This window comes from Streptococcus sp. 1449, assembly GCF_013276805.1.
Classification (GTDB): domain Bacteria; phylum Bacillota; class Bacilli; order Lactobacillales; family Streptococcaceae; genus Streptococcus; species Streptococcus pseudopneumoniae.
The window spans coordinates 1-57671 of record NZ_VMLS01000002.1; the positions used below are offsets into that span (position 1 = coordinate 1).

General features: G+C 39.7%; 50 protein-coding genes, 1 tRNA gene and 4 pseudogenes (1 of these 55 running past the window's edge). 10 read left to right on the forward strand and 45 right to left on the reverse strand.

What is annotated here, in order from left to right; all coding sequences use genetic code 11:
• Positions 1-505: 505 nt before the first annotated feature.
• The 16 genes and pseudogenes from HT687_RS00150 to gyrA all read right to left on the reverse strand — a co-directional run bounded on the left by HT687_RS00150 (position 506) and on the right by gyrA (position 17262).
• Positions 506-1530 (reverse strand): annotated as a pseudogene (locus HT687_RS00150) (Rpn family recombination-promoting nuclease/putative transposase).
• A 337-nt stretch (positions 1531-1867) separates the two neighbouring features.
• The gene (gene lepA / locus HT687_RS00155) at positions 1868-3691 is read right to left on the reverse strand and encodes a translation elongation factor 4 (RefSeq protein WP_001047210.1); all 1824 of its coding nucleotides are present in this window, start codon (positions 3689-3691) and stop codon (positions 1868-1870) included.
• A gap of 78 nt (positions 3692-3769) precedes the next feature.
• A complete protein-coding gene (locus HT687_RS00160) occupies positions 3770-4498 on the reverse strand; it encodes a metallophosphoesterase family protein (RefSeq protein WP_079252948.1) in 729 nt (242 codons plus the stop codon).
• Between the two features lies 1 nt (position 4499).
• Positions 4500-6167 carry a DNA repair protein RecN gene (gene recN, locus HT687_RS00165; RefSeq protein WP_172924028.1) on the reverse strand — a complete coding sequence of 556 codons (1668 nt, stop codon included), beginning with the start codon at positions 6165-6167 and terminating at the stop codon, positions 4500-4502.
• Between the two features lie 6 nt (positions 6168-6173).
• Positions 6174-6605, reverse strand: a complete 432-nt coding sequence (locus tag HT687_RS00170) for an arginine repressor (protein ID WP_020900686.1) — start codon at positions 6603-6605, stop codon at positions 6174-6176.
• Complete coding sequence (locus tag HT687_RS00175; protein WP_172924029.1) at positions 6598-7413, reverse strand: TlyA family RNA methyltransferase; 816 nt, start codon at positions 7411-7413, stop codon at positions 6598-6600. Before HT687_RS00175 ends, HT687_RS00170 begins: the two co-directional genes overlap by 8 nt.
• Complete coding sequence (locus HT687_RS00180) at positions 7406-8281, reverse strand: polyprenyl synthetase family protein (protein WP_172924030.1); 876 nt, start codon at positions 8279-8281, stop codon at positions 7406-7408. Before HT687_RS00180 ends, HT687_RS00175 begins: the two co-directional genes overlap by 8 nt.
• The gene (locus tag HT687_RS00185; protein WP_000043226.1) at positions 8278-8490 is read right to left on the reverse strand and encodes an exodeoxyribonuclease VII small subunit; all 213 of its coding nucleotides are present in this window, start codon (positions 8488-8490) and stop codon (positions 8278-8280) included. The genes HT687_RS00180 and HT687_RS00185 overlap by 4 nt, the downstream gene beginning before the upstream one ends.
• Positions 8468-9808 (reverse strand): exodeoxyribonuclease VII large subunit, encoded by a 1341-nt coding sequence (gene xseA, locus HT687_RS00190; RefSeq protein ID WP_172924031.1) that lies wholly within the window; start codon positions 9806-9808, stop codon positions 8468-8470. The genes HT687_RS00185 and xseA overlap by 23 nt, the downstream gene beginning before the upstream one ends.
• A gap of 127 nt (positions 9809-9935) precedes the next feature.
• Positions 9936-10574, reverse strand: coding sequence for a uridine kinase (gene udk / locus HT687_RS00195; RefSeq protein ID WP_001181366.1), 639 nt, complete (start codon positions 10572-10574; stop codon positions 9936-9938).
• Positions 10575-10681: 107 nt separating this feature from the next.
• Positions 10682-10984 carry a bacteriocin immunity protein gene (locus HT687_RS00200; protein WP_000983427.1) on the reverse strand — a complete coding sequence of 101 codons (303 nt, stop codon included), beginning with the start codon at positions 10982-10984 and terminating at the stop codon, positions 10682-10684.
• 366 nt (positions 10985-11350) lie between these two features.
• Positions 11351-12229: a tRNA pseudouridine(55) synthase TruB gene (gene truB, locus HT687_RS00205; protein WP_172924032.1), complete on the reverse strand. Its 879-nt coding sequence runs from the start codon at positions 12227-12229 to the stop codon at positions 11351-11353.
• A gap of 10 nt (positions 12230-12239) precedes the next feature.
• A complete protein-coding gene (locus tag HT687_RS00210; protein ID WP_138707149.1) occupies positions 12240-13514 on the reverse strand; it encodes a DUF2130 domain-containing protein in 1275 nt (424 codons plus the stop codon).
• A 95-nt stretch (positions 13515-13609) separates the two neighbouring features.
• Positions 13610-13891 (reverse strand): annotated as a pseudogene (locus HT687_RS00215) (PLP-dependent transferase); the annotation flags it as partial.
• A gap of 159 nt (positions 13892-14050) precedes the next feature.
• Positions 14051-14794 (reverse strand): sortase SrtA, encoded by a 744-nt coding sequence (gene srtA, locus HT687_RS00220; protein WP_023936196.1) that lies wholly within the window; start codon positions 14792-14794, stop codon positions 14051-14053.
• The gene (gyrA, locus tag HT687_RS00225) at positions 14794-17262 is read right to left on the reverse strand and encodes a DNA gyrase subunit A (RefSeq protein WP_023936198.1); all 2469 of its coding nucleotides are present in this window, start codon (positions 17260-17262) and stop codon (positions 14794-14796) included. Before gyrA ends, srtA begins: the two co-directional genes overlap by 1 nt.
• A 193-nt stretch (positions 17263-17455) precedes the next feature.
• Here gyrA and HT687_RS00230 point away from each other — a divergent pair, with 193 nt between their 5' ends.
• The gene (locus tag HT687_RS00230) at positions 17456-18424 is read left to right on the forward strand and encodes an L-lactate dehydrogenase (protein ID WP_000204723.1); all 969 of its coding nucleotides are present in this window, start codon (positions 17456-17458) and stop codon (positions 18422-18424) included.
• 259 nt (positions 18425-18683) lie between these two features.
• On the opposite strand, the gene HT687_RS00235 is transcribed toward HT687_RS00230, so the two are convergent.
• The 10 genes from HT687_RS00235 to HT687_RS00280 all read right to left on the reverse strand — a co-directional run bounded on the left by HT687_RS00235 (position 18684) and on the right by HT687_RS00280 (position 30813).
• Positions 18684-21938, reverse strand: a complete 3255-nt coding sequence (locus HT687_RS00235; protein WP_172924033.1) for a DEAD/DEAH box helicase family protein — start codon at positions 21936-21938, stop codon at positions 18684-18686.
• A gap of 164 nt (positions 21939-22102) precedes the next feature.
• Positions 22103-23974: an Eco57I restriction-modification methylase domain-containing protein gene (locus tag HT687_RS00240; RefSeq protein ID WP_054388244.1), complete on the reverse strand. Its 1872-nt coding sequence runs from the start codon at positions 23972-23974 to the stop codon at positions 22103-22105.
• Positions 23975-24049: 75 nt separating this feature from the next.
• Positions 24050-24304, reverse strand: a complete 255-nt coding sequence (locus HT687_RS00245; RefSeq protein ID WP_171043470.1) for a type II toxin-antitoxin system RelE/ParE family toxin — start codon at positions 24302-24304, stop codon at positions 24050-24052.
• A gap of 1 nt (position 24305) precedes the next feature.
• Positions 24306-24548, reverse strand: a complete 243-nt coding sequence (locus HT687_RS00250; protein WP_007284772.1) for a DUF6290 family protein — start codon at positions 24546-24548, stop codon at positions 24306-24308.
• 90 nt (positions 24549-24638) lie between these two features.
• Positions 24639-25448, reverse strand: coding sequence for an MBL fold metallo-hydrolase (locus HT687_RS00255; RefSeq protein ID WP_001289495.1), 810 nt, complete (start codon positions 25446-25448; stop codon positions 24639-24641).
• Position 25449: 1 nt separating this feature from the next.
• Complete coding sequence (gene vicK, locus HT687_RS00260; protein ID WP_000886221.1) at positions 25450-26799, reverse strand: cell wall metabolism sensor histidine kinase VicK; 1350 nt, start codon at positions 26797-26799, stop codon at positions 25450-25452.
• Positions 26792-27496 carry a response regulator YycF gene (gene yycF, locus HT687_RS00265; RefSeq protein WP_000722069.1) on the reverse strand — a complete coding sequence of 235 codons (705 nt, stop codon included), beginning with the start codon at positions 27494-27496 and terminating at the stop codon, positions 26792-26794. The genes vicK and yycF overlap by 8 nt, the downstream gene beginning before the upstream one ends.
• Positions 27497-27551: 55 nt before the next feature.
• Positions 27552-28727 (reverse strand): A/G-specific adenine glycosylase, encoded by a 1176-nt coding sequence (gene mutY / locus HT687_RS00270; protein WP_172924034.1) that lies wholly within the window; start codon positions 28725-28727, stop codon positions 27552-27554.
• Positions 28728-28772: 45 nt separating this feature from the next.
• The gene (locus HT687_RS11660) at positions 28773-28919 is read right to left on the reverse strand and encodes a hypothetical protein (protein ID WP_023933630.1); all 147 of its coding nucleotides are present in this window, start codon (positions 28917-28919) and stop codon (positions 28773-28775) included.
• 223 nt (positions 28920-29142) lie between these two features.
• Positions 29143-30813: a formate--tetrahydrofolate ligase gene (locus tag HT687_RS00280; RefSeq protein ID WP_023933628.1), complete on the reverse strand. Its 1671-nt coding sequence runs from the start codon at positions 30811-30813 to the stop codon at positions 29143-29145.
• Positions 30814-31042: 229 nt separating this feature from the next.
• On the opposite strand from HT687_RS00280, the gene coaB reads away from it, so the two are divergent.
• The 5 genes from coaB (at position 31043) to HT687_RS00305 (ending at position 34187) form a co-directional block, all read left to right on the forward strand.
• Positions 31043-31732 carry a phosphopantothenate--cysteine ligase gene (coaB, locus tag HT687_RS00285; protein WP_023936209.1) on the forward strand — a complete coding sequence of 230 codons (690 nt, stop codon included), beginning with the start codon at positions 31043-31045 and terminating at the stop codon, positions 31730-31732.
• Between the two features lie 11 nt (positions 31733-31743).
• Positions 31744-32295, forward strand: coding sequence for a phosphopantothenoylcysteine decarboxylase (gene coaC, locus HT687_RS00290; RefSeq protein ID WP_001284128.1), 552 nt, complete (start codon positions 31744-31746; stop codon positions 32293-32295).
• Positions 32279-32842: an ECF transporter S component gene (locus HT687_RS00295; RefSeq protein ID WP_023933626.1), complete on the forward strand. Its 564-nt coding sequence runs from the start codon at positions 32279-32281 to the stop codon at positions 32840-32842. The genes coaC and HT687_RS00295 overlap by 17 nt, the downstream gene beginning before the upstream one ends.
• 290 nt (positions 32843-33132) lie before the next feature.
• Positions 33133-33660, forward strand: coding sequence for an ECF transporter S component (locus HT687_RS00300; protein WP_001097400.1), 528 nt, complete (start codon positions 33133-33135; stop codon positions 33658-33660).
• A gap of 11 nt (positions 33661-33671) precedes the next feature.
• Entirely contained in the window at positions 33672-34187 is a 516-nt protein-coding gene (locus tag HT687_RS00305; RefSeq protein WP_000159169.1) for a transcription repressor NadR, read from the forward strand.
• Here HT687_RS00305 and HT687_RS00310 read toward each other — a convergent pair.
• From HT687_RS00310 to HT687_RS00335, 6 genes and pseudogenes are all read right to left on the reverse strand, one after another.
• Entirely contained in the window at positions 34184-34651 is a 468-nt protein-coding gene (locus HT687_RS00310) for an 8-oxo-dGTP diphosphatase (protein ID WP_000091551.1), read from the reverse strand. The genes HT687_RS00305 and HT687_RS00310 overlap by 4 nt on opposite strands.
• A gap of 68 nt (positions 34652-34719) precedes the next feature.
• Entirely contained in the window at positions 34720-35208 is a 489-nt protein-coding gene (locus HT687_RS00315; RefSeq protein ID WP_000216002.1) for a GNAT family N-acetyltransferase, read from the reverse strand.
• Positions 35174-35314 (reverse strand): annotated as a pseudogene (locus HT687_RS00320) (N-acetyltransferase); the annotation flags it as partial. The gene HT687_RS00315 and the pseudogene HT687_RS00320, both read right to left, overlap by 35 nt.
• Positions 35315-35417: 103 nt before the next feature.
• A pseudogene (locus tag HT687_RS00325) lies at positions 35418-35843 on the reverse strand (GNAT family protein); the annotation flags it as partial.
• 9 nt (positions 35844-35852) lie between these two features.
• Positions 35853-37841: an excinuclease ABC subunit UvrB gene (uvrB, locus tag HT687_RS00330; RefSeq protein ID WP_023933623.1), complete on the reverse strand. Its 1989-nt coding sequence runs from the start codon at positions 37839-37841 to the stop codon at positions 35853-35855.
• Between the two features lie 76 nt (positions 37842-37917).
• The gene (locus HT687_RS00335; protein ID WP_023936212.1) at positions 37918-38871 is read right to left on the reverse strand and encodes a CPBP family intramembrane glutamic endopeptidase; all 954 of its coding nucleotides are present in this window, start codon (positions 38869-38871) and stop codon (positions 37918-37920) included.
• Between the two features lie 172 nt (positions 38872-39043).
• Between HT687_RS00335 and HT687_RS00340 the strand changes: the two genes are divergently transcribed.
• The 3 genes from HT687_RS00340 (at position 39044) to zwf (ending at position 43587) form a co-directional block, all read left to right on the forward strand.
• Positions 39044-41209, forward strand: a complete 2166-nt coding sequence (locus HT687_RS00340) for an ABC transporter substrate-binding protein/permease (protein WP_023936214.1) — start codon at positions 39044-39046, stop codon at positions 41207-41209.
• Positions 41209-41949, forward strand: coding sequence for an amino acid ABC transporter ATP-binding protein (locus HT687_RS00345; RefSeq protein ID WP_023936216.1), 741 nt, complete (start codon positions 41209-41211; stop codon positions 41947-41949). The genes HT687_RS00340 and HT687_RS00345 overlap by 1 nt, the downstream gene beginning before the upstream one ends.
• A gap of 150 nt (positions 41950-42099) precedes the next feature.
• Positions 42100-43587 carry a glucose-6-phosphate dehydrogenase gene (zwf, locus tag HT687_RS00350; protein WP_023936218.1) on the forward strand — a complete coding sequence of 496 codons (1488 nt, stop codon included), beginning with the start codon at positions 42100-42102 and terminating at the stop codon, positions 43585-43587.
• A 45-nt stretch (positions 43588-43632) separates the two neighbouring features.
• Here the strand turns inward: zwf and ftsY are convergent, their stop codons facing one another.
• The 7 genes from ftsY to HT687_RS00380 all read right to left on the reverse strand — a co-directional run bounded on the left by ftsY (position 43633) and on the right by HT687_RS00380 (position 48884).
• On the reverse strand, positions 43633-44922 hold the full coding sequence (gene ftsY / locus HT687_RS00355; protein ID WP_023936220.1) for a signal recognition particle-docking protein FtsY: 1290 nt from the start codon (positions 44920-44922) through the stop codon (positions 43633-43635).
• Positions 44923-44925: 3 nt separating this feature from the next.
• The gene (locus tag HT687_RS00360) at positions 44926-45744 is read right to left on the reverse strand and encodes a Cof-type HAD-IIB family hydrolase (RefSeq protein WP_000763444.1); all 819 of its coding nucleotides are present in this window, start codon (positions 45742-45744) and stop codon (positions 44926-44928) included.
• Positions 45744-46535, reverse strand: coding sequence for an HAD family hydrolase (locus HT687_RS00365; RefSeq protein WP_025170661.1), 792 nt, complete (start codon positions 46533-46535; stop codon positions 45744-45746). Before HT687_RS00365 ends, HT687_RS00360 begins: the two co-directional genes overlap by 1 nt.
• Positions 46536-46855: 320 nt before the next feature.
• A complete protein-coding gene (locus HT687_RS00370) occupies positions 46856-47380 on the reverse strand; it encodes a DNA methyltransferase (RefSeq protein ID WP_329598877.1) in 525 nt (174 codons plus the stop codon).
• A gap of 69 nt (positions 47381-47449) precedes the next feature.
• Positions 47450-47578 carry a site-specific DNA-methyltransferase gene (locus HT687_RS11665; protein ID WP_004242334.1) on the reverse strand — a complete coding sequence of 43 codons (129 nt, stop codon included), beginning with the start codon at positions 47576-47578 and terminating at the stop codon, positions 47450-47452.
• On the reverse strand, positions 47562-48788 hold the full coding sequence (locus tag HT687_RS00375) for an MFS transporter (RefSeq protein WP_023936223.1): 1227 nt from the start codon (positions 48786-48788) through the stop codon (positions 47562-47564). The genes HT687_RS11665 and HT687_RS00375 overlap by 17 nt, the downstream gene beginning before the upstream one ends.
• A gap of 27 nt (positions 48789-48815) precedes the next feature.
• Positions 48816-48884 (reverse strand): SHP2/SHP3 family peptide pheromone, encoded by a 69-nt coding sequence (locus HT687_RS00380; RefSeq protein ID WP_133302227.1) that lies wholly within the window; start codon positions 48882-48884, stop codon positions 48816-48818.
• Between the two features lie 79 nt (positions 48885-48963).
• Here HT687_RS00380 and HT687_RS00385 point away from each other — a divergent pair, with 79 nt between their 5' ends.
• Positions 48964-49815 carry an Rgg/GadR/MutR family transcriptional regulator gene (locus HT687_RS00385; protein WP_023936225.1) on the forward strand — a complete coding sequence of 284 codons (852 nt, stop codon included), beginning with the start codon at positions 48964-48966 and terminating at the stop codon, positions 49813-49815.
• A gap of 193 nt (positions 49816-50008) precedes the next feature.
• Here HT687_RS00385 and smc read toward each other — a convergent pair whose 3' ends face one another.
• The 6 genes from smc to HT687_RS00415 all read right to left on the reverse strand — a co-directional run.
• Positions 50009-53548 carry a chromosome segregation protein SMC gene (smc, locus tag HT687_RS00390; protein WP_023936227.1) on the reverse strand — a complete coding sequence of 1180 codons (3540 nt, stop codon included), beginning with the start codon at positions 53546-53548 and terminating at the stop codon, positions 50009-50011.
• The gene (rnc, locus tag HT687_RS00395; protein WP_000661480.1) at positions 53539-54237 is read right to left on the reverse strand and encodes a ribonuclease III; all 699 of its coding nucleotides are present in this window, start codon (positions 54235-54237) and stop codon (positions 53539-53541) included. The genes smc and rnc overlap by 10 nt, the downstream gene beginning before the upstream one ends.
• A gap of 179 nt (positions 54238-54416) precedes the next feature.
• Positions 54417-54488 (reverse strand) — tRNA-Arg (locus HT687_RS00400).
• A gap of 66 nt (positions 54489-54554) precedes the next feature.
• On the reverse strand, positions 54555-55541 hold the full coding sequence (locus HT687_RS00405; RefSeq protein WP_023936506.1) for a GMP reductase: 987 nt from the start codon (positions 55539-55541) through the stop codon (positions 54555-54557).
• 174 nt (positions 55542-55715) lie between these two features.
• On the reverse strand, positions 55716-57032 hold the full coding sequence (locus HT687_RS00410) for an McrC family protein (protein ID WP_001866200.1): 1317 nt from the start codon (positions 57030-57032) through the stop codon (positions 55716-55718).
• On the reverse strand, positions 57019-57671 hold the 3' portion of the coding sequence (locus HT687_RS00415; RefSeq protein WP_023936510.1) for an McrB family protein. The gene runs 1081 nt beyond the window's last position; only the last 653 of its 1734 coding nucleotides appear in the window; its start codon lies off the right edge, out of view; the stop codon is at positions 57019-57021. The genes HT687_RS00410 and HT687_RS00415 overlap by 14 nt, the downstream gene beginning before the upstream one ends.

Sequence of the window (57671 nt, forward strand, 5' to 3'; positions counted from 1 at the left end):
ATATATATGCAGAGACTGCACAAAGCTATTCTATCAAGCTTCCTGACAATTCTGTCTTGAGAAACATATACAAATCAAAACTTTATTACAATTTGATAACATTTCAGTGACAGTTTGTTTCGAAGCAATTTCTCCCTGATGTTAATCACATCAAAAACTAATGGATAAAAACAAATCCTAGCATTGTATGATTAAAAAGCCGCTCTTCTGGAGTAGCCACGCCATACTCCCTTTTTAATCATTTATGGATAAAACTAAATCATATGCCAGTTTATAGATTCTAACCCCTTGCTTAGGGATTCTTATAGATTAGATTATCAGCTAGCTCCAGTTTTTCTAAGATCACTACTTCTCTTAGGCTTACTTGATTTACAAATGACCTAACTAGCTAACTCCGAAATCAATATATTTTATTGAACCCTATCTAGGAGATAGAGAGTTACAAAAAACTCCAACTAGGGCTTGCGAACCTTGTCTTTGCTGGTTTCTCTGTATTTTTGAGCTCTTATTTGTATTTTTTCAATAGCGCCTCAAACTCAGCGACTGTTATGCCCAACTGCTGGCTAGCAACCTCAGAAGTCAGAAGACCTTGGCGGACTAGATTTACTAACATGGCGAAACTACCTTCAGCTTTCCCGAGCTCCAGTCCTTGTTCAACTCCTTCTGCTCGCCCACGCTCAAGACCTCTCTCTAAACCTTTTTCGATACCCTCAGCTCGACCGCGTTCTAATCCCTGTTCAAGCCCCTCTGCACGACCTCTCTCCAACCCTTTTTCTTCAGCTTGTTCCAAGGCATAGTCCTGTGCTAATAAGGCTTGTTCTTCTCGCATACGTAGTTGACTAAACATCTCCCTGTCCTCCTCAGACCAGCTCTTGTAATCTAGCAGTTAGTCTGCTTGGCTGATGGCTCGCTCAGGTTCTTGGGTAAAGGGTTTATTCCCGAAAAACTCCAACCATGGCTTGCGAACCTCGTCTTTGCTGGTTTCTCTGTATTTTTTTAGTTCCAAGAACGCCATCTTAACCAGATGGTTTTCCTGTCCATTGTTTGTAATTGTTAAAACCTCACCTGTCCTATCCTCTCGCATGCTAAAACTATGAAAAGCCAAGTCATCTGAGAAGTAGTTACTATCCACAATTGCGATAGCGTATACTGGTGAGATGTGTTTATAACTCTGATGAGTATCACCTTCTCGTTGACGAATTTTTTCAAGATTTTGATTGACCTGACTGCAAAGGTAAGCCCACAGGCGATTGATGAAAAAATTCTGATGATGGACTTGAATCTCAATGATTACTTGAGTACCATTATCTAGTTCAGCTAAAACATCTATACTGGTATAGAAATCCTGAGCCGAGTAGGGTAGGGCAGGGAAGGCAAGACGTGAATGTTACTTCCCTCCAAAATGGTCACATTTTTGGCTGGTAAATCCAGCATATCGCGAATAAATTGACAAGTGATTTCCGGATTGCTAAAAATCTTCTTAGCAACCAAATCATTGGTCGGGCTAATGCCCGGATGACGTACAGTCATATTGCTTCTCCTTTCATTATAGCACATTTTTTAATCTAGATTTGATTATTCTATTTATTTATTCGAAAAAGAGAGGAAAATACAGTCAAGATATGGTCACAAATTTAAAATTTTATAGTGAAATGAAAAAATAAGAACAGGGCAAATCTATCAGGACAGTCAAATCTATTTCTAACAATGTTTTAAAAGTAGAGGTGTACTATTCTAGTTTCAATCTACTATACCATTATTTTCTCCGATTTCTTGATAGTTTATAAAAAAGCAGGCCATTAAAGCCTGCTTTACTATTGATTCTTATATACATTTCCTGTGAACAAGGAAAGGCATTTCTGATAACTTATTCTTCATCCATGCTCAAGACGCTGAGGAAGGCTTCTTGTGGGACTTCAACTGATCCAATAGCTTTCATACGTTTCTTACCAGCTTTTTGTTTTTCAAGGAGTTTACGTTTACGAGAAACATCACCACCATAACATTTAGCAAGTACGTTCTTACGAAGGGCCTTAATATCAGTACGAGCGACAATCTTGTGTCCAATTGCTGCTTGGATTGGAACCTCAAATTGTTGGCGAGGGATGATTTTCTTGAGCTTATCAACGATGAGTTTCCCACGTTCGTAGGCAAAATCCTTGTGAACGATAAAGCTAAGGGCATCCACCTTGTCTCCGTTGAGAAGGATATCCATTTTCACCAGCTTAGATGGGCGATATTCTGACAATTCGTAGTCAAAGCTTGCATAACCACGTGTCGAAGACTTAAGTTTATCAAAGAAGTCAAAGACAATTTCAGCAAGAGGAATTTGATAGATAACATTGACACGGTTATCATCAATATAGTCCATAGTCACAAAGTCCCCACGCTTACGCTGAGCTAGCTCCATTACTGCTCCGACGAACTCCTGTGGTACCATGATTTGCGCCTTGACATAAGGCTCTTCAATGGTCGCAATCTTAGTTGGGTCTGGAAACTCAGATGGGTTTGACACATCCATAGACTCACCGTCGGTCAAATTAACCTTATAGATAACAGACGGAGCTGTCATGATGAGGTCAATGTTGAACTCACGTTCCAAACGTTCCTGGATAACATCCATATGAAGAAGTCCAAGGAAACCACAACGGAAACCAAATCCAAGAGCCTGAGATGTTTCTGGTTCAAACTGAAGACTAGCATCATTCAGTTGCAATTTTTCAAGGGCTTCACGTAGGTCATTGTACTTGTTTGACTCGATAGGATAGAGACCCGCAAAGACCATAGGATTCATCTGTTTGTAACCATGTAATGGCTCTGTCGCAGGATTGGTTGCCAAGGTAACGGTATCACCCACACGAGTGTCCTGAACCGTCTTGATAGAAGCCGCAATATAACCAACGTCCCCAGTCGCAAGAAAATCACGACCAACTGCTTTGGGTGTAAAGATACCGACTTCGGTCACATCAAAGGTCTTGCCATTGCTCATAAGCTGAATCTTATCGCCAGGTTTGACCACCCCATCCATGACACGCACTTGGAGGATAACCCCACGGTAAGCATCGTAAACTGAGTCAAAAATCAAGGCCTTGAGTGGTGCCGTCACATCACCCGTTGGTGCTGGTACTTTTTCTACAATTTGCTCTAGAATTTCTTCTATACCAATACCAGCCTTGGCAGATGCTAAGACTGCTTCACTGGCATCCAAACCAATGACATCTTCAATCTCCGTACGCACGCGCTCAGGGTCTGCAGCAGGCAGGTCAATTTTGTTAATAACAGGCATGATTTCCAAATCATTGTCCAAGGCCAGATAAACGTTGGCAAGAGTTTGAGCCTCAATCCCTTGGGCAGCATCAACCACCAAAATCGCCCCCTCACAGGCAGCGAGCGAACGTGAAACTTCATAGGTAAAGTCTACGTGTCCTGGTGTGTCAATCAAGTGAAAAATATAAGTTTCCCCATCTTTTGCAGTGTAATTGAGCTCTATGGCATTCAACTTAATGGTAATCCCACGTTCCCGCTCTAAATCCATACTATCCAAAAGTTGAGCTTGCATTTCACGACTGGAGACTGTCTCAGTTTTTTCCAAAATGCGGTCTGCTAGAGTTGATTTTCCGTGGTCAATATGGGCGATAATAGAGAAGTTACGGATCTTCTCCTGTCGTTTTTTCAATTCTTCTAAGTTCATGATTCTCTTCCTTTCAGGGTATCTATTTATTATAAATTGTTTTTGACATTTTGACAAGACCATCCCCTGCTAGGAGTACTAATCTTCAGCGACAAAGCCGTCATTCTCAATAAAGTGATGTTCTGTCATCCCTTGATCTGTAAAGACAATCCCGTGAAGGACACCACCATAGACAGCTCCTCCATCCATCCCAATCTTGCCATCTTCTGTAGTCCAAAGCTCAGCAGTACCTCGCTCTTGCTTTAACAAACCATAGACCGGTGTATGACCAAAGACAATGATTTTTCCAGTATGATTTTCTGCTTCGTGGAATGGTTTTCTAAGCCATACTTTCTTGTAATCTGTAGTTTCATGCCAGTCGTCCAAGGTCAAATCAATACCTGCGTGAACGAAGATATACTTGTCTGTCTCTACCACAAATGGCATTTGACGAATAAATTTGACCAAGTCTGCCGCTTCAGTAGCAACACGCTTGGCATCCTCCACTCCGTCAACTGGTGCATCCAAGGGACGACCTAGGATAGAGTTAATAGTTGTATCACCACCATTACGACGATAGTGGTCATAGCTTTCTTCTGGATCATCTAGCCAAGTCAAAAACATATACTCATGATTTCCTGATAAACAGATAGCCCCTTGATTGTCCACTAAATCCTTGACCATTTCAAGGACACGGCAACTATCTTCACCACGGTCAATTAAATCCCCTAGAAAGAGCAACTGGGTCTGACCATCCCAGGTTTTGAGAAGGTCTTCCAGCATCCCAGCTTTTCCGTGAACATCTCCAATTACATAATAGTCAGTCATCTTATTTCTCTCTGTTTCTCAACAATTCTCTGGCTTGCGTCAGGGCTGCTTCGGTCACATCATCACCTGCCAACATCTTAGCAACTTCCTCCACTCGCTCTTCGACCGTCAAGAGACGAACAGTCGAAACCGTTGAATGGTCATTACTAATCTTCTCAATAAAGAATTGATAATCCGCAATCGCAATCACTTGTGGCAAATGAGAAATCGCCAGAACCTGACCATGCTGACCAATTTTATGAATCTTCTGCGCAATAGCCTGAGCTACACGACCTGAAACTCCCGTATCCACTTCATCAAAGACAATACTGGTCTTACCTTCTTTATGTGAAAAGGCAGACTTAATGGCTAACATGAGACGAGATAATTCCCCTCCAGAAGCAACCTTAACCAAGGGTTTAAAGTCTTCTCCAGGGTTGGTTGAAATATAAAACTCAACCATTTCATTTCCCTCACGACTGAATTTTCCCTTACTAAAACGAACCTGAAACTGGGCTTTTTCCATATAAAGGTCTTGCAGTTCTTGTTTAATCTCTGCTTCGAGCTGCTGGGCCAAGTCATGACGAGCAGAGGCAAGTTGACCAGCCAAATCAACAAGATTGACTTCCAATTTCTTAAGCTCTGCTTCCATGTCCTCAGACGAAAGGTTATTACCTGTCAAGAGATTGTATTCTTCCGTAATCTTGGCAAAATAAAGCAAGACATCGTCTACAGTCCCACCATACTTACGGGTAATAGTATGAAGGAGGTCTAAACGATTCTCAACCTGCATGAGACGATTGCCATCAAAATCAAGGTCCTCTATAATAGCTTCCAAACGTTTGCTAATATCTTCTAAGACATAGTAGGTCTCAGACAAAGAGCTTGAAATTTCACGGTATTCAGGGTCGTACTCTTCAACACTTTCCATGTCATTCATGGCTGAACGAACATTGGCCAGACTTGAAAAATCTTCATTGTCCAACATACTGTAGGCATTGGTCAGCGTATCCGCAATATTTTTATGGTTGAGCAGTTTCTCTCGCTCTTGGTTAAGAGCCAAGTCTTCACCTGCTTGCAAGTTGGCTGCCTCAATCTCTGCCATTTGAAATTCCAACATTTCGATACGTGCCTTGTGTTCCTGTTGGTTTTTCTTGACTTCCAGAACCTGCTTACGCATTTTACGGTAGGCATCAAAACTCGTTTGATAGGTTTCTTTTAAGTCCCAAAAAGCTACGTCGCCAAATTCATCCAACATCTGGATGTGCAGTTGAGGACGCATTAACTCTTCTTGGTCATGCTGACCATGTATATCCACCAGATGTTGCCCAATAGCACGCAAAACAGATAGATTAACCATCTGGCCATTCACACGACTAATACTCCGACCATTTTGCAAGATTTCCCGACGGATGATAATTTCATCACCCAATTCCAAACCTTGCTCATCAAAAATTTCCTGTAAAAGGCGACTATTCTCAACTGAGAAAAGTCCCTCAATCTCTGCCTTTGGTGCTCCATGACGAATAACATCTGTCGTCGCACGAGCTCCCAACATCATATTCATGGCATCAATGATAATCGACTTTCCTGCACCTGTTTCACCAGTCAAGACAGTCATCCCCTTCTCAAAATTGAGGGAAATAGCCTCAATAATGGCAAAGTTTTTTATCGAAATTTCAAGTAACATATAGACCTACCAATTTTTTACTTGTTCAAAGATTTCCTCAGCTAGACTTTCACTTCTTGCAATGACTAAAATAGAGCTATCATCAGCTAAACAGCTAAAAATCTTGTCCGCAAAAGTCTCGATTAACTGAGCTTTTACAAAAGCCGTATTTCCTGGAATAACTTGGAGATTGATCATCTTGTCCATCAATTCAGCTGACTCAATATTGTCTTCAGCCAGTTGCAAACTTTTTACGATTGATTTTGGCAATTCATAGACATAGGTGTTGTCTCTCAAAGGAATTTTGACAATGCCTAGCTCTTTGATATCCCGTGATACTGTTGCCTGAGTGGCAGTGATCCCTGCCTCTTTCAAATGTTCTACAATTTCTTCTTGTGTACCGATTTGATAATCTGTCACAAATCGTCTAATTTTTTCAAGTCTCTCTTTTTTATTCATTTTTAAATTGACTATGCGCCCTCTCTACTACTTCTTCAATTTCAGCAAGAACCTGATTGCTTGCTGACTCTTCTTTTTTCAAATATGCTAAAAATTCAATATTTCCATGACCACCTTGGATGGGAGAAAAGTCCAAACCAAGGACTGAAAAGCCTTCCTCTACTGCCATAGCTGTGACAGATTCAAGGACATGTTGATGAACCTTAGCATCCCGAATAATTCCATTTTTCCCGATCTGCTCTCGACCTGCCTCAAACTGGGGCTTAACCAAAGCCACAACCTGACCTTGATCAGATAACACACAGTACAAGGCCGGCAAAATCAGACTGAGGGAAATGAAACTTACATCAATACTGGCAAAGCTCGGTTCCTGCTCGAAATCAGTCTTTTCAGCATAGCGGAAATTAAACTGCTCCATACTGACAACTCGTGGGTCTTGGCGTAGTTTCCAAGCCAACTGATTGGTACCAACATCAACTGCAAAGACTAACTCAGCACCATTCTGCAACATGACATCGGTAAAGCCTCCAGTAGAAGCACCTATATCAATTGTTGTAGCTCCTTCTACTGACAAATCAAAGACCTGCAAGGCCTTCTCCAGTTTCAAGCCACCACGACTAACATATTTGAGTTTTTCCCCCTTGAGTTTTAACTCGGTGTCATCTGGAATTTTCTCTCCTGGCTTGTCAAAACGTTCTCCATTAAGGACTGCTACGACTAAGCCAGCCATGACACCGCGCTTGGCCTGCTCTCTCGTTTCAAACAAGCCCTGTTTATAAGCTAGTACATCTACTCTTTCCTTAGCCATTGATTCTCAAACTTTCTACTACTTTCACAATTGATTCTATCTCAAAAGGAACTTGCTGGGCAATTTCTTCTAATTTGGCATTGGCTTGATCCAAAGTCTGGTTACAAAAGGCAATAGCCTCTTCCAAGCCCAACAAGGCTGGATAGGTTGATTTTTCTGCCTGTAGGTCCTTTTGTGGTGTCTTACCGATTTCCTCAAAACTAGCTGTCACATCAAGTACATCATCTCGAACTTGAAAAGCAAGTCCAATCAATTCCCCAACAGTTTTCAGCTTTGCCGGCATTTCAGGAGCCAATTCAGCTATAATAGCAGCTGCTTGGAAGGGATAAGCTAGTAGTTTTCCAGTCTTATTAGCATGAATGATCTGGAGTTCTTCCAAAGACAAATGTTGGCGTTCTCCCTCCATGTCCAAAACCTGCCCAGCCACCATACCCAGACTACCTGAAGCAAGGGATAAGTTGGCAATCAAGTCCACCTTGATCTGACTTGGCAAATCTGCCTGCGCTATCAAAGCATAAGGATCTAGGAACAAAGCATCTCCAGCCAAAATGGCCATAGCTTCACCGAATTTCTTATGGTTGGTCAAACGTCCTCGACGATAATCATCATCATCCATAGCAGGAAGATCATCATGAATCAAGCTCCCTGTATGAATCATTTCCAAGGCCGCGGCCACCTGTGCATGTGCTGGTTTAATAGCCACCTGCAAGGCTTCCAGAACTTCTAACAGAAGAAAAGGGCGAATACGCTTGCCACCAGCATGAATGGAATAGAGAACAGACTCTCGCAAACTAGAGGCAAACTGCTGGTCTCCATAAAAGTCTTCCAAGGCCGACTCGACAAGAGCTAATTTTTCTTGCTTTTTCATTCAAAATCACTTTCTGTTCCGTCTTCTTGCATAACCTTGACCAAAGTCTTTTCAGCCTTGTCTAGCGTCGCTTGGAGCTCTTTTGACAAGACCATACCCTTTTGAAAGGCAGCAATCGCATCTTCCAGAGCAATTTCACCATTTTCCAAACTTTGGACAATGGTCTCCAGTTCTGCTAGATTTTCCTCAAATTTCTTTTGTTTTGACATCTTTAACCTCTAATTCTACTCGACCATCTCGCATCAAAAGCGTCACTTGGTCTTTTTTCTTCAAACTCTCAACCGAATCTACAACGGACTCTTCTTTCTTGACAATAGCATAACCACGCGCCACAATTCGGCTAGTATCTAACATGAGCAAGGCTTCTGAAAGTCGCTTCACTTCAGCAACCTTGGCATCATAAACCAGCGCCATTTGGCTACGGAGGAGCTTATCCAACTGGCCTAGACGGTCTTGATAACGTTGAATTTTGGTGACAGGTGATAATTGTACCAGTCGATGCATCCTTGCTTGGACGACTTGCTTGTTATCAGAAATCCGTGTTCGCAAACTCTGTTTTAATCGCAGTTGCAGTTGATCCAAGCGTTGCATATAGCCGTCATACAAACGCTCTGGCTGTCTAAAGATAACAGACTGACTGCATTTTTTCAAAGCTTCTTGTTTCTTAGATAGGACATTTCGGACTGCTGTTGCCATCCGTTTTTCCTGATTTTGCAAATGAGCTAATAGATCCAACTTGGTCACAGGTGTTGCCAGTTCAGCAGCAGCCGTTGGCGTTGCCGCCCGACGATCCGCTACAAAATCTGCCAAGGTCACATCCGTCTCATGCCCAACACTAGAAATGATTGGCAAGCGAGATTCAAAAATAGCCCGCACCACAATCTCTTCGTTAAAGGCCCAGAGATCCTCGATGGAACCACCACCACGACCAATAATGAGCAAGTCCAAATCGTCCCCTTGATTAGCACGCGCAATATTTCGAGCAATTTCCTCAGCAGCCCCTTCACCTTGAACCTTGGTCGGATAAAGAAGGATATCTACACCTGGAAAGCGTCTGCTGACGGTCGTGATAATATCTCGAATAACGGCTCCACTGCGACTGGTCACTACACCAATTCTCTTAGAAAATTGGGGCAGAGGTTGCTTGAAGCGTTCTTGAAATAAGCCTTCTTCTGTCAATTTTTTCTTGAGTTGTTCAAACTGAATCGCAAGCGCACCAACTCCATCAGGCTCAGCCTTTTCTATGATGATGGAGTAGCTACCGCTCGGTTCATAGACCTGCACACGCCCAATTACATTGATCTTCATTCCTTCTTCCAGGTCGAAGCCTAATTTCTGATAAACCCCAGACCAGATGGTCGCTTGAATAACTGCATGGTCATCTTTTAGGGAGAAATATTGGTGAGTAGGTCGTTTACGAAAGTTGGAAACTTGACCAGTTAAATAGACCCGTTCCAAGTATGGGTCTTTATCGAATTTCATTTTCAGATACTTGGTCAAAGTTGTTACCGATAAATACTTTTCCATCTCCACCTACTATTCCTTTTCTTGCTCTTTCATGGGTATTATTATACCAAAAATATGCCTAAAAATCTCCATTTATGTACCATTATGAGGGAAAAATAGAAAAAGGAGGCAAGGCCTCCAATTCTGTTTATTTACTATTTCGAGCTTCTTCCAAAATCTTTGCAATCTTGGTCGTCAACAAATCGATAGCTACTGTATTGCTGACTCCCTCAGGAATGACGATGTCAGCATAACGCTTAGTCGGCTCGATAAACTGATGGTACATGGGTTTAACCACACCTAGATACTGGTCAATAACGCTATCAAGGCTACGGCCACGTTCTTCCATATCACGCTTGATACGACGAATAATACGCACATCGTCATCCGTATCCACAAAAATCTTGATATCCATCAAATCGCGCAGACGCTTGTCCTCCAAGACCAAAATCCCCTCAACGATAAAGACATCTTGAGGCTCTTGACGATAGGTCTTGCTGCTCCGTGTATGTTCAGTATAGTCATAAGTCGGAATGTCCACCGGACGCCCTGCCAACAATTCCTTCATCTGCTCAATCATCAAGTCTGTATCAAAGGCAAATGGATGGTCATAGTTGGTTTTGATACGCTCTTCAAAGGTCAAATGAGACTGATCCTTGTAGTATGAATCATGCTCAATCATGGAAATCTTTTCATCAGGAAAATGCGATAAAATGGCTCTTGAAACACTGGTTTTACCACCACCAGAACCACCTGTCACTCCAATAATGATTGGTCTATTTTGCATGCTATCCTCCGTTATTTTATCCGTCGTCTATTCTATCACATTTTTTACAAAATTTATAGTCTCATCAGCAAAAAACACCAGAGTCTTCCCTCTGATGTTCGATAGTTTTAACGAAAGCCCTGTAGGGTTTGAGCAAGCATCTGCAAGAAAGCCAGTCTCCCTCTTTCCTGGCTAGGAGCTTTGGCAATCCATAAACCAAAATCAATGACAGACTTAGGTGCCTGGTAATGATGCGTCATGAGGTAAAGCGACAACCCTTGACTCAAATTGGCCATGACCGATTGGTATTTTTCATTTCTGTCTAAATTTTGTATAGCAAGACGAAACAGGTGACTCAACTCACTATTTTCATTTATTTCTTTTTGTTGAAGAAGTTGCTCCACCCTTTCTCGAAACTCATTTTGCATCATGGAATTATCACACCAAATCCTGGTCTAGGTGCCCATGGACCATAATTAATCCAGCCATTGACTATTACACTTCCCGTGTACCCCCAAAACTCTCCATGATTGATACTGCATTTTGCTCGACCTTTAACGTCTACACAATATACTCCTGGGCCTGAGTTCCCACCAGAACCTGTAATGGACTCTAAATATTTATCTGAAAGAATTTTAAATTGCTTCATTTCACACCTCTAAATTTCTATATAGATTATTTGAGTATCTACAACTCGCAACAATTGGAATATTATAATTCCCAACCCCATTCTACTATTAGTATGGGGTTTTATCAAGCAATTGTTATCTATCACCCGATTTTTATTCCTAAAGGATCTAGCTAAAAACCTTCCTTGGCTTGTAGAGTTTGTCCCGTTTTTCTAGAATGGCTAACAATGTATTATCTTCAAAGGCAGCCAGTTCTTTGTCCGTTTGGTCTAGCTCAATAAAACGACCAAAGCGAACTTCTGTAGCTTCTTCTGGACTTAGGAAAACTTTGACAAGATCACCTGTCCCAATCTCTAAAGGATGGAGAAAATCTAATTGCCCAGCCTCTACTTTTTCAGCAATTTCCTCCAAGGTCAGTGCGTCTTCTAATTGTAAGCCAGCAGCACTAGTACGAGTCAAATGGGACATATGAGCCGCATAACCAAGCTTTTCACCCAAATCAACTGACAAAGTACGGATGTAAGTCCCTTTACTGCATTTTACACGAAAAGTAAAGCGTGCAAGGTAATCATCATAAGAAATCGGACTTGTTCGATCAAATTGATAAATGGTCACCTGACGTTCTGGACGCTCCACTTCCTGACCAGCACGCGCATACTCATAGAGCTTGCGACCATTAACCTTAACTGCCGAGTACATAGGCGGAATCTGACTAATAGGCCCAGTCAAGCTCGCAATCGCTTCATCAACAAGCTTTTCATCCAATTGCGATAAAACAGGTGTCTCTGCGACCACTTCCCCACTGGCATCCTCAGTTGTCGTGGAATAACCCAGAGTGATTTCCCCCTCATAGACCTTGCCCTCGTCCTGCATAAACTCGACCATGCGGGTCGCCTTGCCAACCGCAATGGGCAAAACGCCCACTACATCTGGATCCAAGGTCCCACCATGACCAATTTTCTTGGTTCCCAAAATCTTACGCAGTTTAAAAACCGCATCATGCGAGGTCATCCCCGCTTCTTTTTTTAAGTTGATAATACCGTTCATTTTTGCTTTCTCACTCCCCCTTCAATGCTTCAAATTTCGCTTTCATGGTTGGATTTTTCCGGGTCAATTTTTTAACAGAGACATCTTCCAATTTGTTGTTAGCTAAACGGAGTTGGTTTTCAGATGTGGTCAGGAATTTCTTAACCTCTTCCATGCGTTTGATGGCCTTGTCGATTTCATCAATAGCTTTTCCAAAGTTGGTCGAAGCTGAATTATAGTTCTTAGCAAAAGCTAGTTTAAAAGCATCCAAGTCTTCCTCAAAATGTGTAATGTCGATATTTTGCTCGCGAACAAGCGCTAACTCCTGCTTGTATTTTAAAGAATTAAGAGCCGCATTACGTAAGAGCCCAATCAACTGAATAAAGAATTGAGGACGAACCACATACATCTTTTCATACTCGTGACTGACGTCAACAATCCCTGTGTTAAAGTAGTCATTATCAGCCTCAAGCATGGTCACTAAAACGGCATATTCACAGTTCTTCTCCCGACGGTCCTTGTCCAATTCCTTGTAAAAATCTGCATTCTTGTGCTTCTTCTCTGTTCCGTCAGCTTCATTCTTCATCTCAAACATGATGGAGATAATCTCTACCCCATTTTCATCACACTCACGGAAGATGAAGTCTCCCTTAGACCCACGCGCAGAGACTTTGTTATCCTTCTCAAAGTAGGCATTTGGAAAGGCGAAACTACGGACCTTGTTAAACTCACTCTCTGCATACTGTTCTAGGCTTTCCCCAATGGCTTTTGTAGATTGTTGAGCCTTAAAATTCTTATAAAACTCGACTTGTTCACTAGCTGCTTTAAGCTGGGCTTCATAGTTTTGCTTAACAGAAGCCAAAGACAACTCATTTTCCTTTTCTTGCAAGAGGAGCTGATTTTTGACCTGAACATGTTCTTTTTCTAGGTCAGAAAGGGTCTTTTGCAGTTGATTTTCATGCTCTAAACGCAAAGTGGCCAATTGGTTCTCCAAAGCCTGTACTTCCTTGTCCTTAGCCAAGAGGGCCTGATGGCTTGTCTGTTCAACTTCTTTCTTGGCCAATTCTTTTTCTGTATCAAAGTTTTGGATCTGACTCTGTAATTGCGCAATTTCTTGATCCTTCTGAGCCAGTTTAGTCTGTTGCTCATTCATAGCCTTTTGCTCAGCCAAGGCCAGTTCTTGCCTCATCCTATCGTGTAGTTCCTTATCAAACTCTGCCGTTCTCACTTGGGACAAAAGTTCAGCATACTGGCTTTCATTTACTGTAAAGACTTCCCCACAGTTGGGACATTTGATTTCGTTCATTACATTCCTCTTTCTAGACTTCTGTAACCATTATATCATGCCTGAAGGAAAATCAAAAACAGTGAGTCAAAACCCACTGTTTATCTTCTGTTACTTTAAATTTTTTCCAAGGCCAAGCGCAAGTCTCCAATCAAATCTTCTACATTTTCAAGACCGATAGACAAGTGGATTTGGTTTGGTGTGACACCTGCTGCTTCTAGGTCTTTTTCTGACAATTGACCATGAGTGGTTGTTGCTGGATGGACAACAAGCGATTTAGCATCTGCCACGTTTGCAAGATCAGAAAAGATTTCTAAATGATCAATGACCTTGCGGGCTTCTGCCTCCCCACCTTTGACATGGAAGGTAAAGATGGAGCCGAAACCTTTTGGCAAGTATAGTAGATTGAAACTAGAATAGTACACATATACTTCTAAAACATTGTTAGAAATCGATTTGACTGTCCTGATCGATTCGTCCTATTCTTATTTCATTTTACTATATTTTTATGAAAATCTTAAAAAAATCAGTGAAATTCTGAATTTCACTGATTTGTATTAATAAAATTGTTTATATGGTTGATTGAAAGCTGTTAGGATTTCATCAGATGTTTGTGAATAATCTTTTGTTTCTTTCAAATCACCTTTGACAATAATACGTTCTGTAGCAGCAAGGTCTTCACAGGTTACTAATGTGATTTCATTGACCCCTTCTCTATCATCAACCTCATCAACACGATCCGGTGTCACACGTTTGACTTCACGTATTTCATAAGTATAAACTTTATTTTTATCGGTTAGATAAATCTTCATGCCATTTTTAGCATTATCTAAAGGAGAAAATAACATTTTATTAGCATTATCAACACCAAAGATATGGTGACTAGCTAGACTATAATTTCCTTCCCCCATTACTTGCTCGCGTTTCATTGTACCAGCTCCGTAGAAGAGATTAACATTATCAAGTCCTTTAAAAATCGGCAAATTCATTTCCAATTCAGGAATTGCAATTCCCCCAATAACTGGTAATTTTTGAGCATCCCATTGAGAAGTTAGAACAGCTTCCGAAGAGATAGCTTTGACAGAATCAAAGTCAAAATTGCCTTCTGTATCCTGATTTTCTTCTAATTTTTCTTTTGATACCTGGCTAACTTGATACTTATTGGTATTCCAGACTATGAAAATATTTCGAATTTGCGCATTAAAAATCAAAGCCAGTGACAGTACTATCAGAAATCCTGCTAGGATATTTGTCAGCAGATTTTTTCGCTTGTTTTTCTTTTTATTATTTTTTTGAGACATTATGCTTCACCTTCTGTTTCATTTTCTGTCCCAACTTCTTCTTTTTCTGCCGCTGCAACCGTTGTGAAGGTCACTATCTGAGCATCTTGATCCAGGCGCATTACTTTAACTCCCATAGTTGCACGTCCTGTTTGCGAAATATTGGCAAGATTGGTTCGAATCATGACACCTGTATCAGTGATAATCATCAAATCCTCATCCCCTTGAACAGTCATAAGACCGGCCAGCAAGCCATTTTTTTCGGTAATTTTAGCTGTCTGCATTCCCTTACCACTACGACCTTTTGTTGGGTATTCAGTAGCGACTGTACGCTTACCATATCCTTTTTCTGTGATAATAAGAACCTCATCTTGATCAGTAATCAAGCTGGCACCAACAACTGTGTCTCCTTCACGAAGGTTAACACCTTTCACACCAGTGGCGATACGACTCATACCACGAACGGCTGATTGATTAAAGCGAACTGCATAACCAAACTTGGTACCAATGATAATATCCATATCTCCTTCCGCCAACAAGACATTGATTAACTCATCTTCATCCTTTAGATTCAGCGCTTTGAGACCATTTTGACGAATATTGGCAAATTCCTTAACACTGGTTCTCTTCACAATACCGTGACGGGTTGTAAAGAAGAGATAAGCATCATCACTGCGATCAGACCCAACATTGATAACCGTCTGAATATTTTCGTCTTCATCCAATTTCAAGAGATTGACTACTGGTAGCCCTTTGGCAGTCCGACCATACTCAGGAATTTCATAACCTTTCAAACGATAAACTCGTCCTTTATTTGTGAAGAAGAGCAGATGATCATGGGTGCTAGTTGACACTAACTCACGAACAAAGTCATCATCTTTCACTCCTGTTCCTTGGACACCACGACCTCCACGTTTTTGAGCAGTAAATTCAGCTTGGTCCAGACGTTTAATGTATCCTTTGTTAGAAAGGGTAATCAAGACATCCGATTCTTCAATCAAATCTTCATCTTCAAGACTCAAGACTTCACCAACCATCAACTCTGTACGGCGTTTATCGGAAAATTTACGTTTAACTTCATCTAATTCGTCTTTGATAATTTGAGAAACACGTTCTGGCTTAGCAAGAATATCCGCTAAATCCGCAATCAGAGCCAAGAGGTCATCATACTCAGACTGAATCTTATCTCGTTCCAAACCTGTCAAACGACGAAGACGCATATCAAGGATAGCTTGACTTTGACGTTCAGAAAGCTTAAACTTGCTCATCAACTCAGCTTGAGCTTCCGCATCCGTTTCACTAGCACGGATGATACGAATCACTTCGTCGATATGGTCTAGCGCAATCAAGAGACCTTCTAAGATATGAGCGCGCGCTTCCGCTTTTTCCTTATCAAAACGTGTACGACGAACAACCACTTCTTTTTGGTGCTCGATATAAGCATCCAAAATCTGACGAAGAGATAAAATCTTCGGTACACCATTTTGAATCGCTAACATATTGAAACCAAAGTTGGTTTGCATCTGGGTCATCTTGAAGAGATTATTAAGGATAACATTGGCTGAGGCATCACGCTTGACTTCAATAACAAATCGAACCCCTTCACGGTTTGACTCATCACGTACTGCTGTAATCCCCTCAATACGTTTTTCCTGAACCAAGCGAACAATATGCTCATGCACCTTGGTTTTGTTGACCATATAAGGAAATTCTGTTACAACAATGCGCTCACGGCCAGTCTTAGTTTCTTCGATTTCGGTACGAGAACGTAGGACAATCGAACCTTTACCTGTTTCATAAGCCTTGTGGATACCTGATTTCCCCATGACAAGGGCACCTGTTGGAAAATCTGGACCAGGCAAGACTTCCATCAATTCCTTGGTAGTCACTTCAGGATTATCCATGACCAACTTCACTGCATCAATGGTTTCACCTAGATTATGAGGTGGAATATTGGTTGCCATCCCAACAGCAATACCAGTTGCTCCATTAACCAAAAGGTTTGGAAAACGCGCTGGCAAGACCAAGGGTTCCCGTTCGTTGGCATCATAGTTATCAACGAAATCAACTGTATTTTTGTTGATATCACGAAGCATTTCCAGAGCAATCTTGCTCATACGTGCCTCGGTATAACGTTGAGCGGCAGCACTATCTCCATCCATGGAACCAAAATTCCCATGACCATCTACAAGCATGTAACGGTAGCTCCACCATTGAGCCATACGGACCATGGCTTCATAGATAGAGGAATCCCCGTGTGGGTGGTATTTACCCATGACATCCCCTGTAATACGAGCAGATTTTTTATGGGGTTTGTCTGGAGTAACACCCAATTCATTCATTCCGTAGAGAATGCGACGGTGAACAGGTTTTAAGCCATCTCGAACATCAGGAAGAGCTCGCGCTACGATAACACTCATGGCGTAGTCGATAAAGCTTGCCTTCATCTCCTTTGTCAGATTGACATTCACTAAATTTTTATCCTGCATTAATAAATGCCTCATTTCACAATTAGTAAGTAACAACATTATACCATAAATTCCCATCTATTTCAGCCTCTAAACCACTAAAACGTTTACATAGAGAACTATACGGCATATTCGTGACAAAGTTTTTTAAAAGTGATAGAATGAAGTTGTCTAGGGAAAATCCCCTAATAAAATTAAGGAGATGTTTAGAACAATGACTTCAACTAAACAACACAAAAAAGTTATCCTTGTCGGTGATGGTGCTGTAGGTTCATCTTACGCTTTTGCACTTGTTAACCAAGGAATTGCACAAGAGCTTGGAATTATCGAAATTCCACAATTGCATGAAAAAGCTGTTGGTGATGCGCTTGACCTTAGTCACGCCCTTGCCTTCACTTCACCTAAAAAAATCTATGCAGCTCAATACTCTGACTGTGCAGACGCTGACCTTGTTGTGATCACTGCAGGTGCGCCTCAAAAACCAGGTGAAACTCGTCTTGACCTTGTAGGTAAAAACCTTGCTATCAACAAATCAATCGTAACTCAAGTTGTTGAATCAGGTTTCAAAGGTATCTTCCTTGTTGCTGCTAACCCAGTTGACGTTTTGACTTACTCAACTTGGAAATTCTCTGGTTTCCCTAAAGAACGCGTTATCGGTTCAGGTACTTCACTTGACTCAGCTCGTTTCCGTCAAGCCCTTGCTGAAAAAATCGGTGTTGACGCTCGTTCAGTTCACGCCTATATCATGGGTGAACACGGTGACTCTGAGTTTGCCGTTTGGTCACATGCTAACGTTGCCGGTGTAAAATTGGAACAATGGTTGCAAGCTAACCGTGACTTGAATGAAGCTGACCTTGTAGAACTCTTCATTTCTGTTCGCGACGCTGCATACTCAATCATTAACAAGAAAGGTGCTACATACTACGGTATCGCTGTAGCCCTCGCTCGTATCACTAAAGCAATCCTTGACGATGAAAACGCAGTACTTCCACTTTCCGTATTCCAAGAAGGTCAATACGGAATTGAGAACGTCTTTATCGGTCAACCAGCTATCGTTGGAGCACACGGTATCGTTCGTCCAGTAAACATTCCATTGAACGATGCAGAAACTCAAAAAATGCAAGCATCTGCTAAAGAATTGCAAGCTATTATTGACGAAGCATGGAAAAATCCAGAATTCTAAGAAGCTTCTAAAAATTAATTTAACTATAGACAACTCCTTGAATCATCAGGGAGTTGTTTTTTTCCTGTATTATATGAAATAGTACCCTATCACTCTAAAACGTTGTTATAAAATGCTTTAAATTCCTAATTGATTTGTTCATATCTTATTTCAATCCATTATACATCTTCCCACAATAAAACGCATAATACCAAGGATTGTCAATACCTTATCTTATGCGTTTTTTCTGATTTCAAAGAATTTTGACTCAGCCTTCTTTTTAATTATTTTCAAAATAGGAATCAACCAACTTTTGAATGCGCCCTTCTTTAGCCGCTGGAATGGTATCTGCTAAAACAAAATTCTTCCTACTGATATCTTTAGAAAGATTGCCAAATATAAAATTAGTGGAAATGTTATAGATAATCTCAGACGGAGCAAATCCATAAACTTGGTTTTCTAAGATATGTTTTAAGCGTTCTTCAGGATTTGGAAATGCATCTTTTAAACCATTGCTATTATATAGTCGCTTAACCAATTCTGCAATATAGAGGCCTGACTTCATGTACAAATCAATAAATGTCTTAGATGGATCGTCAAATATCCCTGGATTTTCCTTTTCCAAATCATCCACCATTCTTTTTACCACACGTTTAGGAGTGAAAATCTGATTGGTTTTCTGTGGTGGAATATAGTCAAAAATATCTTCTTTTTGATCTTTAAAATAATCCGCCAACTCCTCTTTCTTACGAAGAAATTCTTGGATAGCTTCGTCAAATGTTGCTCGATCAAAGAGATGTCCTGCAAAATCTTGTCCACCATCTCTCAAATAACGAAATTGGTCAATCGTAATAGCAGTCACTTCAAAGAAAACATGCTCAGGAACAAAGGTATCAAAATTATCAAGTGTTAGAGATTGATTGCCATAGGCCATGATGAAACTTGGAATTGTTCGTGCAAATCCTCGAAGATGGTCACGAATCTCATCTTGAGCTGATTGTTTTAACTGTTCAACACGTTTTATCTCAACCTGTTCGATAAACTTCTCAGGCATTTTTTCCACTTCTTTTTTGAGTGTTTGCTCTAGTTTTTCTTTGTGAATGAGATTATTTTCTTCTAAACGTTTATCAAAATCTTCTTGAATCTTATCCTTTTGCTCCTTATCAACCGCTTCCTTGATTTGTTGCTGCAATTCTTGCTTGATATGAGCTTCAGAAATTTTTCTTTCGATATCATTTTTTCGAATTTCATTCTCAAATATTGCTGTAATTTGTTTCTTGATTTGGTCTGTTTCCCGAGTTTTAAAGTTGTATTCAGCTTTTAAATCTTCTACAATCACTGGAGAAACTGTTTGACTCAACTCAGAAGCCAACTTCCTATGAGATTTTTCCTCATTCTGGGCCATCACTTCTGTAACTGACTCACCCAGCGCATAAACTTTTTCACCAAAAAGTCGCATTTGCTGATTAACTACAATTTCATGGTCTACTACTGCATTTCCCTCATCATCGACTGTAACATCTGAAAAGTCTAATAAATCAGAACTATCTTGTACCTTCCCTTCCTTTTCAACTGGCAGCTCATTTAAAATGTCTAGAACTGTTTGACTAGCTTGGAAAATACCGCTGATATTATCAAATAATAGATTGGACATAAAGCCACGTTTAAGAACTTCTCTAGCTTTTATCTGGCGAGGAATGGTTAGAACCGCCTTGGCATCAATTTCAACCATCTTACCAGCACGGTCTTCAGCTATGACAGGGAAGAAATTGAGTAATTCTCTGATGTTTTCTTCACGAGTTGTCGAAGTCCCGCCGCCTCCTGCAGTCGCAAGCGATAAGTTGTTGGCAAACTCATCAAAGAGAATCAAGGTTCTTTCCGGCGCAAAGTCAAATACATAGGCTCTTTCTTTGCGAAAGTGATTTCCTTTGTTATCGGTCCATGAATATGGGTTCTGAGCACGAAATGCAGCCTGCATATAAAGAGCAGGTGATTTCAAATTTGATAACATCAATACACCTGTCCATTCAGGGATAGTGACCCCTGTCGTCAACTGACCAACGGAGAGGGTAATGGTTTTGTCATTCTCTGCTATCGCTTTTCTAACCAAGTCCAAGGATTTGAGTTTGACTTTATCGTCATCCTCGGACATACGCCCGTCGCCAGCAGCTAACACAATCTCATAATTTTCATAGATGGGATGTTCTTCTAGTAGTGCTTTTAAAGCTTTAGCTGAGGCTACACGTTCTAACAGCCAAAAAGTATGCTTGAGTTCGTTCCGAAGTTCTTTGGTTGAAAATGGATATTTTTCATTGCTTGACAGAGTATCTAACCAATTTCTGACATCTTGTTCATGGATAAATTTCCCTTTATCATCTGTAGCGAAAAATTCACTCAAGTCAAAAGCATAGTCAATATTTTCACCATCAAGTTGAGCGCCTTTCTCTAGCTCTTCACCAATCATCTGAGACATTTGATAGGTAAAGAGATTTAACTGAGGTAAGGTTTCATATGGATTTTCCTCTTCTTGCTCAGGCGACCAAATAGTTTTGGCTGCCTGCTCATCAGCATAAGACCAGTTATAGATTTGCTCCTCGGTAAACTCTCCCTTTGCCAATGCTTTAAATGGTGTACCTGACAAATGCAGAGTAAAATTCCGTCGAATCTTATTAAAGGCTTGGTCAGTCTTGAAGGTATCAACTCCTTCATGAGCCTCGTCAATAACCAACAAATCCCAATGCAGATCAGTCACCCATTTGAGTTTATCGTGCTCTCCACCTAAATAAACAGAACCTTTCAAGTCTTGGAGACTGATAAAAGCAAGTTGTCTTACATCGTCATCTAAAATACCAACAAATTCTTTACGTGACAAAGTTGGACGACTCTTAAGGCTATCTGATTCAGAAACAAACTTGTAAGTCGTCTGGCCTGCTATGAATGTTTCAAAATCATCATACCATGAGTTAGCAATGGCAGGGCGGTTTGTTACAATTAGGACATTAACAGCTTCCATTCGACGAGCTAGGTCATAGGTAGACAAGGTTTTACCAAATCGTGGTTTGGCATTCCAGAGAAATTTGCCTCCAGCATGTTCTTGGAAATAAGCTAATGTCTTAGCAACTGCTTCTTCTTGCTCTTGTCGCAGAGTATAGTCCTGTCCTTTTCCAGGTTGATAACCAGACAAATCATGCTGAACAAATTTATCGAATAGATTTTTAGATTTTTCAGGAGTTCCATTAAAATAGAACCATTCCGTCTTAGGACGACGTTCTACATCATGGAAAGACAAGAAATGGTGGAAATCATGATCCTTGAAAGTTTTCCCCTTATCAGGCTCTTCTGTATAAGCTGCATCACCAGTCCATAATATGTCTGTATCTATATGAGCTGTATGCGTTTGCTCCTTGATACGTTGTGTGACATCACGTTCTGTATACCCAATCTTAATCCAGCCTTCATTACTGGTTACTGTCGGTGTGGTGTAGGCATAGATTTTAGGATGAATCTCTTTAGTGATTTTAATTTCTACTGGCATAAGTTTTCCTTTTTTGAACGTTTGCTAACCAAGTCAATTTATCTAACAAATGACTTTCTCATCTCATAAGTACAAAAAGGGTCAGGGCATCGTATGCTTCCTGACCTAATCCTATATAGTCATTTTAGATCATTGAGCACTATTTGTCAAATAAAAATACTTTTCTAATCCATCTCCCTTACATGATTCTCAATAAAGGCAATTTCTTCAGGGGAAAGGTCATATTTTTGATCAAGCTGGCGGTCAATATCAGCCACTGATTGTGTCCAATCAATGTCCGAATTGACCGTAAAGTCTTGGAGGGGGACGTAATACCAAGTTTTGCGTGAATTATGCTGAGTAACTTTCAAAACACCTAATAATACTCTAGCGAATTTAGTTTTAATAAATTTAATACAAGCATCGGCTTCAAATTTTGTTTTAAAATTACCAATAGATAAAAAAGTATCTGTATGCCCGATTAGGGGTTCCCCGATTAGGGGTGTTGATAAGACTTCACCTAAGGCACCACTTCCATTAGCTTCTGGTACAAAAACATTATAATTTTCGAATGTTTCCGGTAAATCTAAATATTTTTTATTAATATATCGATAAACACGTTCGGAGCCAATTCTTCCAAGTAGAGCAACATGGTCTTTTTCTTCGTTGTTTTTGAAAACAAAATCTAACTGAGTTAGTGATTTCGAAACAATTTTATTTTTTGTTCCTTTTCCTTGCAGCTTTTCAGCATTTGGATAATCAGAAAAAAGTTTATTTGAAAATCTATAAATACCTTGAGGATAAACTAAATCAGAAAAAGTTTCAAATTCTGGATGTTTTTCGATTTTTTTTACAATACCATTCAAAGTTTCAAAAATAGTAAATACTCCGATTGGTCCCAAATCTTTATCAACATCACGATAAGTTATTGCTACTCCACCCTTAATATCCGTTCCTGTAAATACTTTACCGCTTTTAAGTTCATAGAATTGAACTTTTAAATGCTTGTCTTCAAGCATCTTTTCCATCCAATTTTTAGGAGTTTGACCAGCTTTAAATAAAAACCTTGCTGGGGTGATTAGTATAGATTTATCTGCGATTTTATAAGCTTCATCAATAAAATAGTGATATATCGGCTCATCTCTAGCTTCTCCTATTTCCTGATACGGCGGATTTCCTATCACGACATCAAATTTCATTTCACTTTCCTCGCTAGATAGGCGCTCAAAACCTATCATTCTATTCTTTTTCCAGTCTTTGATATGGGTTTTAGATTCTTCTACATCTTGGACCTCTAGCTCATCCGCAAACAAACTCAATTGTTGAGATTGCCTTTGTTTAGCTGAATAAGGACTGGTTTTTTTCAGTCCATCCATCTGAAAGACATTGTAAGAGATGATAGTTGCAATCTCTTTCTTCTGCTCTAATGTTGGTTGATTTCCAGTCTTAGCTAGATAATAGTCCTCAAAAGTTGCCAAAAGATTTTCACGCGCCAAAAGGAGAGAATCTCCTTGATACTCATAGCCATAAGAAGCTCGATAAGCTTTTTTTACAAATTCATAAAAGGTGACTTCATCTGAGACCTCACGACTAATGCGCTGCAATTTTCTATCAACAAAACCAACTCGTTCAGATAATGGAATTTCCTTACCAGTCACTGTATCATAGCGAGTTACCATATAAGGTGCTTCACCACAAGTTATCTCTAACCACCGTAAGTCAACATACTCTTCAAGACTTAACGAGCCTAGTTCCGATTCTACATATCCATTTTGCTTTGCGACCAACCAAGTTGGTGTAAACACTTCTGCCCTTATTTTTGTACGATCTTTTTGCTCATACTTGGATTTTTCAGATCTGGGCTGAATCAAGTTAGCATAGTTTCCAGTAACCTTACTTGGACTAATACTATCACTAGGACTAAAGCCTTTTCCTAACAAGTTATAAGAATGCGTCGCCCAAACTATATTTTTCTTTGTTGTTCTATCTTTTAAAAGTATTTTTAATAAATCAGCAGACTCCTTAGCCAACTGCTCTTCACTAATATCTATTGCCATAAAGCAACCTCTCTTGTATTGTAAGCCCTATTATATCATATTTAAAAGAATGAAAATTTACTTGAAAAAAGTAATTCAATAAATATCTCTCCGATGACCAACTTCTAGAATAGCAACGACTAATTCATCATCTACAATTTGTACGATAACTCGATAATTACCAATTCTATAGCGCCATTGACCAACACGATTACCAACCAAAGCCTTTCCGTGTCGTCTTGGGTCTTCCAAAACATTGGATTGTAAATAGTTTGTAATTAGCTTCTGCGTATAACGATCCAATTTTTTCAATTGCTTGATGAATCGTCTTGTCGGAACTAATTTATACAAATTATTCATCCTCCAAGCCTAAATCATGCATCATTTCTTCCCAAGTAATAGGCTCAACTCCTTTTTCCAAGTCGTCTAAATACTCTTGATAGGCTAAATCTGCCACACGAGCGTCGTATTCGTCTTCTAGAGCTTCAAGAGTTTTGGTGCGGATAAGTTCCGACAGAGAAACTCCTTCAAACTTAGCCATTGCTTTCATAAATGTTTTATCAGCTTCAGAAACTTTTAATGTAATAGTAGTCATCTTTTGCACTCCCTTTTTTAATGGTAACACCATTGTATTACTTTTTAGGTGTTCAGTCAATATAAAAAGAACACCTTCTCAGCGTTCTTTCTATATGTCCGTCAAGGGTGTTGCGGTATCTGGTGAGGTATCATAAACCTTAAAGTCCACTCCGACTCCCAGATCAGCTTGAGCCAGCTGATTGACCATGGTCATATGAGCCAGTTCCTTGATATTGTTCTCCTTAGATAAATGCCCAAGGTAGATTTTCTTAGTGCGGTTTCCCAAGGTACGAATCATAGCTTCAGCACCGTCTTCGTTAGAAAGGTGACCGAGGTCAGATAGGATTCGTTGTTTGAGTCGCCAAGCGTAAGAACCTGCTCGCAAAATCTCTACATCATGATTGGACTCAATAAGATAGCCGTCCGCATTTTCGACAATTCCCGCCATACGATCGCTAACATAACCTGTATCAGTCAGCATGACAAAACTCTTGTCATCCTTCATAAAGCGATAAAACTGCGGTGCGACTGCATCATGGCTTACACCAAAACTCTCGATGTCGATATCTCCAAAGGTTTTGGTTTTACCCATTTCAAAAATATGCTTTTGCGACGAGTCTACCTTACCGAGATACTTGCTATTTTCCATAGCCTGCCAGGTCTTTTCATTGGCATAAAGATCCATACCATACTTGCGAGCCAAAACGCCTACTCCATGGATATGGTCTGAATGCTCATGGGTAATCAAGATGGCATCCAGGTCTTCTGGCTTGCGGTTAATTTCAGCAAGTAGGCTGGTAATTTTCTTACCAGATAAGCCTGCATCTACTAAAAGCTTCTTTTTTGAGGTTTCCAGATAAAAGGAATTTCCACTGGAACCCGACGCTAAAATACTGTATTTAAAGCCTATTTCACTCATTCTAGTCTTCTACTTCGTCCTCCCATACTTCTTCTTTCACTGCATCCTTATCATAAGGGAGCACAATGGTAAAGGTTGAACCCTTGCCATATTCACTCTTGGCCCAAATAAAGCCCTTATGTTGTTTGATAATTTCTTTAGCGATAGACAGTCCTAGACCTGTACCACCTTGTGCACGACTTCTAGCACGATCCACACGATAGAAACGGTCAAAGATACGTGGTAAATCCTGCTTAGGAATCCCTAAACCCTGGTCAGAAATGGATAAAATCATCTGGTCTTCAGTTGTCTTCATTCTGACAGTGATTTTACCCCCATCTGGCGAATACTTAATAGCATTATTTAAAATATTGTCGACAACCTGTGTCATCTTATCTGTATCAATTTCCATCCAGATAGAATTGATGGGATAATCTCTCACCAACTCATATTTTTTCTCCTTTTCCTGTCCTTTCATCTTGTCAAAACGATTGAGGATAAAGGTAATAAAAGCAGTAAAGTTAATCAGTTCCACATCCAAGTGACTGGTGGCATTATCAATCCGTGAAAGATGAAGGAGGTCCGTCACCATGCGCATCATACGGTTGGTTTCGTCCAGAGACACCTTGATAAAGTCTGGTGCTACAGTTTCACACAAAGCCCCCTCATCCAAGGCTTCAAGATAGGATTTCACGCTGGTTAAAGGAGTCCGTAACTCATGGCTAACATTGGAAACAAAGAGTCTCCGTTCGCGTTCTTCCTTCTCCTGCTCCGTCGTATCATGCAAAACAGCCACCAAACCTGAAATAAAGCCAGACTCTCGACGTATCAAGGCAAAGCGAACTCGAAGGTTCAAATATTCGCCATTGATATCTTGGGAATCTAGCAACAATTCTGGACTTTGGGTAATCAAATCACGCAATTCATAGTCTTCTTCTATCTTGAGTACTTCCAAAATGCTTCTATTCAGAACATCTTCCTGAACCAACCCCAGTTGCTTCTTGGCTGTATCGTTAATCATGATAATCTGCCCCCGACGATTGGTCGCAAGGACCCCATCTGTCATATAAAACAGAATACTATTTAGCCGCTTACTTTCTTGTTCTAGATTTTCCTGAGTGAGACGAATAACCTCCGACAAGTCATTCAAATTATTGGTAATATTGGTGATTTCAGACCCACCTTGCATATCAAGAACCTTGGAATAATCTCCTGCAATCAAATCTTTAACCTTTTGATTGACTTGCTTCAATCGAATATTATCACGTCTATTCTCCAGTAATAAGAGGGTCACAACAAGGATGAAACCTAACAAAATCAGAATAAAGATAAAATCTCTGGTAAAAATGGTTTGTTTCAGTAAATCAAGCATTATTTCTCATGTAATACCCTACACCACGGCGCGTCAAGATATACTCTGGTCGGCTGGGCGTATCTTCAATCTTCTCACGCAGACGTCGGACAGTCACATCAACCGTACGGACATCACCAAAATAGTCATAACCCCAGACAGTCTCAAGCAAGTGTTCGCGCGTAATGACTTGACCTGCATGCGATGCCAAATGATACAAAAGCTCAAACTCACGGTGGGTTAAGTCTAGTTCTTCTCCATATTTTTTAGCCACGTAGGCGTCTGGAACAATTTCTAAATCCCCAATTTGGATAGGTTGAGGTTTACTTTCTGCTTCCTGCCCATCTACTGGCATAGGTTGAGAACGACGCAGAAGAGCTTTAACACGCGCCTGCAACTCACGATTGGAGAAGGGTTTGGTTACATAGTCATCTGCACCAAGCTCTAAACCGATAACCTTATCAAATTCGCTATCCTTAGCTGACAGCATGATAATAGGCACACTACTAGTCTTCCGAATAGTCTTCGCAACTTCTAAGCCATCAATTTCTGGAAGCATCAAATCCAAAATAATAATATCTGGTTGCTCTGCTTCAAATTGCTCTAGCGCTTCACGACCATTAAAAGCAGTTACAACCTCGTACCCTTCCTTGGTCATATTAAACTTGATAATATCTGAGATTGGTTTTTCATCATCTACAATTAATATTTTTTTCATATGTTCACCTTTTTCTCTACTATTATACCAAAAAAATAGCAAGAAGACACAATAGCTAGTCTTTGCTACTGTCTAAGTTGGCTTTTGCATAAGCCTGCCAGATTTTTTGTTGGGGTTTGGCAAGTGGGACATCCTTGAACTCTTCTGGTGAAAGCCAGCGAACTTCTCTATCTGAAAAATCATGAAAGTCACTCACCTGACCTGCTACAATCTGTACATGCCACTTTCGATGGCTAAAGACATGCTTGATAGTCTCAAAATAAGTATCAAACCAATCAACATCTAGATCATAGTCCTGCTGGAAACTCTCCTCTGGACTGGGGCCAAAGTTGACACTTTCTTCTGCAACCTGATGAAAGAGGTCAAACTGCTCCTCTTCCGAAAAGTCATCTACTTCTACCAGTGGGAAATGCCAAAATCCTGCCAACAAGTTTTCACTTTCATTTTTTTCAAGTAAAAATTGTCCCTGAGTATTTTTTACAACTAGTGCTTTTAGATAAATGGGAACTGGCTTTTTCTTGGGAGCCTTAATTGGATAACGGTCCATGGTTCCATTCTGATATGCCGCACTAAAGTCCTTAACTGGGCTTTCTTCTGGTCTGGGATTTACAGGAGCCTCAATATCAGACCCCAAGTCCATCAAAGCTTGATTAAAATCACCCGGACGATCCGGATCAATCAAGATTTCCATCATTGCCTGAAAAATTTTGCGATTACTTGGAATCCCAATATCATGGTTGACCTCAAACAGACGCGCCAAAACCCGCATAACATTACCATCTACAGCTGGCTCAGGCAAGTTAAAAGCAATACTGGAAATGGCTCCTGCTGTGTAAGGACCAATCCCTTTCAAGCTAGAAATTCCTTCATAGGTGTTTGGAAATTGACCCCCAAAGTCAGCCATAATCTGCTGGGCTGCAGCCTGCATATTACGAACTCGAGAATAATAACCCAAACCTTCCCAAGCCTTCAGTAAACGCTCCTCAGGTGCATTCGCCAAACTTTCCACTGTTGGAAACCAGTCCAAGAATCGTTCATAATAAGGAATAACCGTATCCACCCTGGTCTGCTGGAGCATAATTTCAGAGACCCAGATATGATAAGGATTTTTACTTCTACGCCACGGTAAATCTCTTTTGTTTTCATCATACCAACTGAGAAGTTTCTCACGGAAAGAAATAATCTTCTCCTCCGGCCACATGACAATACCGTATTCTTTCAAATCTAACATATCTCTAGTATAACACAGAAGACTCTAACTGTCCTTTTCCTAGTATTAATACTCTTCGAAAATCTCTTCAAACCACGTCAACGTCGCCTTGCCGTAGGTATGGTTCCTGACTTCGTCAGTCTTATCTGCAACCTCAAAGCAGTGCTTTGAGCAACCTGCGGCTAGTTTCCTAGTTTGCTCTTTGATTTTCATTGAGTATAAAAAGCCTCTTCCCAAGGGAAAGAGGACTAAATTTTATTGATGAACTGCTTGCAGCAAATAAGAAATAGGTAGGGCAAAAATATTTAAACTCAAAAAACGCATAATATCCGGTGTTGAAAAACCTTGATATTATGCGCTCTATTATGGGAAAATTTACTTCATTTTCTCCTGAAATTGAGTTTTTACCCAGTCTCTCAAAGTCAATTTCAATCCACTAGAACAAGCCTAGAACGGTTCCATCGCTTTCAACATCCATGTTGAGAGCTGCTGGACGTTTTGGTAGGCCTGGCATGGTCATCACATCGCCAGTTAGGGCAACGATGAAGCCTGCACCTAATTTTGGCACCAATTCGCGAATGGTAATTTCAAAGTTTTCAGGTGCTCCAAGTGCATTTGGATTATCTGAAAAACTATATTGAGTTTTTGCCATACAGATTGGCAATTTGTCCCAACCGTTTTGAACGATTTGAGCAATTTGTGTTTGAGCTTTCTTCTCAAAGTTTACTTTGCTACCACGGTAGATTTCAGTAACAATCTTTTCAATCTTTTCTTGAACAGAAAGGTCATTGTCATACAAACGTTTATAGTTAGCTGGATTTTCAGCGATAGTCTTGACAACCGCTTCAGCAAGAGCTACTCCACCTTCTGCACCATCAGCCCAGACACTTGCCAACTCAACTGGTACATCGATTGAGGCACAAAGTTCTTTCAAGGCTGCGATTTCTGCTTCAGTATCAGAGACAAATTCATTGATTGCTACAACTGCTGGAATACCGAACTTACGGATGTTCTCAACATGGCGTTTCAAGTTGGCAAAACCGGCACGAACTGCCTCAACATTTTCCTCTGTAAGAGCATCTTTAGCCACACCACCATTCATCTTAAGGGCACGAAGGGTTGCGACAATGACAACTGCATCTGGAGATGTTGGCAAGTTTGGTGTCTTAATATCAAGGAATTTCTCGGCACCAAGGTCTGCACCAAAACCAGCTTCAGTAACTGTGTAATCAGCCAAGTGAAGGGCTGTTGTAGTTGCCAAGACAGAGTTACATCCGTGAGCGATATTGGCAAATGGACCACCGTGTACAAAGGCAGGTGTTCCGTAAATTGTCTGAACCAAGTTCGGCTTAATCGCATCCTTCAAAATCAAAGCCAAGGCACCCTCAACCTTCAAATCGCCAACAGAAACTGGTGTACGGTCGTAACGATAACCGATAACAATATTGGACAAACGACGTTTCAAGTCCTCGATGTCCGTTGCCAAGCAAAGAATTGCCATGATTTCGGAAGCAACTGTAATGTCAAATCCATCCTCACGTGGAATACCGTTTAGAGGGCCACCAAGTCCAACAGTTACATGACGAAGGGCGCGATCATTCAAGTCCACAACGCGTTTCCAGAGGATACGACGTTGGTCAATTCCCAACTCATTCCCTTGATGTAAGTGGTTGTCAATCAAGGCAGAAAGAGCATTGTTGGCAGTCGTAATGGCATGCATGTCTCCAGTAAAGTGAAGGTTGATGTCTTCCATTGGTAGAACTTGAGCATAACCACCGCCAGCAGCACCCCCCTTGATCCCCATGACTGGACCAAGAGACGGTTCGCGGATAGCAATCATGGTTTTCTTGCCAATCTTGTTCAAGGCATCCGCAAGACCAATGGTAATAGTTGATTTTCCTTCACCTGCAGGTGTTGGATTGATGGCAGTAACCAAAATCAATTTCCCAACTGGATTGCTCTCAACTGCACGAATTTTATCAAAGCTAAGCTTAGCCTTGTACTTTCCATACAACTCCAAATCATCGTAAGAAATACCAAGTTTCTCTACAACATCAACGATTGGCTTCAACTCAATACTCTGTGCGATTTCAATATCTGTTTTCATTCAAAACTCCTCTAACCTCTTATATGATAATTCATTATATCACAAAACAAGATTTTTAACATCCTCAAACTCTCTAAACGTTCGTAAATATCCATTTTTTTAAGGTTTTTAGAGCCCTTTCTTAAATTTTATATGGCTTTATAGTTTGAAACTATAGTAAATATTCGTTTCTACCAAAAATTTATCACTTTCATTTTACTTACCGTTTATTTTTGTGTACAATAGTGCTATGAAAATTTTAGTTACATCGGGCGGTACCAGTGAAGCTATCGATAGCGTCCGCTCTATCACTAACCATTCTACAGGTCGCTTGGGCAAAATCATCACAGAAACCCTGCTAGCTGCAGGGCATGAAGTTTGTTTAATGACGACAAAACGAGCTTTGAAGCCAGAATCCCATCCCAACCTAAGTATTCGAGAAATTAACAATACCAAGGACCTTCTACTGGAAATGCAAGAATGTGTTCAGGATTATCAGGTCTTGATCCACTCAATGGCTGTTTCTGACTACACTCCTTTTTATATGACAGGGCTTGAGGAAGTTCAGGCTAGCTCCAATCTGGAAGAATTTTTAAGCAAGCAGAATCATCAGGCTAAGATTTCTTCAACTGATGAGGTTCAGGTTTTGTTCCTTAAAAAGACACCCAAAATCATATCCCTAGTCAAGGAATGGAATCCTGCTATTCATCTGATTGGTTTCAAACTGCTGGTTGATGTTAACGAAGATCATCTGGTTGACATTGCTAGAAAAAGTCTTATCAAGAACCAAGCAGATTTAATCATCGCGAATGACCTGACTCAAATCTCAGCGAACCAGCATCGTGCTATCTTTGTCGAAAAAGATCAGCTTCAAACAGCCCAGACTAAAGAAGAAATTGCAGAACTCCTCCTTGAAAAAATTCAAGCCTATCATTCATAGAAAGGAAAGCTATGGCAAACATTCTCTTGGCTGTAACGGGCTCAATCGCCTCTTATAAGTCGGCAGATTTAGTCAGTTCTCTAAAAAAACAAGGCCATCAAGTCACTGTCTTAATGACTCAGGCTGCTACAGAGTTTATCCAACCTTTGACACTACAGGTACTCTCACAGAATCCTGTCCACTTGGATGTCATGAAAGAACCCTATCCTGATCAGGTCAATCATATCGAACTTGGAAAAAAAGCAGATTTATTTATCGTGGTACCTGCAACTGCTAACACTATTGCAAAACTAGCTCACGGATTTGCGGACAACATGGTAACCAGTACAGCTCTAGCCCTACCAAGTCATATTCCCAAACTAATAGCTCCTGCTATGAATACAAAAATGTATGACCATCCAGTAACTCAGAATAATCTGAAAACATTAGAAACCTACGGCTATCAGCTGATTGCTCCTAAGGAATCCCTACTAGCTTGTGGAGACCACGGACGAGGAGCTTTAGCTGACCTCACAATTATTTTAGAAAGAATAAAGGAAACTATCGATGAAAAAACGCTCTAATATTGCACCCATTGCTATCTTTTTTGCTACCATGCTCGTGATACACTTTCTGAGCTCACTTATCTTTAACCTTTTTCCATTTCCAATCAAACCGACCATTGTTCATATTCCTGTCATTATTGCCAGCATTATTTATGGTCCACGAGTTGGGGTTACACTTGGATTTTTGATGGGATTACTTAGCTTGACGGTTAACACGATTACGATTCTACCGACAAGCTACCTCTTCTCTCCCTTCGTACCAAACGGAAACATCTACTCAGCTATCATTGCCATCGTCCCACGTATTTTGATTGGTTTAACTCCTTACTTAGTCTATAAACTGATGAAAAACAAGACTGGTCTGATTTTAGCTGGAGCCCTTGGTTCACTAACCAATACAGTCTTTGTACTTGGTGGAATTTTCTATCTTTTTGGAAATGTTTTTGATGGTAATATCCAAAAACTCCTAGCAACTGTTATCTCAACAAATTCGATTGCCGAATTAATCATTTCCGCAGTTCTAACCCTAGCCATTGTTCCAAGACTACAAACCTTGAAGAAATAAAAACAATCTCCACTTTCATACTTGAAGGTGGAGATTTTGCTCTATACAGTTTCTTTTTAGTGAAATCTTTACCAATATTTATACTCAATGAAAATCAAAAAGTAAACTAGGAAGCTAGCCGCAGGTTGCTCAAAACACGGTTTTGAGATTGCAGATGGAAGCTGACGTAGTTTGAAGAGGTTTTCGAAGAGTATTAACTTAAAAACAACCTATAAACCTAAGTAAATCCTTGCTTTATTGTCTATTTTATTGTACTATACTAGTGTATATACAATAAAAAGGAGATTCTTATGAATACACGGAAAAAGACACAATTTATGACAATGACTGCCCTCTTAACAGCTATTGCGATTTTGATTCCAATTGTTATGCCTTTCAAGATCGTCATTCCACCTGCTTCTTACACTTTGGGAAGCCACATCGCTATTTTTATCGCTATGTTCTTGTCGCCCTTAATGGCTGTTTTTGTCATCCTAGCCTCTAGTTTTGGATTCTTGATGGCTGGCTACCCCATGGTTATCGTATTTCGAGCTTTTTCCCATATCTTTTTTGGGACTTTGGGGGCTCTTTACCTACAAAAATTCCCCGATACCCTAGATAAACCAAAATCTTCCTGGATTTTCAACTTTGTTTTGGCTGTTGTTCATGCCCTTGCTGAAGTATTGGCCTGTGTCGTTTTTTACGCAACTTCTGGTACCAATGTAGAAAATATGTTTTATGTTCTATTTGTACTAGTTGGATTTGGTACAATTATCCATAGTATGGTAGACTATACATTAGCACTAGCTGTCTATAAAGTGCTTCGAAAACGCCGTTAAAAGGAAGAACTATGACAAAAGATCGCAAACAAGCCCTGCTCCAACTCTTGAAAGAAGCTCCTAAAGCCCTCAATGGCCAAAGATTAGCTGAGCACTTTCATGTCACTCGACAAGTTATTGTTCAAGATATTGCAATTTTAAGAGCTGATGGATCTCCAATTCTATCTACCAATCGTGGTTATATCTATAAAGATGCTAATGCAAATACTTATCATCACAAATTATTTAAGGTCAAGCATGAAGTTGAAGAAATTGGACGAGAATTACTTGCTATCGTAGATAATGGTGGTCGCGTTCAAAATATCTTGATTGATCATCCTGTTTATGGAGAGATTGAAACCTTACTAAAACTGACCTGTCGCCGCGACGTGCAACATTTTCTAGAACAAGTTGAACGTTCTGACTTTAAGCCAATTTCTGAGTTAACAGATGGTATTCATTATCACCTAGTTGAAGCCGAGACACAACAAGACCTCCACTATATCGAGGAGGCCTTGGATCAGCTTGGTTATTTAGTAAAGGATTAGAAAATTTTCTTTTCCCAATCGTCTTCTGTACGGTGGCGGTAGAAAAACTCTGACTTGTCAGGAGCGTCCATCATCTCCATCAAAGGTAACATATCATAGGCCAGATCCAAGTTTGGAATCTGGTCTTTTTGCACCCAAGAAACTTCTCCCTCTTCTGAAGATTGAAGGGTACCAGAGAACTCAGTTGCCTTATAACAAACGACAATGTAGCGCCCGCCTGTATCTAGTGGCCAGTTCTTGATACCGACCAGTTGAGGATTTTGGATAGTCAATCCTGTTTCTTCGTAGATTTCACGAATGACAGACTCCGCGAAAGACTCGCCATTTTCTACATGGCCTCCTGGAAAGGCATAACCAGACCAGCGATTGGTTTCAGGAGAGCGATACTGCATCACCACGCGCTGAGTTTCGAGATCTTCAATCAGACAAATGTTTGTTAAAATCGTTAATTGGGAACGGGACATAAATTTACTCGCTTTCTAATTTATTAAATTTTCAGACTTGGTACCATATTAGCTTTTACTTTTGAGAATTATTTAGAATAGAATACCATCCGTTTTTCCTTTATAGGCTTTCCAAGTTCAAGTATTTTTTCTTGTCCATCAAAAGTAAAACCCATTTTTTGATAGAAAGCAATGGCGCGCTTGTTATCTTTCAATACCCATAAGAAAATTTCAGAAAAATGATTAAGATCAGTCAAAGCTGCTTTCACTAACTTTTGTGCGATTCCTTTTCCATAATAGTCTTTTAAAACATATAAAGCAATAATTTCACCAGCTTGAATAGTCTCATCACGACAGTTGCCATAACTTATAAAACCAACTATCTTCACACCATCCATCGCAATCAATGTATTTTCTGGATACTTTTGACTAAAGAGTCGACATCTTTCTAATGTCATTGTCTCCTGAAATTCCGCAGGCAAAAGGTCATCATAAGCCTCTCTCCACGTTTGCCAGTGAACGAAGGATTTACCTTCTATCTCTTCAGGAGTTTCCATTGATTTGATAATAACCGTCATTTATTTTCTCCCAGTCTTCTCTCAAAATACCATATTTAATACTGTCAAAATATTTACCTTGATAATAACGAACTTTTGGAATATGAGCTTCTTTTTTCATTCTTATACTCAATGAAAATCAAAGAGCAAACTAGGAAGCTAGCCGCAAGCTGTACTTGAGTACGGTAAGGCGACGCTGACGTGGTTTGAATTTGATTTTCGAAGAGTATTAATTTTTCAGCAAGTTTCATCATACCAATATTTCCTGACCAAGTTGTCAAACCCAGATGCTCCAACTCCAAGTAATCCTGAAACGTCCTATCTATCCACTGCAACATAGCAACTTTCCCAATACCAGTGTTCCAGAATTTTTTATCATAAATACCAATTCCCAATTCCATCCATCTTGTTTCTTTACATACCCAATAACGCGAAACAGTCCCAACTAGTTTATCATCAACAAAAATACCAAGGCGATTTGAGTTGCTTAAAATGGATTCTGATTTTTGTAGTTCGAATTCTTTAAAATTTGAAAAATACTGATAATCATCATAATAGGGAGCATCATACTGTTTCCAAACTGGATTAAGCTGTGAATAAGCCATTTCCCATAAAGACATCAAATCTTCTTTCTTTAACTTTCTTAAATAAATCATACTATTCCCCTAATCCAAGGCCTTGACTTCCAGCATCATATCACGAATCTGAGCTGCTAGTTCAAAGTCAAGCACTTCAACTGCTTCTTGCATTTGTTTCTCAAGCTTTTTGACTAGTTCTTTGCGCTCTTGTTTGTTGAGGCTATTGATATCGACTTCCTTGTCTTCTTCCTTAGCAACTGCCTTGGTCACAGCAATCAAGTCACGGATTTCTTTCTTGATGGTTTGTGGAACGATACCATGTTCTTCATTATAGGCCATCTGGATTTTGCGACGGCGGGCAGTTTCATCGATAGCACGTTGCATAGACTGGGTAACCGTGTCCGCATACATGATAACATGACCTTCGCTATTACGTGCAGCACGTCCAATGGTCTGGATGAGTCCACGTTCGTTACGAAGAAAGCCTTCCTTGTCAGCATCGAGAATCGCTACGAGGCTCACTTCAGGAACATCAATCCCTTCACGGAGCAGGTTAATTCCGACCAAGACATCAAAGACACCCAAGCGCAGGTCACGGATAATCTCTGTCCGTTCCAAGGTCTTAATATCCGAGTGCATGTACTTGACCTTGATGCCCATTTCCTTGAAGTAGTCGGTTAAGTCCTCTGCCATTTTCTTGGTCAAGGTGGTGATAAAGGTTCGTTCGTTCTTTTCTACACGGGCATTGATTTCACCTAAGAGATCATCAATCTGTCCCATAGTCGGACGGACTTCTACCTCAGGATCCAAAAGACCTGTTGGTCGAATGATTTGCTCAATCACTGTCTCGGTCTGTTCATTTTCATAGTCACCAGGTGTCGCTGAAACGTAAACAATCTGATGCACATGGCTTTCAAACTCTTCACGACGGAGAGGTCGATTGTCCAAAGCTGATGGCAAACGGAAACCATAATTAACCAGCATTTCCTTACGCGAACGGTCCCCATTGTACATGCCCTTGATCTGCCCCATGGTCATGTGACTCTCGTCAATCATAATCAAGAAATCATCTGGGAAGAAGTCAAGAAGCGTATAAGGAGGCTCACCTTCGCTCCGTCCATCCATGTGACGTGAGTAGTTTTCAACCCCGTTGGTATAGCCCATCTCACGGAGCATTTCGATATCATACTCAGTCCTCTGTTTCAAGCGTTGCGCTTCAAGCAATTTGCCTTCCTTTTCAAAGATAGCTAGTTGCTCTTCTAATTCTGCTTGAATCTTGGCAATAGCAACTTCCATGTGATCATCATTGGTCACAAAGTGAGTCGCAGGGAAAATCGCCAAATGATCCACTTCTCCCAATACCTGACCAGTCAAAGCTTCCACTTCGCGGATACGATCAATCTCGTCTCCAAAGAATTCTACTCGAAAGGCGTGTTCATCACGGGAAGCAGGGAAAATCTCCACCACATCCCCACGAACACGAAATCTCCCCCGTTGGAAATCAATATCATTACGTTCAAACTGAATATCGACCAAGTCATTCAAGAGTTTATCACGAGAAATTTCAAGACCTGGACGGAGACTAACGACACTATCTGCGTATTCCTTGGGCGAACCCAGACCATAGATACAAGAGACCGAGGCCACGACAATAACATCATTACGCTCCAAAAGGGCTGAAGTCGCTGAGTGGCGGAGCTTGTCAATCTCGTCATTGACAGAACTATCCTTCTCAATGTAGGTATCACTAGAAGGGACATAGGCCTCAGGTTGGTAATAATCATAGTAAGACACAAAGTACTCAACTGCATTTTCAGGGAAAAATTCCTTAAACTCCCCATAGAGCTGGCCTGCTAGCGTTTTATTGTGGGCAATAACCAGAGTTGGTTTATTGACTTTGGAAATGACCTGACTCATGGTATAGGTCTTCCCTGTTCCGGTCGCCCCCATCAGAATCTGAGCTTTTTCTCCACCCTCAATGTTATCAACCAACTGTTCGATAGCTTGTGGTTGATCTCCTGATGGTTGATATTTTGATACTAGTTTAAATTGATTATCTGTAATGCGGTTAATCATAAGAATCCTCTCTCGATGTGCTATTCCTATTTTAGCATACTTGTAGCATTTTCACGAAGAAAAGGACGGACCGAAGTCACATCCTTTCATTTTCTTTCTTTAATTGATAAGCGAGATAAAGAATCAGCAGAAACAAAATAATACTGGACACGATGGAACCCTCAATACCAAAAGACCCACCAGATAGCCAGTCTTGATTGCCTTGTGGAGTAAATTTCATGATTGATGTTCCTGAAGACTGACCACTAACTAATACTCCAAAGAGGTTTCCCTGTGCGAAATTCCAGGCTCCATGAATACCACCTATACCCCATATAGTATCTGTTTTAAGAAGATATAGGGACATGGCAACTCCGAATAAAAAGAGATCAATTGCAGATAAGAAAGTTATGCCTGGATTTCCTAAATGAAGTAAGGTAAAGAGACTACTAGATATGATAATAGCGACTTTAAGATTAGTTCTCTTAGCCAATTGTGGAATCAGCCAAGCACGAGTAACCAATTCTTCTGCCGTTCCTTGTAAAATCCAAAAAGGTATTGTAAATAAAGTAAAAGCTAGCGAATAAGTATCCAAGTGAATGGAGTCAAATTGATACTGCCCCAACACTACTAGTCCAGCCAAAGCAAGTATAAAGAGGGATAGACCAAGACCGTATCCTTTAAATAAGGCACTTAAAAAATTTTCTTTATAGAATCCCAAGGTTCGAATCGGTCTTTTCTCTACTTTTCTAGTCCATCTAAACACAGTTAAGATGATAAAACCAAAGGACAATAATTCAAATATTAAATGGATGTCACTTGTTTTATCAGATAAATTCTGAAATAACATTTGAAGGAAATCTGCAATTCTTTGACCACCCATACCAAGATTGCCAAATAGCCCGATCAATGCTAAAAAACTAAGGCCAAAAAATAGAGAAGATATGAACTCAGATATATAGACGAAAAATAGAGCTAACAAGGGGCTTGTGTAAATGTTTAAACTCATTTTAGAAGTTTCAAAGTCTTTTAAGATTCTTTTGTCTTTCATAACTTTATCCTCTTTTACTATATGATCTACCTTTATTATAGCACTTCTGTTGTGTGATTCAAGACAAAACAAGAATTATGGATGTTATATTTTCTAACACAGAAATATAAAAATTTGCCTTTTTTTACTTTTTCTGATATAATGGGAAAATATTCGGAAAAGGAGACTAAAAATGAAGAAAAAATTTCTAGCATTTTTGCTAATTTTATTCCCAATTTTCTCATTAGGTATTGCAAAAGCTGAGACGATTAAGATTGTTTCTGATACCGCCTATGCGCCTTTTGAGTTTAAAGATTCAGATCAAACTTATAAAGGAATTGATGTTGACATTATTAACAAAGTCGCTGAGATTAAAGGATGGAACATTCAGATGTCCTATCCTGGATTTGACGCAGCGGTCAATGCGGTTCAAGCTGGTCAAGCTGATGCTATCATGGCAGGGATGACAAAGACGAAAGAACGTGAAAAAGTTTTCACCATGTCTGATACTTACTATGATACAAAAGTTGTCATTGCAACTACTAAGTCACACAAGATTAGTAAATATGACCAATTAAAAGGAAAAACTGTTGGTGTTAAAAACGGAACAGCCGCTCAACGTTTCCTTGAAAGTATCAAGGATAAATACGGTTTTACTATTAAAACATTTGACACTGGTGATTTGATGAACAACAGCTTGACTGCTGGTGCCATCGATGCCATGATGGATGACAAACCTGTTATCGAGTATGCCATTAACCAAGGGCAAAACCTCCATATTGAAATGGATGGGGAAGCTGTAGGAAGTTTTGCTTTCGGTGTTAAAAAAGGTAGCAAATACGAGCACTTAGTCACTGAATTTAACCAAGCCTTAGCTGAAATGAAAAAAGATGGTAGTCTTGATAAAATCATCAAGAAATGGACTGCTTCATCGTCTTCAGCAGTGCCAACTACAACTACTCTTGCAGGCTTAAAAGCTATTCCTGTTAAAGCTAAATACATCATTGCCAGCGATTCTTCTTTTGCACCTTTTGTTTTCCAAAATTCAAGCAACCAATACACTGGTATTGATATGGAATTGATTAAGGCAATCGCTAAAGACCAAGGTTTTGAAATTGAAATCATCAACCCTGGTTTTGATGCTGCTATCAGTGCTGTCCAAGCTGGTCAAGCAGATGGTATCATTGCTGGTATGTCTGTCACAGATGCTCGTAAGGCAACTTTTGACTTCTCAGAATCATACTACACAGCCAATACTATCCTTGGTGTCAAAGAATCAAGTACCATTGCTTCTTATGAAGATTTGAAAGGGAAGACAGTTGGTGTTAAAAACGGAACTGCTTCTCAAACCTTCCTAACAGAAAATCAAAGCAAATACGGCTACAAAATCAAAACCTTCGCTGATGGTTCTTCAATGTATGACAGTTTAAACACTGGTGCCATTGATGCCGTTATGGATGATGAACCTGTTCTCAAATATTCTATCAGCCAAGGTCAAAAATTGAAAACACCAATCGCTGGAACTCCGATCGGTGAAACAGCTTTTGCCGTTAAAAAAGGAGCAAATCCAGAATTGATTGAAATGTTCAACAACGGACTTGCAAACCTTAAAGCAAACGGAGAATTCCAAAAGATTCTTGATAAATACCTAGCTAGTGAGTCATCAACTGCTTCAACAAGCACTGTTGATGAGACAACTATCTGGGGCTTGCTTCAAAACAACTACAAACAACTCCTTAGCGGTCTTGGTATCACTCTTGCTCTAGCTCTTATCTCATTTGCTATTGCCATTGTCATCGGGATTATCTTCGGTATGTTTAGCGTTAGCCCATACAAATCTCTTCGCGTCATCTCTGAGATTTTCGTTGACGTTATTCGTGGTATTCCATTGATGATTCTTGCAGCCTTCATCTTCTGGGGAATTCCAAACTTCATCGAGTCGATCACAGGTCAACAAAGTCCAATTAACGACTTTGTAGCTGGTACTATTGCCCTATCTCTCAATGCAGCCGCTTATATCGCTGAGATCGTTCGTGGTGGTATTCAGGCCGTTCCAATTGGACAAATGGAAGCCAGCCGAAGCTTGGGTATCTCTTATGGAAAAACCATGCGTAAGATTATCTTGCCACAAGCAACTAAATTGATGTTGCCAAACTTTGTCAACCAATTCGTTATCGCTCTTAAAGATACAACCATCGTATCTGCTATCGGTTTGGTTGAACTCTTCCAAACTGGTAAGATTATCATTGCCCGTAACTACCAAAGTTTCAAGATGTATGCAATCCTTGCTATCTTCTATCTTGTAATTATCACACTTTTGACTAAACTAGCGAAACGCTTAGAAAAGAGGATTCGTTAATGGCAAAATTAAAAATTGATGTAAATGATTTACACAAAAGCTACGGAAAAAATGAAGTTTTAAAAGGAATTACGACTAAGTTCTATGAAGGAGATGTCGTTTGTATCATCGGTCCTTCAGGTTCTGGTAAGTCAACTTTCCTCCGTAGCCTTAATCTTCTAGAAGAAGTTACTAGCGGTCACATCACTGTGAACGGTTATGACTTAACAGAAAAAACAACCAACGTTGACCACGTCCGTGAAAATATCGGAATGGTTTTCCAACACTTCAACCTCTTCCCACACATGTCTGTATTGGACAACATTACTTTTGCTCCTATTGAGCACAAGTTGATGACTAAGGAAGAAGCTGAGAAATTGGGAATGGAGTTGCTTGACAAGGTTGGGCTAGCAGATAAGGCTAAGGCCTGTCCAGATAGCCTGTCAGGTGGTCAAAAACAACGTGTGGCCATCGCTCGTGGACTAGCAATGAATCCAGACATCATGCTCTTTGATGAACCAACTTCTGCCCTTGACCCTGAGATGGTCGGAGACGTACTAAACGTTATGAAGGAATTAGCGGAGCAAGGCATGACCATGATCATTGTAACCCACGAGATGGGATTTGCCCGTCAGGTTGCTAACCGCGTTATCTTTACTGCAGATGGTGAATTCCTTGAAGACGGAACACCTGATCAAATCTTTGATAACCCACAACACCCACGTCTGAAAGATTTCTTGGACAAGGTCTTAAACGTTTAAACGCAAACTGTAAGGATTTCCTTGCAGTTTTTTTCTACCTCGTATTGGAATTTTTGATTTTTCGGAAAATTATGTTAGAATTAAGTTTATGAAATGAGGTTTCCTCATACCTAGCAAGACTAGGAATAAAAATAGAAATTAGGTAGCTAGATGTCATCTAAGGTTATTGTTACAATTTTCGGTGCGAGTGGAGACCTGGCTAAACGCAAGCTCTACCCTTCCCTATTTAGACTATATAAATCCGGCAATCTTTCCAAACATTTTGCCGTTATTGGAACTGCCCGTCGTCCTTGGAGCAAGGAATATTTTGAATCTGTTGTAGTCGAATCGATCCTTGATTTGGCAGATAGTACCGAACAGGCTCAAGAGTTCGCTAGCCACTTCTACTATCAAAGTCATGATGTCAACGATACAGAACACTACATTGCTTTGCGTCAATTGCAGGCTGAACTAAATGACAAGTACCAAGCTGAACACAACAAGCTCTTCTTCTTGTCTATGGCGCCTCAGTTCTTTGGAACTATAGCAAAACACCTCAAGTCTGAAAACATTGTTGACGGTAAAGGTTTTGAACGCTTAATCGTTGAAAAACCATTTGGTACAGATTACGCAACTGCAAGCAAGTTGAATGACGAGCTCCTAGCAACATTTGACGAAGAACAAATTTTCCGTATCGACCATTATCTTGGGAAGGAAATGATTCAAAGTATCTTTGCAGTTCGCTTTGCAAACCTGATTTTTGAAAATGTTTGGAACAAGGACTTTATCGACAATGTTCAAATTACCTTTGCGGAGCGCTTGGGTGTAGAAGAACGTGGTGGCTACTATGACCAATCTGGTGCCCTCCGCGACATGGTACAAAACCATACACTGCAACTTCTTTCTCTCCTTGCTATGGACAAGCCAGCAAGCTTCACAAAAGACGAGATTCGTGCTGAAAAGATTAAGGTCTTTAAAAACCTCTATCATCCAACGGATGAAGAGCTTAAAGAACACTTTATCCGCGGTCAATACCGTTCAGGTAAGATTGATGGCATGAAATACATCTCTTATCGTAGCGAGCCAAATGTGAATCCAGAATCTACAACTGAAACCTTTGCATCTGGTGCCTTCTTTGTAAACAGCGATCGATTCCGTGGTGTTCCTTTCTTCTTCCGTACTGGTAAACGTCTGACTGAAAAAGGAACTCATGTCAACATCGTCTTTAAACAAATGGACTCTATCTTTGGAGAACCACTTGCTCCAAACATTTTGACCATCTATATCCAACCAACAGAAGGTTTCTCTCTTAGCCTAAATGGGAAGCAGGTAGGAGAAGAATTTAACTTGGCTCCTAACTCACTTGATTACCGTACAGATGCGACCGCAACTGGTGCTTCTCCAGAACCATACGAGAAATTGATTTATGATGTCCTAAATAACAACTCAACTAACTTTAGCCACTGGGATGAAGTTGGTGCGTCATGGAAATTGATTGACCGTATCGAAGAGCTCTGGGCTGAAAATGGTGCCCCACTTCATGACTATAAAGCTGGAAGCATGGGACCTCAAGCCAGCTTTGACTTACTTGAAAAATTCGATGCCAAATGGACTTGGCAACCAGATATCGCCTATCGTCAAGATGGTCGTTTAGAATAAACAAAATTCCTGCAAGTTTGTTCCTTGCAGGATTTTTGTTTCTGATTAGATTAAGCCTTCCAAGAGACCTTTCATAAAGTTTTCTGAGTTAAACTCTCCAATATCATCGATTTTTTCACCAAATCCAATCAATTTTACAGGAATATTGAGTTCTTCACGGATGGCTAGAACCACACCACCTCGAGCAGTGCCATCAATCTTAGTCAAGACAATTCCTGTCAAAGGGGTAATTTTTGAAAATTCTTTAGCCTGTACCAAGGCATTTTGACCTGTTGATGCATCAAGTGCCAAGAAGGTTTCATGCGGAGCTTCGGGCACAACACGTTTGATAATACGACCAATCTTTTCCAACTCAGCCATGAGGTTATCCTTGTTTTGCAGACGACCAGCGGTATCAATCATGAGAATATCGATACCTTCGGACACGGCACGTTCCATGCCATCAAATACGACACTGGCTGGGTCAGCTTTTTCAGGTCCAGTTACAACTGGAACATCTACACGTCGACCCCATTCAGCTAGCTGGGCTACTGCCCCTGCACGGAAGGTATCTGCCGCAACCAGCATGACCTTCTTACCTGCTTGTTTGTAGCGGTGGGCTAGTTTCCCAATAGAAGTTGTTTTCCCAACACCATTAACACCAACAAAGAGCATGACTGTCAAGCCATCTTGGAAGTGGATGCTTTCATCGTAGTTACCATCCTTTTCATAAAGCTCAACTAATTTCTCAATGATGACACGACGAAGTGCATCAGGTTTCTTGGCGTTTTCAAGCTTGGCTTCGTAACGAAGCTCCTCTGTTAAGTTAGAAGCGACTTGGACACCAACGTCACTCATGATCAGCAGTTCTTCCAGTTCCTCGAAAAATTCTTCGTCAACAGATCGGAAATTAGCAAAGAAGGCGTTCAAGCGAGCACCGAAGCCCGTACGAGTTTTCTTGAGACTGCGGTCATATTTTTCCTGAACAGTTTCTTCTACCTGAGGCGTTTGTGCTTCAAGCGCTTCAAAGCTATTTTCTTCTTCAGTTCCTTCGCGCTCAGTGTTCTCTTCCTCTGAGACTTCTTCTGAGTTTGGCAATTCTTCTATTTCTTCTTGATGAACCTCTACAGCTAGCTCTGAATCCAGACGTTCTTCAACTGTGTCTTGGATTTCCTCTTCTTGGAACACAGCTTGTTCAACAATTTCCACCTCTGCTTCTTCCTGAGAAACTTCCTCAGCTTCTGTTAAGGCATGCTCAACATCTTCAGACAAATCAAGATTTTCCAGAGCTTCTTTTACAACTTCTTCGATTTTAGGTTCTTCTTTTTTTCCGAATAGACGGTCAAATAATCCCATATCTTAGTTCTCCTTTAGCACATATTCTTCGATAGCCCAGGCGACAGCCTCTTCATCGTTGGTCATTGGCGTCACTACATTTGCGACTGCCTTTACTTCAGGAACAGCGTTTTGCATGGCAACACCAAGCCCTGCCCATTCAATCATAGAAAGGTCATTGGCTTCATCACCACAGGCCATAACTTGGCTTTGGTCGATTCCTAGATGGCTGATTAGTTTTGCCAAACCTGTTGCTTTATGAACATTCTTTGGTGACCATTCTAGCAACATTTCACGTGATTTAAAGATTTCATATTGGTCAAACAATTCTGGAGAAATCTTTTGAATGGCTGCATCCAAGGGTTCTTGAGCAAAGGCAGTCACGCATTTATTGTAGGTCATTTGACTAGACAAGTCTTCAAAGTCCACTGGAACAAAAGTCAAAGCTGGATTAAATTTGGCATAAAGACTTTCTTGGTCGGATTGGATTTGATAAACAGTTCCTTCTGAGATAGCATCAAGAGGCAGTGATAATTTCTCTGTTTCCTCATACAAGCGTGCCACATCATCATATGAAAAGACTGTTTTATCAAGGATTTCTCCTGTATTTTTCTGAACCAAACCACCATTAAAAGTAATCGTATACTCATCTTCTTGGCCGTCAGTCCCTAGCTCATGGAGAAAGAAATCCATGGCTTTTAAGGGACGACCAGTTGTCAATACAACCTTAATACCACGATCACGCGCAGCTTTCAAGGTTGCCTTGGTGCGATCCGTCAACCTTTTATCAGTAGTCAGCAAGGTCCCATCCAAGTCCAATGCAATCAATTTTATATCTGCCATTATAAGCCCTCCATATAAGCTATAACCGACTGGTCTTTATGGTGACCAATCACAGTCTCTGCTAATTCTAAAATTTCTGGTCGTGCATTTTCAGGAGCCACAGGATGTCCCACAACCTGCATCATATGCAAATCATTTAGATTGTCTCCAAAAGCCATAACCTGATCCATTGTGATACCAAGTTTTTTAGCTAATTCAACAATAGCCACACCCTTATCGACATAATCCAGAACAATATCAATGGATTCAAAGCCAGTTGTCATGGCCTTAACACCAGGGACATTTTCATTGACCCAAGTTTCCCCAGCTTCTAGCGTTTCTTCTGTGAAGTTGGTTGTAAATTTGAAAATATCATCTGTGATAGCTTCCAAACTCGCTACTTTTTGGATATTTTCATTATAGTGCTGGCTCTCTTTCAAATAGGTTGCATCAACCGTATCTAGCACATAAGAACCCTTCTTACCCGTCAAGAGCAATTTATTGATATCTACATAAGGTGACGTTTTCAGCTTTTCAAAAGTTGCCAGATAAAACTCACGAGACATAGTCGCTTCATACAAGTCCTGACCTTGATACTCTACTAAACTGCCATTTTCCGCGATGAAAATAATGTCATCACGAACATCAGCAAATAATTTTTCTAGAGATAAAAATCCGCGCCCCGAAGCCACCGCAAAGTAAATCCCTTTTTCCTTGTAAGAAACCAAGAGAGACTTGAGGCGGTCCATATCAAAGCGTCCATTCTCATCTAGGAAGGTTCCGTCCATATCCGTTGCTACTAGTTTAATCATAAATTCTTCATACTCCAATTAATAAATCCACCTTCTATTATACCATAGAAAAAGCAAATAGCGCCTAATCCATTTGAGATTAGACGCTTGATAAACTCCCGACTTTATCACTTAATTTTTATCCAATATTACTTAACCCTTTAGTATAACTGGATTTTTTCTAAATTCCCAAACTAACTTCCACCGCCAATAAAAGTTGAAATTAATCTGATAAAAATCGAAAAAACAAGTGGAATTCCAAGTCAGAGTAAGTTCCACTTGTTTATCGTCCAATAACAAGGAAGAGATGCTCGTCTTTCAAAATTGTCTTAAAGGTTTCTTCAGAATTTATAAGTGGTTGGATTTAATTCATAAGTAATGAACTTTCTGTTTTTCTTAAAAGCACACAAAGATGTAGTTGCTTGCCTCATAAACGGATCCAACACAACATCACCTTCCAGAGAATAAATATCAATAAGTTGATTGACAATTTGTTCTGAAAAAGCTGGTGGTCTTGTAGAATAATCCCAAGGTATATTCCAAATGCAGTCAATAAATTTAGTTCCCTCAATGTTTCTATCCCACACTATAAATTCTGACTTTTTCTTAAAAATCAATATGTATTCATAGTTATTTAGAATCAAAGACTCATTATTCGAATAACTTGAAGGATATTTTTCAACTTGATTTTTGATATATGAAGTATTATTCAAATTACATATTATTGTCCCTTCAATATAGAAATTATGCTCCGCAAAGAATTTTTCAATTTCATGTTTGATATCGTAATACATATTTTGATTTTTTCTGCTAATTTCTACAGAACTGCAAATATTGATGCAAATTGTTCCTGTTTCTTTTAATATTTTACTACATCTTTCCCAAACACTATTTAGACTCTAAATATAGCCTTTATATGTTTCTATTAACCCAATCTAATTATCGTGTTGATAATCAACTAAATTAAAATATGGTGGAGAAGTGATTATTAAATCAACAGAATCATTTTCGACATCTTCCATAGCTCTGGAATCACCTAAATAAGCCTTATTCTCTGTTTTCATGTTTTTTACTCCTTTTAGTTTTTTCTATTAACATATACGAGATTAATATCATTACAATCATAAAACTAGAAATCAATAAGATAGTTATTCTCATATTAAATATTTGAATTCCTACACCAATTATCGGATTTACCAACATTGTAACAAGACTAATTGAAAAGGATAGTCCTGATATAACTGTTGCTCTTGAATTGTCATCAACCCAAAGATGTAACATCTCCATGATAATAGGATCAAGAATATCTATGATAATGTACAACAGTAGAAGACTAAATATAAATGTGGCATTGAAAGGCAAAATTTGAAAAATAATGGAAATCATTAGTATCAATGATAGCAGCATAATTAATTTAGAAACTCTTATTTTTGATATTTTATAAGCTTGAGTTGCTACTATGCCACCAATGATACTATAAATCATAAACATAGCTCCATTAATAGATGTAGAAAATCCTATTTTAGAAAAATAATCTGGTAATAAAGCAAACATTACGTTAATTGCTGAGACAATAACCGTAGTAAAAGCGAACATGAAAAGAATTTTAGTAGATTCTAGCAACCTATGAAAAACTGAAAATAATTCTTTAAATTTCGGAACACCATTTTGATTAAGATCTTCTATAGCGTTTTTCTGATTATCTGGAATAGATATGATGATTATCATTGAACCTATAAGTGTAAAAGACTGAATAAAATATGGTAAATATCTTGTAATGCTATACAAACCACCTCCTATAAATGTAGCAATCCCCAAAGTCAGAGCACTGATTAATTGTAACTTTCCTCTTATTTTCCCATAACTCTCCTCCTTGCCTTCACTTCTTAGAGATTCAAAAAACAAGGCATCATCAGCTCCACTTAATAAAGCATTTCCTACTCCTTCTAAAACAAATGCCCCTAGAATAACATAGTAAACATAGTCCTTCATTAGCAAGATTGATGAAAGAGTTAATAATGGAGTAATTGATAACAGAACTAGTCCCAATAGAACGATTTTCTTCTTACTAAATCTATCTCCTAAAATTCCGCAGGGAATCTCTGAAACTAATTGAGAAAATAGAAAAATAGATTGAAAAAATGCAAATTGTACTAAAGATAATCCCAAAAACTGGACAATAAAGATAATATTTACTATTCTAGTAAATCGTAAATTTGTAAAAATGATATATAGATAATATTTTAACTCTGATGAAATTTTATTGCTGATCATACCACATTCCTTCTAATTCATCTTTTACTAACCAAAAATTATGATAATATCCATCACCAAAACCAAAATCGGCAAAAATTTTGAAATTTTCTTCATACTCGGACTTCCTTTCCGTTTTTATTTATTGTACAATAAATAAAAACGGATTTAATTTTTGTTGGGAAAATGGGAAATTATGAAATCAAAACTTGGCATCACACTTAGAAAAGTTCGTAAAGGAAAACAAATTAGTCTATGCTCTGTAGCAGATGAACACCTTTCAAAATCTCAAATATCTAGATTCGAACGTGGGGAATCAGAGATATCTTGTATTCGACTTATCAATATTTTAGACAAATTACACATTACTTTAGATGAGTTTCTTATTTTACATAATGAAGATTATACTAATGCTGAATTATTCGCTAATTTGGTTCAATATATTCGTAAGCAATATTCATCACATAACATCAAAAATATAGCTGCTCTACTTTCTGACTCATCACATTACACTTTAAATTCTTTCGAGAAAACAATGATAAAATCCATTCTACATACAATGGATTCCAGCATTATTCCATCAAATAAAGAATTACTTCAATTGACAGATTATCTCTTTAAAGTTGAAAAATGGGGTTACTATGAAATCACTTTATTAGGTAACTGTGTACGAACAATAAACTACAACTCCTACTTCCTATTAACAAAGGAAATGTTGAACAATTACATCTACTCTTCGTTGAATAAAACAAATAAGCGAATTGTCACTCAATTGGCCATCAATTGTCTAATTCTTAGCGTAGATAAGGAAGAATTTTCAAACTGTACTTGTCTAATCACCGAAATAAAAGCATTATTAGATAATGAATTAAACTTTTATGAACAGACAGTTTTTCTCTATGCAACTGGTTACTTTGAATTTAAGCGTCATTTAGATAGCGGAATTGAAAAAATGAAACAGGCCATACAAGTCCTTGATATTTTAGGAGAAGACAAGTTAAAATTACACTATACTAGCCATTTCGATAAACTGGTAAACAAAGAATAGATGAAATGATTCTCTACTATTTAACATTTTACAAATCAAGGGTGTCTCCATAAACTCACAACATCTCTAATGATTTTACCCTGATAACAATAGACAGTTAAAAAGCCCTGAAATCAGCTAAATTTCAAGGCTTTCTTTATATGCTATTGTATCAATTTACTTATTCCGATTTCTGTTGCTACTAGTTTAATTGTCATCCTTCAATACTTTCTAAATCTTTTAACTTAACCGAAACAATTTTTGAGACACCTGACTCTTGCATGGTCACTCCATAGATGGAATCAGCCGCTGCCATGGTTCCTTTACGGTGGGTTACGACGATGAACTGGCTGTCCTTGTCAAATCGATTGAGGTAATCCCCAAAACGTTTAACATTAGCTTCATCCAGCGCAGCTTCCACCTCATCCAAGATGACAAATGGGATAGTCTTAACTCGAATGATAGAGAAAAGCAAAGCTAGAGCTGACAGGGCTTTTTCACCACCACTCATGAGGTTAAGCGACTGGATTTTCTTACCTGGAGGTTGAACAGAAATCTCCACACCAGCTGTTAAAAGGTCGCCCTCAGTCAATATCAAGTCTGCCTGACCTCCGCCAAACATCTGTTTGAAGGTCACTTTAAAGGACTCACGAATGGCTTCAAAAGTTGATTTAAAGCGTTCCTTAACCTCATCATTCATCTCTGTAATGGTCTCAAGGAGCAGGTTTTTCGCTGACAAAATATCATCTCTCTGGCTATTGAGGAAATCCAGACGGCTGTGAACTTCTTCGTACTGGTCAATAGCTTCTATATTGACAGGACCCAGTGAGCGAATAGCCTTCTCCAAATCCTTAACCTTTTGCTCTGCCAGATTAAGATTTTCCAATTCATGTGCCTTTTCTAGTGCTTCAGTATAGCTAATCTGGTACTGGTCTGTTAATTGGCTTTGTAAATGGCGTAAGCGCTCGCTGACCTTTTCTTTCTTAGCTTCAGCACGTGTTTGCTTGCGAATCCATTCCTCATTCTGTTGGCGAGCCTGATCCAAATGACTAGCAATATCATCCAGCTGGCCTTCAATATCATCCAACTCAAACTGCTTGCGAATCAAACCTTGTTGGAGGTTTGTTTTCTGAGTTTTGGCTTCTTCTACCTGTTGACTGAGCAAATTCGTATCAACTTTCTCAAGATTGTCAACCTTTTCTTGAAGAAGACGCTGGATTTCCTCTTGTTCTATATCTAAATTGTCCAATTCTTTGCCTAAACGTTCAATATCAGCAACTTCATAACGTTTTTGCCCTTGCAGTTCTGTCTTAAGCAAGCGAGCTTGCGCTACCTGTTCTTGCAAGTTCTGATAACGTTCTTGGATGGCATTTTTGTTAGACTTAATCTCTTCAATCTCAGCTTCTAGATTTTGCTTGTCACTGGAAATAGTAGCAAGGCGTGCTTGGCATTTTTCCTTATCTGCTTGCCAATCTCCCTCAGAAAGACGATCTAATTCCTCTTCTTGGAGTTTCCAAAGAGTTTCTAATTCTTCGACTTGCTGACTGGTCTGCTGATAAGCGAGGGACAAGCCCTGCTCCTGAATACGAGCCTGCTCACCCTGAGATTTGATGGCTTCTAATGATTCGGTCAATCTAGCCATCTCGTCTTGCAAGTTCTTCAAACTCGCTTCTTCTGAACGTAAGCTTACTTCTTCTTCAGCAATTTCTTTTTGTAATTGCTCCAGTTCTGGCTTGATGAAAATGCTGTTATTCTGGCGATTGGCTCCACCTGCGTAAGAACCACCTGTGCGCAACTCTGTGCCATCCAAAGTCACCATACGAACCTGATAACGAACCTGGCTAGCAGCTGCACGAGCATGTTCTACGGTATCAAAGATAGCCGTCGTAGCTAGCAAGTTCTTGAAAATGGCTTCCAGTCTAGTATCGAATGTCACCAACTCATCTGCCATGCCCAGAAATCCTGAACTTGCAGCAATAGCATCTTGATTCTGACTTGAAATCGTACGAGCCTTGATTGTTGTCAAAGGAAGAAAGGTTGCACGACCGGCTCTGTTACGTTTGAGGAAATCAATCGCCTTGGTTGCCGCATGTTCATCTTCTACGATGATATGCTGACTGCTGGCTCCAAGCGCAATCTCTAGGGCAGTTTGATAATGCACATCAAAGGTCAGGTGCTCACTGACTGCCCCAATAATCCCACCAAGACAGTCTTTTTCTTGGAGAATACTCTTAACACCTGCATAAAAGTTACTATGATTTCTCAGGATATTTTCCAAACTCTGAGCTCTGGCCTGCTTGTTTTTAAGACTGTCCAGACGGTCAAAGAGTTGACTTTGTTGAGTTTGATAGGAAGCTTTCTGTTCCTCTTGCTCCTTGGCACATACTTGGTAGTCGGCCAATAATTTCTGAACCTGCTCCTTGGCAGTTTCAAGCTCCGCCTTTTGCTGACTAGCCTTCTCTTTAGCTGTAGCCAACTGTTTTTTCAGCTTTTGTAGTTGATCTGCTTGTTTTTGAGAAAGCTGACGACTATTTTCCAACTCATTCTCGATACGGGTCAGTTGGTTTGAGACATCCGCTTCTTCCTGTAAAAGCGCCACAAAGCGTTCGCGTAAGAGCTCAATCATCTGATCAGGATCATCTGAAAAAGCCAGCAATTCAGCTTCTAATCGATTGAGTTTTTGATTATTTTGGACTAAATTTTCTTCTAAGAGAGCTAAAGAACTTTCTTTATTCGATTTTTCTTGGCTGAGTGAATTTTTCTTATCCTCCAAAGCAGCCAAACGAGCTTGTGCTTCCTGTTGATTCAGGGCTACTTGCTCAGATTCTAATTTCGATAGGGCTAATTTTCTCTCTAAATCACTAATCAGACTGGTCAAATCCATCAAACTGCCTTGGTCTTTGGCCATTTCAGCCTGTAAATCTTGGCGTTGCTTCTTGAGATTCTGATTTTCTTCTTCTAATTTTTCACGCTTTTGGTAATAACTAGTCAAGAGTTCCTGAACCTGAGCCAACTCTTCTTCTGTCGAGTCTAGTTCAACCTTATTTTCCTTGATTTGAGCAACCAAAACATCTAAATAAATAGCCTTGCGTTGACCTTCCAAGTCTAAAAACTTACGGGCATTCTCAGCTTGCTTCTCAAGAGGCTTGATTTGATTATCCAACTCGTAGATAATGTCTTCAAGGCGGTCTAAATTATCCTGAGTTTGCTGCAGTTTACTCTCAGTTTCTTTTCGACGAGTCTTGTATTTCAAAACTCCTGCAGCTTCTTCAAAAATAGCTCTGCGTTCTTCAGGCTTAGAGTTGAAAATCTCCTCAACCTTCCCTTGGGAAATGATAGAGAAGGAATCTCGTCCCAAACCTGTATCCAAGAAAAGATCATGAATATCACGAAGACGCACTTTCTTGCCGTCAATCTTGTATTCGCTATCACCACTACGATAGATATGGCGTTCTACCCTGATTTCTTGACCTGCATCCTTGATAAATCCGTCATGATTATCCAGAGTCACAACTACAAAAGCATAATTGAGCGATTTGCGACTTTCTGTTCCAGCAAAGATGACATCCGGCATCTTGCCCCCACGGAGACTCTTGACACTAGACTCCCCCAAGGCCCAACGAAGACTTTCTGTAATATTGGACTTTCCTGATCCATTGGGTCCAACAACTGCCGTCACACCTTGGTCAAAAACGACCTTAGTCTTATCAGCAAAAGACTTGAATCCCTGAATTTCGATTTCCTTTAAATACATGAATCCAGCCCTTTCTCAACGGCATTTTTAGCAGCTTCCTGCTCTGCTAATTTTTTAGAACGACCTTGACCTTGACCGATGCTCTTACCTTCAACAAGAACTTCTACATCAAAGACCTTATCGTGGGCAGGACCCGTTTCAGAAATGACCTGATAACGAATAGCCACATCGCCATTGACCTGAAGTAACTCTTGGAGATGGGTTTTGTAATCTGTAATCATCTCAAATTCGCCAGCTTCTACTTTTGGAATCATGACTTGATAGATAAATTCCTTGACCTTGGCCACATCCTTGTCCAAAAGGAGGGCACCAAGAAAGGCTTCAAAGGCATCGCCAAGAATGGTGTCACGATTGCGTCCACCAGACTTTTCTTCCCCCTTACCCAGCTTGATAAACTGATCAAACTGGCAATCACGCGCAAAACCAGCCAAACTCTCCTCGCGGACAATCATGGCACGGAGTTTGGACAAATCACCCTCAGGTTTTTTAGGATATTTTTTATACAGATATTCTGAAATCAATAACTGTAGAACAGCGTCTCCTAAAAATTCCAAGCGCTCATTGTGTGAAATTTTTAAGAGGCGGTGCTCATTGGCATAACTCGTATGAGTAAAGGCAGTCTCCAGTAACTTTTTGTCTGCAAATTCGATTGCAAAATGGTTTTTAAGTACAGTTTGTAATTCTTTCATACCAACCTCTTTCTAACTGATAACAGTCCTTTTTATTATATCAAAAAAAGCCTCCTGAGTCACTCTAAAACGGGACTGGAGAGCATTTGGGCATTCTTTAGAATGAAGTTTTCAGTTTTAGAGGCAAATTGGGGGCAAGATAAAAAAAGCCCTATTAAAGGCTTTTTAGGATGTTTATATCCACCCTGAGGGAATCGAACCCCCATCTCAAGAACCGGAATCTTACGTGATATCCATTACACTAAGGGTGGAAACTTGTTTTATTATAACAGAAATTTGCTCTAATAACAAGTTTTTTTCTGGCCAAATAGCCCGTCTTAGTGGGAAGCATCCCCATTCCAAATAGAGTTTTTCACGATCACATAATCAACGTGTTTAAGGTCAGCAACCTGACGTCCACCTGCATAAGAAATAGCACTTTGAAGGTCTTGTTCCATCTCAGTTAAAGTGTCTTGCAGATGACCTTTGGCAGGAAGCAAGATGCGTTTGCCCTCCACGTTCTTATAAGCACCCTTTTGATATTGTGAAGCTGAACCGTAATATTCTTTGAACTGTTCACCATCAACTTCAATTGTTTTCCCTGGACTTTCGATGTGTCCTGCAAAGAGGGAACCAATCATGACCATGCTAGCACCGAAACGGATAGACTTGGCAATATCACCGTGAGTGCGAATCCCTCCATCAGCGATAATCGGTTTACGTGCAGCCTTAGCACACCAACGGAGAGCAGCCAACTGCCAACCACCTGTACCAAAACCAGTCTTGACCTTGGTGATACAAACCTTACCAGGTCCAATTCCGATCTTAGTAGCATCCGCACCAGCATTTTCCAATTCACGCACAGCTTCTGGTGTTCCCACATTTCCAGCAATAACAAAAGTATCTGGCAATTCTTTCTTGATGTGTTGAATCATAGAAATCACGCTATCAGCATGACCATGAGCGATGTCAATCGTGATATATTCTGGAGCATCAGCCTTGAGCTGGCTAACAAAATCATACTCATAGTCCTTAACGCCGACAGAGATAGAAGCAATGAGCCCTTGCTCATGCATACGCTTAATAAAAGGAATACGTCCTGCTTCATCAAAACGGTGCATAATGTAGAAGTAACCACCTTTTGCCAGTTGCTCTGCTACATTTTCATCCAAAATCGTCTGCATATTAGCTGGCACAACAGGTAGTTTAAAGGTGTGATTTCCTAAAGTGACACTTGTATCCGCTTCTGCACGGCTTTTAATGACACATTTATTTGGAATCAATTGAATATCTTCGTAATCAAAAATTGGAAATTCATTTAACATATCGATGTCTCGTTTCTTTTGTAATGACCTACCTATGCTCTCGCATCACTACGCCTTTTCCGACGTTTCCTTAATTTATTATAAACTAAAGTACAGTTTTTGTCAAATTATTTTATGAATTAAAATATATTGTTCGGGTTTTGCTTGTGTTAAAAATAAAAGAAAGAGGGGAAATTATTTTCTCCCCACTTCTTCATCAATAATCGCTTTAAAATTTTCTTCTGAATTTTCCATCATTTTACAAAATGCACTATAGAATGAGGCATTCTGAGGGATTCGAATAGACCACTTCTTCAATTGAGCTCCATAACCTGCTAGGTTTCCCATCTCATTATCAATAACCTTGTCCTTGCTCGGAAAAACAAGTCCAGCCTTCTCAGCTTTTAAAATATAAGAATAGGAAATCAGCTGGAATAAGTCCTCACGGTTGATTCCTTTTTCAGTCAATTCCAGTTTTTTATATTTTGCATCTAGAACAATCTTTCGTTCTCTGTCATAAAAATCTGGATATACTTTTCGTTTCCCAACAGAAAATACTGAAATTCCATCCGTCTTATCCTTATTTCTGGGATGTACAAAACCTTTTGGCAACAAGGTGTAAACATACTCTTCCCAAAGCCAGGCAACATCAAAGAGAATACCATAGATTTTTTGATCTTGATACCCTAAACCGTGCTTTTCTTGGTTTAGGATCATCAGACAAAGTTCTTGTAAGTTTCTGTACTCGTGAAAGTATGCATGACGTATAGGTTTAGATTGATTTCTCCGAGTAATCTTAGCACGATCAGCTAGTTTATAAGAGGGCGTTACACGCACGATTTCAGATACGTTTTCACGACTAGTTGAGAGATTATCTAGTACCCCTTGACCAATGCTTTTCTGATTCTTAATGTATTCAATAGTGTGACGGACCAACTGCATGAGGGGATTATCATAGGTGAACTCTCTCGTTGTGTAGGCAATATTTCCCGTGAAAGGAAGATTTTTCTTGAGATGGTTTCTTACATCAATCACTCCCTTAACATGACTGTCGTTATGAGAAAATCTCTGGTATTCCTTATAAAGACCTTTTCGAATAGCAGCTTGTAGATACTTGGGGAAGAGATACATCAAAAGTTGATAAAGCCTCTCTTCACGAGACAAAGCAACATCTAAACTAGTGAGATTGATATGAAGAACCTTGTTTAAGAGATAATGCAAAAAATGGTCATTACTCTCATCAGAAAATCGTGAGGAAATCGTTAATCTTTCCTGACCATATCCAAGAAAACCAATCACGTTCCCTGTCTTGATTTTCTGATTGACTGTTTCAAAAATCTTTTGGTCCTTATCCAAATCAGGAGTATGAGTCAAATCATTTGGAAAAATGAAAATACGTTCATCTTGGGATAGACTTTCCAAGGTTCTGTCTAAAAGAAGATTGCTTAGTTTAGGATATTCTTCAACAAATTTTTCTTTAATAATCTTGTGTTGATTATCAGTAATCCGCATCATCGTTTTCATCGCCTTCATTGTCATCAGCTACTGCCTGATCTTTTTGCTCATTATTTGTCAGTTCAAATGCTTTTTTCAAAGTTTCCAAAGTTTCAACCTCATCATAAGAACCTCGCAAGTAGTCTTCTAGGAGAGGCTTAATATAATCAGACCAGAGTAATTCATAGTCAAAATCTACATCCTTCAACTTAAGAAAATAACTTGGTCCAATATGATAATGACTGTTTAATTCCTGAACATTTTCGATAGCAGCGTTCAAGTTTCTTAGACGAATTTTTGCTTCTTCTGCATGGATATTCAGCTCTTTATCCAACATGCCAACTTGACCCTCGGCAGTAACTTCAACAAAACGAAAACGACGACGCATAGCAAAATCAAAGGTATCCACTGAACGATCAATATCATTCATAGTTCCGATGATGTAAACATTTTCGGGGATATAGAACTTTTCATCAGTTTCGTGTAGATTTGCATATTGGGTAGAAACACTTCCTTTTTCACCACGATAGTCAGGGTCGATAGAGAAAAAGAGTTCGCCAAAAATCTTAGAAATCTCCCCACGATTGATTTCATCGATGATGAAGACGAATTTCTTATCAGTATCAATTTCTATTGGGGAAACATAGTCTTTCAAAC

What these genes read in the sequence shown, in the direction of transcription:
- HT687_RS00410 (WP_001866200.1), bottom strand. Translation starts at nt 57,032, where the DNA reads ATGCGGATTACTGATAATCAACACAAGATTATTAAAGAAAAATTTGTT.
- coaC (WP_001284128.1), top strand. Translation starts at nt 31,744, where the DNA reads ATGGCAAACATTCTCTTGGCTGTAACGGGCTCAATCGCCTCTTATAAG.
- HT687_RS00160 (WP_079252948.1), bottom strand. Translation starts at nt 4,498, where the DNA reads ATGACTGACTATTATGTAATTGGAGATGTTCACGGAAAAGCTGGGATG.
- yycF (WP_000722069.1), bottom strand. Translation starts at nt 27,496, where the DNA reads ATGAAAAAAATATTAATTGTAGATGATGAAAAACCAATCTCAGATATT.
- HT687_RS00310 (WP_000091551.1), bottom strand. Translation starts at nt 34,651, where the DNA reads ATGTCCCGTTCCCAATTAACGATTTTAACAAACATTTGTCTGATTGAA.
- gyrA (WP_023936198.1), bottom strand. Translation starts at nt 17,262, where the DNA reads ATGCAGGATAAAAATTTAGTGAATGTCAATCTGACAAAGGAGATGAAG.
- HT687_RS00250 (WP_007284772.1), bottom strand. Translation starts at nt 24,548, where the DNA reads ATGACTACTATTACATTAAAAGTTTCTGAAGCTGATAAAACATTTATG.
- srtA (WP_023936196.1), bottom strand. Translation starts at nt 14,794, where the DNA reads ATGTCTCAAAAAAATAATAAAAAGAAAAACAAGCGAAAAAATCTGCTG.
- HT687_RS00210 (WP_138707149.1), bottom strand. Translation starts at nt 13,514, where the DNA reads ATGAACGAAATCAAATGTCCCAACTGTGGGGAAGTCTTTACAGTAAAT.
- HT687_RS00235 (WP_172924033.1), bottom strand. Translation starts at nt 21,938, where the DNA reads ATGCCAGTAGAAATTAAAATCACTAAAGAGATTCATCCTAAAATCTAT.
- HT687_RS11660 (WP_023933630.1), bottom strand. Translation starts at nt 28,919, where the DNA reads ATGAAAATCAAAGAGCAAACTAGGAAACTAGCCGCAGGTTGCTCAAAG.
- smc (WP_023936227.1), bottom strand. Translation starts at nt 53,548, where the DNA reads ATGTATTTAAAGGAAATCGAAATTCAGGGATTCAAGTCTTTTGCTGAT.
- HT687_RS00375 (WP_023936223.1), bottom strand. Translation starts at nt 48,788, where the DNA reads ATGATCAGCAATAAAATTTCATCAGAGTTAAAATATTATCTATATATC.
- ftsY (WP_023936220.1), bottom strand. Translation starts at nt 44,922, where the DNA reads ATGGGATTATTTGACCGTCTATTCGGAAAAAAAGAAGAACCTAAAATC.
- uvrB (WP_023933623.1), bottom strand. Translation starts at nt 37,841, where the DNA reads ATGATTAACCGCATTACAGATAATCAATTTAAACTAGTATCAAAATAT.
- recN (WP_172924028.1), bottom strand. Translation starts at nt 6,167, where the DNA reads ATGTTACTTGAAATTTCGATAAAAAACTTTGCCATTATTGAGGCTATT.
- HT687_RS00280 (WP_023933628.1), bottom strand. Translation starts at nt 30,813, where the DNA reads ATGAAAACAGATATTGAAATCGCACAGAGTATTGAGTTGAAGCCAATC.
- HT687_RS00385 (WP_023936225.1), top strand. Translation starts at nt 48,964, where the DNA reads ATGAAATCAAAACTTGGCATCACACTTAGAAAAGTTCGTAAAGGAAAA.
- HT687_RS00175 (WP_172924029.1), bottom strand. Translation starts at nt 7,413, where the DNA reads ATGGCTAAGGAAAGAGTAGATGTACTAGCTTATAAACAGGGCTTGTTT.
- HT687_RS00305 (WP_000159169.1), top strand. Translation starts at nt 33,672, where the DNA reads ATGACAAAAGATCGCAAACAAGCCCTGCTCCAACTCTTGAAAGAAGCT.
- zwf (WP_023936218.1), top strand. Translation starts at nt 42,100, where the DNA reads ATGTCATCTAAGGTTATTGTTACAATTTTCGGTGCGAGTGGAGACCTG.
- rnc (WP_000661480.1), bottom strand. Translation starts at nt 54,237, where the DNA reads ATGAAAGAATTACAAACTGTACTTAAAAACCATTTTGCAATCGAATTT.
- HT687_RS00365 (WP_025170661.1), bottom strand. Translation starts at nt 46,535, where the DNA reads ATGATTAAACTAGTAGCAACGGATATGGACGGAACCTTCCTAGATGAG.
- mutY (WP_172924034.1), bottom strand. Translation starts at nt 28,727, where the DNA reads ATGTTAGATTTGAAAGAATACGGTATTGTCATGTGGCCGGAGGAGAAG.
- HT687_RS00170 (WP_020900686.1), bottom strand. Translation starts at nt 6,605, where the DNA reads ATGAATAAAAAAGAGAGACTTGAAAAAATTAGACGATTTGTGACAGAT.
- coaB (WP_023936209.1), top strand. Translation starts at nt 31,043, where the DNA reads ATGAAAATTTTAGTTACATCGGGCGGTACCAGTGAAGCTATCGATAGC.
- xseA (WP_172924031.1), bottom strand. Translation starts at nt 9,808, where the DNA reads ATGGAAAAGTATTTATCGGTAACAACTTTGACCAAGTATCTGAAAATG.
- vicK (WP_000886221.1), bottom strand. Translation starts at nt 26,799, where the DNA reads ATGCTTGATTTACTGAAACAAACCATTTTTACCAGAGATTTTATCTTT.
- HT687_RS00240 (WP_054388244.1), bottom strand. Translation starts at nt 23,974, where the DNA reads ATGGCAATAGATATTAGTGAAGAGCAGTTGGCTAAGGAGTCTGCTGAT.
- HT687_RS11665 (WP_004242334.1), bottom strand. Translation starts at nt 47,578, where the DNA reads ATGAAAACAGAGAATAAGGCTTATTTAGGTGATTCCAGAGCTATGGAA.
- udk (WP_001181366.1), bottom strand. Translation starts at nt 10,574, where the DNA reads ATGCAAAATAGACCAATCATTATTGGAGTGACAGGTGGTTCTGGTGGT.
- HT687_RS00230 (WP_000204723.1), top strand. Translation starts at nt 17,456, where the DNA reads ATGACTTCAACTAAACAACACAAAAAAGTTATCCTTGTCGGTGATGGT.
- truB (WP_172924032.1), bottom strand. Translation starts at nt 12,229, where the DNA reads ATGAACGGTATTATCAACTTAAAAAAAGAAGCGGGGATGACCTCGCAT.
- HT687_RS00180 (WP_172924030.1), bottom strand. Translation starts at nt 8,281, where the DNA reads ATGAAAAAGCAAGAAAAATTAGCTCTTGTCGAGTCGGCCTTGGAAGAC.
- HT687_RS00185 (WP_000043226.1), bottom strand. Translation starts at nt 8,490, where the DNA reads ATGTCAAAACAAAAGAAATTTGAGGAAAATCTAGCAGAACTGGAGACC.
- HT687_RS00335 (WP_023936212.1), bottom strand. Translation starts at nt 38,871, where the DNA reads ATGAAAGACAAAAGAATCTTAAAAGACTTTGAAACTTCTAAAATGAGT.
- HT687_RS00315 (WP_000216002.1), bottom strand. Translation starts at nt 35,208, where the DNA reads ATGACGGTTATTATCAAATCAATGGAAACTCCTGAAGAGATAGAAGGT.
- HT687_RS00200 (WP_000983427.1), bottom strand. Translation starts at nt 10,984, where the DNA reads ATGATGCAAAATGAGTTTCGAGAAAGGGTGGAGCAACTTCTTCAACAA.
- HT687_RS00340 (WP_023936214.1), top strand. Translation starts at nt 39,044, where the DNA reads ATGAAGAAAAAATTTCTAGCATTTTTGCTAATTTTATTCCCAATTTTC.
- HT687_RS00295 (WP_023933626.1), top strand. Translation starts at nt 32,279, where the DNA reads ATGAAAAAACGCTCTAATATTGCACCCATTGCTATCTTTTTTGCTACC.
- HT687_RS00345 (WP_023936216.1), top strand. Translation starts at nt 41,209, where the DNA reads ATGGCAAAATTAAAAATTGATGTAAATGATTTACACAAAAGCTACGGA.
- HT687_RS00255 (WP_001289495.1), bottom strand. Translation starts at nt 25,448, where the DNA reads ATGAGTGAAATAGGCTTTAAATACAGTATTTTAGCGTCGGGTTCCAGT.
- HT687_RS00405 (WP_023936506.1), bottom strand. Translation starts at nt 55,541, where the DNA reads ATGTTAAATGAATTTCCAATTTTTGATTACGAAGATATTCAATTGATT.
- HT687_RS00360 (WP_000763444.1), bottom strand. Translation starts at nt 45,744, where the DNA reads ATGGCAGATATAAAATTGATTGCATTGGACTTGGATGGGACCTTGCTG.
- lepA (WP_001047210.1), bottom strand. Translation starts at nt 3,691, where the DNA reads ATGAACTTAGAAGAATTGAAAAAACGACAGGAGAAGATCCGTAACTTC.
- HT687_RS00300 (WP_001097400.1), top strand. Translation starts at nt 33,133, where the DNA reads ATGAATACACGGAAAAAGACACAATTTATGACAATGACTGCCCTCTTA.